Annotated in this window: 55 protein-coding genes (2 of these 55 only partly in view); 34 read left to right on the forward strand and 21 right to left on the reverse strand. The window is 49.1% G+C overall.

The window, feature by feature from the left end; translation table 11 throughout:
- From ACXAFR_RS16830 to ACXAFR_RS16850, 5 genes are all read left to right on the forward strand, one after another.
- Positions 1-1,188 carry the 3' portion of a hypothetical protein gene (locus ACXAFR_RS16830; protein WP_475178869.1) on the forward strand. It extends 771 nt beyond the left edge of the window, so 1,188 of the gene's 1,959 nt are visible here — the last part of the coding sequence; its start codon lies off the left edge, out of view; its stop codon occupies positions 1,186-1,188.
- An 89-nt stretch (positions 1,189-1,277) separates the two neighbouring features.
- Positions 1,278-2,096, forward strand: a complete 819-nt coding sequence (locus ACXAFR_RS16835) for a polysaccharide deacetylase family protein (protein WP_475178871.1) — start codon at positions 1,278-1,280, stop codon at positions 2,094-2,096.
- Positions 2,093-2,782, forward strand: coding sequence for a class I SAM-dependent methyltransferase (locus tag ACXAFR_RS16840; protein ID WP_475178872.1), 690 nt, complete (start codon positions 2,093-2,095; stop codon positions 2,780-2,782). The genes ACXAFR_RS16835 and ACXAFR_RS16840 overlap by 4 nt, the downstream gene beginning before the upstream one ends.
- A complete protein-coding gene (locus ACXAFR_RS16845) occupies positions 2,779-3,855 on the forward strand; it encodes an ATP-grasp domain-containing protein (RefSeq protein ID WP_475178874.1) in 1,077 nt (358 codons plus the stop codon). Before ACXAFR_RS16840 ends, ACXAFR_RS16845 begins: the two co-directional genes overlap by 4 nt.
- Positions 3,839-4,771: a lysylphosphatidylglycerol synthase transmembrane domain-containing protein gene (locus tag ACXAFR_RS16850; RefSeq protein ID WP_475178875.1), complete on the forward strand. Its 933-nt coding sequence runs from the start codon at positions 3,839-3,841 to the stop codon at positions 4,769-4,771. Before ACXAFR_RS16845 ends, ACXAFR_RS16850 begins: the two co-directional genes overlap by 17 nt.
- A gap of 37 nt (positions 4,772-4,808) precedes the next feature.
- On the opposite strand, the gene ACXAFR_RS16855 is transcribed toward ACXAFR_RS16850, so the two are convergent.
- Together ACXAFR_RS16855 and ACXAFR_RS16860 are read right to left on the reverse strand one after the other, a co-directional pair.
- Positions 4,809-5,840, reverse strand: coding sequence for a UDP-N-acetylglucosamine 2-epimerase (locus ACXAFR_RS16855; RefSeq protein ID WP_475178877.1), 1,032 nt, complete (start codon positions 5,838-5,840; stop codon positions 4,809-4,811).
- Between the two features lie 45 nt (positions 5,841-5,885).
- Entirely contained in the window at positions 5,886-6,830 is a 945-nt protein-coding gene (locus tag ACXAFR_RS16860; protein WP_475178878.1) for a glycosyltransferase family 2 protein, read from the reverse strand.
- 189 nt (positions 6,831-7,019) lie between these two features.
- On the opposite strand from ACXAFR_RS16860, the gene ACXAFR_RS16865 reads away from it, so the two are divergent.
- Both ACXAFR_RS16865 and ACXAFR_RS16870 read left to right on the forward strand, forming a co-directional pair.
- Positions 7,020-8,300 carry a nucleotide sugar dehydrogenase gene (locus ACXAFR_RS16865; RefSeq protein ID WP_475178879.1) on the forward strand — a complete coding sequence of 427 codons (1,281 nt, stop codon included), beginning with the start codon at positions 7,020-7,022 and terminating at the stop codon, positions 8,298-8,300.
- A gap of 159 nt (positions 8,301-8,459) precedes the next feature.
- The gene (locus ACXAFR_RS16870; protein ID WP_475178881.1) at positions 8,460-9,830 is read left to right on the forward strand and encodes a Fic family protein; all 1,371 of its coding nucleotides are present in this window, start codon (positions 8,460-8,462) and stop codon (positions 9,828-9,830) included.
- Between the two features lie 46 nt (positions 9,831-9,876).
- On the opposite strand, the gene ACXAFR_RS16875 is transcribed toward ACXAFR_RS16870, so the two are convergent.
- The 3 genes from ACXAFR_RS16875 to ACXAFR_RS16885 all read right to left on the reverse strand — a co-directional run bounded on the left by ACXAFR_RS16875 (position 9,877) and on the right by ACXAFR_RS16885 (position 11,998).
- Entirely contained in the window at positions 9,877-10,473 is a 597-nt protein-coding gene (locus tag ACXAFR_RS16875; RefSeq protein ID WP_475178882.1) for an IMPACT family protein, read from the reverse strand.
- 48 nt (positions 10,474-10,521) lie between these two features.
- Positions 10,522-11,376 carry a carboxylating nicotinate-nucleotide diphosphorylase gene (gene nadC / locus ACXAFR_RS16880; RefSeq protein WP_475178883.1) on the reverse strand — a complete coding sequence of 285 codons (855 nt, stop codon included), beginning with the start codon at positions 11,374-11,376 and terminating at the stop codon, positions 10,522-10,524.
- A 91-nt stretch (positions 11,377-11,467) separates the two neighbouring features.
- Positions 11,468-11,998, reverse strand: coding sequence for a retropepsin-like aspartic protease family protein (locus ACXAFR_RS16885; RefSeq protein ID WP_475178885.1), 531 nt, complete (start codon positions 11,996-11,998; stop codon positions 11,468-11,470).
- Positions 11,999-12,381: 383 nt separating this feature from the next.
- Here ACXAFR_RS16885 and ACXAFR_RS16890 point away from each other — a divergent pair, with 383 nt between their 5' ends.
- The 3 genes from ACXAFR_RS16890 to ampE all read left to right on the forward strand — a co-directional run bounded on the left by ACXAFR_RS16890 (position 12,382) and on the right by ampE (position 16,216).
- Positions 12,382-14,679: a DUF1631 domain-containing protein gene (locus tag ACXAFR_RS16890; protein ID WP_475178886.1), complete on the forward strand. Its 2,298-nt coding sequence runs from the start codon at positions 12,382-12,384 to the stop codon at positions 14,677-14,679.
- A 79-nt stretch (positions 14,680-14,758) separates the two neighbouring features.
- On the forward strand, positions 14,759-15,322 hold the full coding sequence (ampD, locus tag ACXAFR_RS16895) for a 1,6-anhydro-N-acetylmuramyl-L-alanine amidase AmpD (protein WP_475178887.1): 564 nt from the start codon (positions 14,759-14,761) through the stop codon (positions 15,320-15,322).
- 57 nt (positions 15,323-15,379) lie between these two features.
- Entirely contained in the window at positions 15,380-16,216 is an 837-nt protein-coding gene (gene ampE / locus ACXAFR_RS16900) for a regulatory signaling modulator protein AmpE (protein WP_475178888.1), read from the forward strand.
- 15 nt (positions 16,217-16,231) lie between these two features.
- Here the strand turns inward: ampE and ACXAFR_RS16905 are convergent, their stop codons facing one another.
- Together ACXAFR_RS16905 and ACXAFR_RS16910 are read right to left on the reverse strand one after the other, a co-directional pair.
- The gene (locus tag ACXAFR_RS16905) at positions 16,232-17,224 is read right to left on the reverse strand and encodes an ABC transporter permease (RefSeq protein ID WP_475178890.1); all 993 of its coding nucleotides are present in this window, start codon (positions 17,222-17,224) and stop codon (positions 16,232-16,234) included.
- A gap of 46 nt (positions 17,225-17,270) precedes the next feature.
- Positions 17,271-18,152 (reverse strand): ABC transporter ATP-binding protein, encoded by an 882-nt coding sequence (locus ACXAFR_RS16910; RefSeq protein ID WP_475178891.1) that lies wholly within the window; start codon positions 18,150-18,152, stop codon positions 17,271-17,273.
- Positions 18,153-18,276: 124 nt separating this feature from the next.
- Here ACXAFR_RS16910 and ACXAFR_RS16915 point away from each other — a divergent pair, with 124 nt between their 5' ends.
- The 8 genes from ACXAFR_RS16915 to ACXAFR_RS16950 all read left to right on the forward strand — a co-directional run bounded on the left by ACXAFR_RS16915 (position 18,277) and on the right by ACXAFR_RS16950 (position 26,177).
- Positions 18,277-19,587 carry an AmpG family muropeptide MFS transporter gene (locus ACXAFR_RS16915; RefSeq protein ID WP_475178893.1) on the forward strand — a complete coding sequence of 437 codons (1,311 nt, stop codon included), beginning with the start codon at positions 18,277-18,279 and terminating at the stop codon, positions 19,585-19,587.
- Positions 19,588-19,720: 133 nt separating this feature from the next.
- The gene (locus tag ACXAFR_RS16920; RefSeq protein ID WP_475178894.1) at positions 19,721-20,767 is read left to right on the forward strand and encodes a DUF481 domain-containing protein; all 1,047 of its coding nucleotides are present in this window, start codon (positions 19,721-19,723) and stop codon (positions 20,765-20,767) included.
- 103 nt (positions 20,768-20,870) lie between these two features.
- Positions 20,871-21,365, forward strand: a complete 495-nt coding sequence (locus tag ACXAFR_RS16925; RefSeq protein ID WP_475178895.1) for an FxsA family protein — start codon at positions 20,871-20,873, stop codon at positions 21,363-21,365.
- 409 nt (positions 21,366-21,774) lie between these two features.
- Positions 21,775-22,068 (forward strand): co-chaperone GroES, encoded by a 294-nt coding sequence (groES, locus tag ACXAFR_RS16930; RefSeq protein WP_475178896.1) that lies wholly within the window; start codon positions 21,775-21,777, stop codon positions 22,066-22,068.
- 57 nt (positions 22,069-22,125) lie between these two features.
- On the forward strand, positions 22,126-23,778 hold the full coding sequence (gene groL / locus ACXAFR_RS16935) for a chaperonin GroEL (protein WP_475178898.1): 1,653 nt from the start codon (positions 22,126-22,128) through the stop codon (positions 23,776-23,778).
- 439 nt (positions 23,779-24,217) lie between these two features.
- A complete protein-coding gene (locus ACXAFR_RS16940) occupies positions 24,218-24,769 on the forward strand; it encodes a hypothetical protein (protein WP_475178899.1) in 552 nt (183 codons plus the stop codon).
- Positions 24,770-24,807: 38 nt separating this feature from the next.
- Positions 24,808-25,278, forward strand: coding sequence for a phage holin family protein (locus tag ACXAFR_RS16945; protein ID WP_475178901.1), 471 nt, complete (start codon positions 24,808-24,810; stop codon positions 25,276-25,278).
- Positions 25,275-26,177 (forward strand): hypothetical protein, encoded by a 903-nt coding sequence (locus tag ACXAFR_RS16950; RefSeq protein ID WP_475178902.1) that lies wholly within the window; start codon positions 25,275-25,277, stop codon positions 26,175-26,177. Before ACXAFR_RS16945 ends, ACXAFR_RS16950 begins: the two co-directional genes overlap by 4 nt.
- A 38-nt stretch (positions 26,178-26,215) precedes the next feature.
- On the opposite strand, the gene ACXAFR_RS16955 is transcribed toward ACXAFR_RS16950, so the two are convergent.
- From ACXAFR_RS16955 to ACXAFR_RS16965, 3 genes are all read right to left on the reverse strand, one after another.
- A complete protein-coding gene (locus ACXAFR_RS16955) occupies positions 26,216-27,289 on the reverse strand; it encodes an alpha/beta fold hydrolase (protein WP_475178903.1) in 1,074 nt (357 codons plus the stop codon).
- Between the two features lie 301 nt (positions 27,290-27,590).
- On the reverse strand, positions 27,591-28,043 hold the full coding sequence (locus ACXAFR_RS16960; protein WP_475178905.1) for a hypothetical protein: 453 nt from the start codon (positions 28,041-28,043) through the stop codon (positions 27,591-27,593).
- A gap of 185 nt (positions 28,044-28,228) precedes the next feature.
- Positions 28,229-28,666: a hypothetical protein gene (locus ACXAFR_RS16965; protein ID WP_475178906.1), complete on the reverse strand. Its 438-nt coding sequence runs from the start codon at positions 28,664-28,666 to the stop codon at positions 28,229-28,231.
- A gap of 208 nt (positions 28,667-28,874) precedes the next feature.
- Here ACXAFR_RS16965 and ACXAFR_RS16970 point away from each other — a divergent pair, with 208 nt between their 5' ends.
- The 8 genes from ACXAFR_RS16970 (at position 28,875) to ACXAFR_RS17005 (ending at position 38,240) form a co-directional block, all read left to right on the forward strand.
- Positions 28,875-29,603, forward strand: coding sequence for a response regulator (locus ACXAFR_RS16970; protein ID WP_475178907.1), 729 nt, complete (start codon positions 28,875-28,877; stop codon positions 29,601-29,603).
- The gene (locus tag ACXAFR_RS16975) at positions 29,600-31,054 is read left to right on the forward strand and encodes an ATP-binding protein (protein ID WP_475178908.1); all 1,455 of its coding nucleotides are present in this window, start codon (positions 29,600-29,602) and stop codon (positions 31,052-31,054) included. Before ACXAFR_RS16970 ends, ACXAFR_RS16975 begins: the two co-directional genes overlap by 4 nt.
- A 225-nt stretch (positions 31,055-31,279) precedes the next feature.
- Entirely contained in the window at positions 31,280-31,864 is a 585-nt protein-coding gene (gene sodB / locus ACXAFR_RS16980) for a superoxide dismutase [Fe] (protein WP_475178909.1), read from the forward strand.
- Positions 31,865-32,140: 276 nt separating this feature from the next.
- Positions 32,141-32,932 (forward strand): hypothetical protein, encoded by a 792-nt coding sequence (locus ACXAFR_RS16985; protein ID WP_475178910.1) that lies wholly within the window; start codon positions 32,141-32,143, stop codon positions 32,930-32,932.
- 204 nt (positions 32,933-33,136) lie between these two features.
- Positions 33,137-34,654 (forward strand): fumarate hydratase, encoded by a 1,518-nt coding sequence (locus ACXAFR_RS16990; protein ID WP_475178912.1) that lies wholly within the window; start codon positions 33,137-33,139, stop codon positions 34,652-34,654.
- Between the two features lie 66 nt (positions 34,655-34,720).
- Positions 34,721-35,062, forward strand: a complete 342-nt coding sequence (locus ACXAFR_RS16995; RefSeq protein ID WP_475178913.1) for a 4a-hydroxytetrahydrobiopterin dehydratase — start codon at positions 34,721-34,723, stop codon at positions 35,060-35,062.
- A gap of 115 nt (positions 35,063-35,177) precedes the next feature.
- Entirely contained in the window at positions 35,178-37,172 is a 1,995-nt protein-coding gene (locus ACXAFR_RS17000; protein ID WP_475178915.1) for a putative bifunctional diguanylate cyclase/phosphodiesterase, read from the forward strand.
- A 45-nt stretch (positions 37,173-37,217) separates the two neighbouring features.
- The gene (locus ACXAFR_RS17005; RefSeq protein ID WP_475178916.1) at positions 37,218-38,240 is read left to right on the forward strand and encodes a DUF1214 domain-containing protein; all 1,023 of its coding nucleotides are present in this window, start codon (positions 37,218-37,220) and stop codon (positions 38,238-38,240) included.
- Between the two features lie 86 nt (positions 38,241-38,326).
- On the opposite strand, the gene ACXAFR_RS17010 is transcribed toward ACXAFR_RS17005, so the two are convergent.
- On the reverse strand, positions 38,327-40,606 hold the full coding sequence (locus ACXAFR_RS17010) for an NADP-dependent malic enzyme (protein ID WP_475178917.1): 2,280 nt from the start codon (positions 40,604-40,606) through the stop codon (positions 38,327-38,329).
- 273 nt (positions 40,607-40,879) lie between these two features.
- Between ACXAFR_RS17010 and ACXAFR_RS17015 the strand changes: the two genes are divergently transcribed.
- The 3 genes from ACXAFR_RS17015 to rloA3 all read left to right on the forward strand — a co-directional run bounded on the left by ACXAFR_RS17015 (position 40,880) and on the right by rloA3 (position 42,806).
- The gene (locus tag ACXAFR_RS17015; protein ID WP_475178919.1) at positions 40,880-41,389 is read left to right on the forward strand and encodes a TIGR00645 family protein; all 510 of its coding nucleotides are present in this window, start codon (positions 40,880-40,882) and stop codon (positions 41,387-41,389) included.
- A gap of 39 nt (positions 41,390-41,428) precedes the next feature.
- Positions 41,429-42,142, forward strand: coding sequence for a TerC family protein (locus ACXAFR_RS17020; protein ID WP_475178920.1), 714 nt, complete (start codon positions 41,429-41,431; stop codon positions 42,140-42,142).
- 94 nt (positions 42,143-42,236) lie between these two features.
- On the forward strand, positions 42,237-42,806 hold the full coding sequence (gene rloA3 / locus ACXAFR_RS17025; RefSeq protein ID WP_475178922.1) for a retropepsin-like aspartic peptidase RloA3: 570 nt from the start codon (positions 42,237-42,239) through the stop codon (positions 42,804-42,806).
- On the opposite strand, the gene ACXAFR_RS17030 is transcribed toward rloA3, so the two are convergent.
- Positions 42,803-43,516: a VTT domain-containing protein gene (locus ACXAFR_RS17030; RefSeq protein ID WP_475178924.1), complete on the reverse strand. Its 714-nt coding sequence runs from the start codon at positions 43,514-43,516 to the stop codon at positions 42,803-42,805. The genes rloA3 and ACXAFR_RS17030 overlap by 4 nt on opposite strands.
- A 216-nt stretch (positions 43,517-43,732) precedes the next feature.
- Here ACXAFR_RS17030 and ACXAFR_RS17035 point away from each other — a divergent pair, with 216 nt between their 5' ends.
- From ACXAFR_RS17035 to ACXAFR_RS17050, 4 genes are all read left to right on the forward strand, one after another.
- Positions 43,733-44,542, forward strand: a complete 810-nt coding sequence (locus ACXAFR_RS17035) for a DUF1206 domain-containing protein (RefSeq protein ID WP_475178925.1) — start codon at positions 43,733-43,735, stop codon at positions 44,540-44,542.
- A gap of 83 nt (positions 44,543-44,625) precedes the next feature.
- A complete protein-coding gene (locus ACXAFR_RS17040) occupies positions 44,626-44,898 on the forward strand; it encodes an Rdx family protein (protein WP_475178926.1) in 273 nt (90 codons plus the stop codon).
- 2 nt (positions 44,899-44,900) lie between these two features.
- Positions 44,901-45,917, forward strand: a complete 1,017-nt coding sequence (locus ACXAFR_RS17045) for a phosphotransferase (protein ID WP_475178927.1) — start codon at positions 44,901-44,903, stop codon at positions 45,915-45,917.
- 10 nt (positions 45,918-45,927) lie between these two features.
- Positions 45,928-46,443, forward strand: a complete 516-nt coding sequence (locus ACXAFR_RS17050) for a WbuC family cupin fold metalloprotein (protein WP_475178929.1) — start codon at positions 45,928-45,930, stop codon at positions 46,441-46,443.
- On the opposite strand, the gene ACXAFR_RS17055 is transcribed toward ACXAFR_RS17050, so the two are convergent.
- The 3 genes from ACXAFR_RS17055 to ACXAFR_RS17065 are packed head-to-tail and all read right to left on the reverse strand — an operon-like array spanning position 46,421 to position 49,783.
- The gene (locus tag ACXAFR_RS17055; RefSeq protein WP_475178930.1) at positions 46,421-46,609 is read right to left on the reverse strand and encodes a hypothetical protein; all 189 of its coding nucleotides are present in this window, start codon (positions 46,607-46,609) and stop codon (positions 46,421-46,423) included. The two genes, ACXAFR_RS17050 and ACXAFR_RS17055, sit on opposite strands and share 23 nt — an antisense overlap.
- The gene (locus ACXAFR_RS17060; protein ID WP_475178931.1) at positions 46,602-47,774 is read right to left on the reverse strand and encodes a PepSY-associated TM helix domain-containing protein; all 1,173 of its coding nucleotides are present in this window, start codon (positions 47,772-47,774) and stop codon (positions 46,602-46,604) included. Before ACXAFR_RS17060 ends, ACXAFR_RS17055 begins: the two co-directional genes overlap by 8 nt.
- 5 nt (positions 47,775-47,779) lie before the next feature.
- Entirely contained in the window at positions 47,780-49,783 is a 2,004-nt protein-coding gene (locus tag ACXAFR_RS17065; RefSeq protein ID WP_475178932.1) for a TonB-dependent receptor, read from the reverse strand.
- Between the two features lie 221 nt (positions 49,784-50,004).
- Between ACXAFR_RS17065 and ACXAFR_RS17070 the strand changes: the two genes are divergently transcribed.
- The gene (locus tag ACXAFR_RS17070; protein WP_475178934.1) at positions 50,005-50,895 is read left to right on the forward strand and encodes a helix-turn-helix domain-containing protein; all 891 of its coding nucleotides are present in this window, start codon (positions 50,005-50,007) and stop codon (positions 50,893-50,895) included.
- On the opposite strand, the gene ACXAFR_RS17075 is transcribed toward ACXAFR_RS17070, so the two are convergent.
- The 6 genes from ACXAFR_RS17075 to rsxB form a co-directional block, all read right to left on the reverse strand.
- Positions 50,885-51,400, reverse strand: coding sequence for a SixA phosphatase family protein (locus tag ACXAFR_RS17075; protein WP_475178935.1), 516 nt, complete (start codon positions 51,398-51,400; stop codon positions 50,885-50,887). The genes ACXAFR_RS17070 and ACXAFR_RS17075 overlap by 11 nt on opposite strands.
- Positions 51,401-51,468: 68 nt before the next feature.
- On the reverse strand, positions 51,469-52,182 hold the full coding sequence (locus ACXAFR_RS17080) for an electron transport complex subunit E (RefSeq protein WP_475178936.1): 714 nt from the start codon (positions 52,180-52,182) through the stop codon (positions 51,469-51,471).
- Entirely contained in the window at positions 52,179-52,844 is a 666-nt protein-coding gene (gene rsxG / locus ACXAFR_RS17085; RefSeq protein ID WP_475179049.1) for an electron transport complex subunit RsxG, read from the reverse strand. The genes ACXAFR_RS17080 and rsxG overlap by 4 nt, the downstream gene beginning before the upstream one ends.
- A gap of 2 nt (positions 52,845-52,846) precedes the next feature.
- Positions 52,847-53,905, reverse strand: coding sequence for an electron transport complex subunit RsxD (gene rsxD, locus ACXAFR_RS17090; RefSeq protein ID WP_475178938.1), 1,059 nt, complete (start codon positions 53,903-53,905; stop codon positions 52,847-52,849).
- Positions 53,905-56,307 (reverse strand): electron transport complex subunit RsxC, encoded by a 2,403-nt coding sequence (gene rsxC, locus ACXAFR_RS17095; RefSeq protein ID WP_475178939.1) that lies wholly within the window; start codon positions 56,305-56,307, stop codon positions 53,905-53,907. Before rsxC ends, rsxD begins: the two co-directional genes overlap by 1 nt.
- Positions 56,304-56,482 carry the end of an electron transport complex subunit RsxB gene (gene rsxB, locus ACXAFR_RS17100; protein WP_475178940.1) on the reverse strand. The gene runs 454 nt beyond the window's last position, so the window shows 179 of its 633 coding nt (coding positions 455-633); its start codon lies beyond the right edge, outside the window; its stop codon occupies positions 56,304-56,306. The genes rsxC and rsxB overlap by 4 nt, the downstream gene beginning before the upstream one ends.

Raw genomic sequence — 56,482 nt, forward strand, 5'->3', positions numbered from 1 at the left:
GGAGATAGCTACGCACGTAGAGATTTTTCAATGGCTGAGCGTCTGCTTACAGAGAGTCGTATAGTCTGTGACTATATTGGAAAAATTGTCTTTCCACGTATGCAAACATATGGAATTTTTTCGGATGGAGTACAAGTATCAAAATCTCTATTTCATCCTATAACAACTATATTATCTTTGCTTGTGAATATTGGACTATTGACTACGGCAGTAGTTTTATACAAAAGAAACCCAATCATAACGTTTGGTATATTATTTTTCTATATCGGTCACTTTCTTGAGTCCACTTATGTACCTTTAGAGCTGTACTACGAACATCGTAATTATTTACCTTCATTTGGAATTATTTTCTTATTCTCGTATTTGATTAGCTTTATTCAGAAAGCTAAGTTGCAAATCAGAATCACTGTGATCACTTTGCTTTTTGGCGTTCTATGCTTACTTTTAGTTTCGAGAACGCAATTATGGGGTAATCACTTTCTAATGATTAATCTATGGTCAGAGAGCAATCCGCGATCACTAAGGGCGCAATTATTGGTTTCAGGGTATTGGATGAAATACGGGAATTTTGAAATGGCCAGTCGATATATTGATAGGTCATTGGAATATCATGTTGAAGATCCGAAGCCATGGTTGTACGCAATTGAGTTGAACTGCATTTCCGGGGAAAAGTGGAAAGAGGTGAATATTACTGACGTATTGCGTAATTTAAGAGAATCAACGTATCACCAAAGTACATACAGTTATCTCAAGTCTCTAACATCCTCCAAAATGATTACTGGTTGCAAGGATGTTTCCTATGATGATTTGATAAGTGCTTATAAAGCGCTCGCCAAATCAAAAGGTTCAGACGTTGGAAATATACAGGCACTTTTTCTATTTCAGATTGGCAATATTTATTTAGCAATGAGAGAGGAAGAAAAGGCTTTCAAAGTTTATGGAGAAGCTTTGGATATGCGAACAGACATAGGCGCAGGGCTGGTAGAAATGGCAACGTTAGCAAATCTTGGATATTATGATTTGGCTCTTCTTCATGGAAAAAGGCTAGAGAAAAAGATTTTAGAGGTATATCAAGGGGAGGTAGGTGATATATATAGTGTCTCGAGTATCGAGTGGATTCATGAAGAGTATGATTTTTTGAGATCGGAGATTCTTAAGTCTGTGGAAGAAACTAAAAATTTAGATTGATTATATTAAAAGTTTCGATTCAGGTTCAGAGTTCTTACTCCTATACGGATTCGTAGTTAGTTCATTGGGTATTTAAACTAAGGTATCAAATGGAAGTCGCGATACGATTCGATGTCGATACTGAAAAGTGTTTGAAAAAAGGTGTTCCTGCATTACTTGAAGTGGCCAGAGAAAGAGGGGTAAAGTTTTCTTTTATGATTAATATGGGGCGCGCGATCTCATATTCATCAATCCTCGCCCAGAAAATATCTTCTCAAAGCCCACCTGGGGCTCCTGTTGATAAACTATCTCCTTTACGTAAATTGGGCATATGGCATTTTCTAAGAACTATACTTATAAATCCTAAAATTGGCGTTCAATCCCCTGAGTTATTGCATTTGATACTAGAGGATGGACACGTAATTGGCCTTCACGGCGGACGAAATCATGGAGCTTGGCAGGCGGGGGCGTCAACTTGGTCCCGAGAGAAATTGATAAGAGAAGTCGAGTGGGGCATAAAAGCGTTTCAGCGTGTTCATTTACCTGAGCCTTCCATTTTTTCATCTCCTGGTTGGAATTCACCTGATGACCTTCCAGATATTCTGAGTGCGTTGGGTTTCTCGGCTATCGCCGATTCGCATAACCCAGGGGAGTGTATTAAAAAGAAATCAACCTCTTCTATCGATGATATAAATACTTCAATATTAGGAAATCCAGGCGCAATTGGCTTTATAGAACATTGTGTTGCAAGTTCAAAATCTGTAAAGGAAGCTGTGGAAATTACGTTAAGCGAGCTTAATAAAACTGGTCGTTCTATTGTTTATGACCACCCTTTTTTTGCCGGATGTGAAGGTCTAGATTATCTATCAAGTTATATTGACCTTTTGGGTCGATCTGGGGTGGCTATAATATCGTTGGATGATTTATGAAAGACGAAGTCAACTGGCTAGATGCTTATCGAAAGCATATTAAAAAGTATAAATATGCCAACCCAAAGCGAGCGAAATTTGTAAGTAAATTTTTAGCGAGTCATGGCTATTATTTTAGCGATAAGCCCTCAATAGCAGAAATTGCAGCTTTTAGTGCTAAAGACTTATATATGTTAAAGGGATTATCTCCTGATAGTCTGTGCATAGCGATTGATAAAGAGGCTGAGGTTCTTCAAAAGATTGATTGTGGTGTTTATCCTATACAGGCTGATGCAAGAGCTTTGCCTTTTAACATCAAAAGTATAGATATAACTTTTCATAGTGGATTAATTATCTACTTTGATGATGAGAAAGCCAAAGAGATAATTGAGGAGCAGGCTAGGGTTTCAAAGAGGTTTGCGTTCGCGTTCGCGCATAATAAGTACAATTTGGTAGATGTCTTGCTATCAGCTTGGAAAAAAATGAAAGGCGATCCAATGTATGGCTATAGGAGGTTTAGTTGTAAAGATCTAAAAAGGCTTTCGGCCGGAATTTCTATGAAGTCGGAAGTTTTTTTATATGACAATATGATCGAAAATGTGAACTCGAAGAGAGAAAGTTATTTGTGGAAGCTGTTGATAGCTTTGCGAGTAAATAAACTTCCAATATTTTACAATGAATCTGTGTTAATTTTGTCTGAAACATGATTGATTTGATTCTTGGAGCAAGAGGTAATGGCTTAGGGATTGCTAGGAGTTTGGGTGAGGGCGATATAAAGCCTTATGTTGTAGATTTTTCTACCAATCCAATTTGCGCTAGCTCTAGGTACATATTGGATTACTTTCGTGTCGAGCCGAACGATGATAGTTTGATAAGCCTAATCTCAAACATATCAAAGGATGATGATTTAATTGTTTATCCTACGGATGATTCGTGGGTTTCATTTATTTATCGTAATAGTGAACACCTTAGAAATATAGGGGTAGCTTATCCTTGGGTGAGTGTGAATGATATAGAAGATGTTCTCAATAAAAGGCGTTTTTACAATCGGTTCCATAAACGCTACTTAATGCCATCCATCTTGCCTTTTGAAAAAAGAGAAGAAAATAAATCAATAATTAAAGCGGAAATATCACATTGCAAATTTAATATTGCTCCAAAAGGTGTGAAGGCTTCAAAAGTCGATCGAATAAATCAGGCTGGAGTAAATGTACTTGTGCAGGAGAGAATAAAAGTCCCTCTTGATAATCATTTTTCTGTTTCAGGATTAAGATTTAACGAAAAACTAGTCTCTCCTATTGTGACATGTAAGGTGCTTGAGTATCCGAATCCAGGAGGGACTGCGACGATGGTCGCGACAGTTCAGTCATCTAGTTTGAGAGAAGATCTGATACGTTTGGCCGCTAATGTACTAAAAGATCTTAAGCTTATTGGTGCATTTGAAGTTGAAATTATTTGTAAAGGTGAGGAATTTTATTTAATCGAGATAAACCCCAGGTTTTGGCTTCAGCATCGTCTTGGCGTTGTATTCGGGATAAATTATCCCTTGATTTACCGTAATTATATTTTGACTGGTGGTTCAAGTCATAGAGACAAGGAGTTTGCCGGGAGCGGTGTATGGGTTCATGAAGGGGCTTGTGTGTCTCTTTTAAATTTATCCTCCTTATTTTCATCTTGGCCTGCTAAGTTGCTTTCTGCAGATAATATAATGTGGGCGCATTATGATAGTTCAGATATAAGGCCCTTCTGGAGGTTTTTGAGAAGTGCGGCTAAATTTTAAGGTTGCTGTGCGTGGGGGGATATTTTTGGGTGCGTTATGGCTAATTTCGTACTTAATCGTTTCTCATCCAAATTTTATCAATGATATTCGGAATTTCTCTTTATCTAGTCTGTTTGCGATAGTTGTATTTTATATTCTATTTTATTATTTAAACGGATTGATTTTGAAAGTTCTGGTGGCTAATGATGAAAGAAATTGTAATGTTATTACGATGGTTGGTATTTCTCAGGTATCTTCGTTAGCCGGTTACATTACACCTTTTCGAAGCGGGGGGGTTGGTCTGAGGAGTGTTCTACTTAAAAAGTACTTTGAAGTTGATTACTCAGAAAGCATAGCAAATTTCATGTTGGTGTTTTTAATTACAATTACCTCAAATGTTTTTGTTGGTCTCGTATTGGTGCTTTTAAGTGATCCAAAATATATTTTAAATGAATACATAATGGCTATCTTTTTGTTTCTGTTTTTATGTGTTGGTGGCTTCTTTTTGTTTCCATTCAAGCGATTTATTCTAAATCTGAAATGTGGATTTCTGCCAGAATTTTTCACTAAGATGTTATTTTTTTTGACAGGCTACGGAGTAAAGCGGATAGGTTTCATTTTTTTTCTCTGTTTGGCGCAGCTGTTCACACAGTCGATTATTACCTGGTTTTTGATAGAAGGGGTCGGGGAGGTTCCTGATCTGACGGTTTGTATTGGTTTGTCCGTGCTTTCAAATTTAGCTTTGGCTATATCTTTAACGCCTGGAAATGTAGGTGTTAAAGAGTTTGTTTTGTTGTTTTTTGGTGAACGTTTTTTATTGGATTCTACTTCGTTTCTTTCTGCGCTTTTAATAGATAGGGGGATTCAGATTTTTATGTTAGTAGGAGGATCACTATTTTTTTTCTATTTTAGAAAATATTATAAATTGCCCTTATGATAGTTGTCTGTTATTTAGACTGTTTAATTCTTGTGACTTATCTATAAGATTTTAATTCGGATACAATTATTTTTGATGGGTTGGCTGATAATTTATTTTCTTCGAGATTAAGATCCGGAATTTTCTCTATTAAAGAAATTGCTTTTTCTTTTTGTAAGTTGCATATCCATGCACTCTTTCCAATTCCTTCGTTTCTTTCGGTGTAGTTTCTGAGGATTATGCAGGGCTTTGACAAGTAGTAGCATTCTTCTTGATTGCTTCCTCCATCTGTAAGTACAAATTTAGACTTTTTTACTAATTCAATAAAATTAAAGTAATCGTATCTAGGTCTTAGCTCAATATTGTTTGTGTTTAATAATGATTCATAGAGTCCATTTTTTTTTAATCTCTCTTCTGTTGGTTTGTGCATAATGACTAATACGGGAGTGGTTTTTGAAACTTCCTTCACTATTTCAATTATTTTTAATAGGTTTTTCTTTTTGTATAGATTTTCGAAACGATGGAAGGAGGCTACACAGTATTCATATGTGGGTATTTTGACGCTTAAGTTTTGTGGGAGGCAGAGGCTTAAAGAGTCATATAGCGTATTTTCTTTGGTGTTAATTTTTCTTCCGCTGTATGGTTCGAGGTTTTTTATCGCCCAGTCTCCAGGAGCAAAATAATAGTCACTGAGCTGGAATACTAAAAGTCGAGTTATTTCTTCAGGAAACGGATTTGTCAAACTAAATGATCTCAACCCTGATTCTATATGTGCTGATTTTAATCCGGAAATTTTTGCAAGGAAAGATCCTAGTAAGGTAGAGAAGGTGTCTCCATGGTTGAGAACAATTCCAATCTTATCATTTTTCCATATTTTTTTTCGATTTTTTAAAACAGCGAAAACAGAATATCCAAACCAGAATATCATTTTTTTTATGTTAGTTACGTCATTTCCTTGATATATCGTGTAATCCGGCTCTTTTAGTCCGAAGTTTTCCCTGATGTTGTCCATGGTATTTTTATGTTGGCCGCTAAAAACTAAATTGTATTCTATATTTTGTGATTTTAGCTCGACCATTATTGGTGCCATCTTGATCAGTTGTGCTTTAGTGCCTATAAATATGTGTATCATGGATTATAAAACTTTTTCTTGACCTGTTTTTTGGGGTGTGCTTATTTTTGAGGAGGGTTTTTTCCAGCTTTCCCTTTCCAAAGACTTGTAATGCAATGATGAAACCTGCTCAGATACGATACCCATAAGAAAGATAATTAGAGATGATTGAAATAAAAGTGCCGACATGTTGGTAAATCTTGTGTCAGTTATATAAGTGTATCCATAGTATAAAGAGCCAAGAGAAAACAAGGTGATAGCAATAGGTAAGAAAAATCTCATTGGTGAAAATAGAGCACCAATTTTGAAAATAATAATTAGAAATCGAGAACCGTCTTTAACGATTTTTATATGGCTCTTCCCCTCGCGTTTTTTTACCGAAATAGGTACGTACCCTACCGATAGGCCTGATCTGAAGAATGCCATAGTGCTCGTTGTCGGGTAAGAAAAGCCATTCGGGAGCAAGTAAAGATATCTTCTAAAATAGAAGCTCTTAACTGCCCTAAAACCTGAGGTAAGGTCTTCTATTTTGTTTCCTGTCATCCAGCTTGCGAGGCGATTGTATATCGCGTTCCCTAGTCTTCTTGTATTGCTGGCTTGGGATTCAGGGCCTCTTGCTCCAACAACCATGTCATAGCCTTCGTTAAGCTTATCAATAAGTCGCTTGGCGTCTTGAGGGGTATGCTGTCCATCTGCATCTAAGAAAATGAGTACATCACCAGAAGCAATTCTGGCTCCTGATTTTATCGATGCACCGTTACCCTTGCTGTAGGGGTGGTTAACTACCGTCGCTCCGGCCTGTGAGGCCAAGGTTTTTGTGTTGTCTGTAGAACCATCATTTACCACGATAACTTCAGATGAGGGAAAGCTCATTTTAATGTTGGTTATCACATCCGCGATTGTTGCTGCTTCATTTTTCGCAGGTATAACGAATGTGAGTGTCTGCTCGAATTGTCCGGTGTCGGTCACGTGCAGGATTCCTTTCTAGGATGCAAGGGTAAATCTTAGGCATCTAAGAGATTGCTATCCTAAACTTTGGGTGTAGGATCATTTTCATCTATTAAGTGGAGAGATGATTCGTCAATTTCGAGCCTAGGTGATCTTTTACTCAAAATGTATAGTTCAACGAATCAAAATTTTCAATTTTTGCGGAATGATTTGGATAAGTCTTCTGTAGTTTTAGGGGTTATCGGCCTCGGCTACGTTGGCCTCCCGCTAGCCCTTCGTTTCTGTGAAGTTGGCTTCAAGGTCATTGGTTTCGATACCGATCCTGCTAAGGTTGTGTCGCTTCAGGAAAATCGTAGCTACTTACAGCACATCGATCATTCTGTTATTGAAGCCGCGATGGCTGGTGGCTTTGAGCCGACGACAGATTTCGCCAAAATCAACTCCGTTGATACCATTATTATTTGTGTGCCAACCCCGCTCACATCTCATCGGGAGCCCGATCTCAGTTTCGTTGTTCAGACGATGGATAGCATCCAACCCTATTTGAAAAAGGGACAGTTGCTGTCGTTGGAGAGCACAACCTATCCTGGTACAACCGAAGAGGTGCTGTTGCCTTATTTGGAGAGGTCGGGTTTTACGGTGGGGGAAGATATCTTTCTGGTGTATTCGCCAGAGAGGGAAGACCCTGGGAATGCTAAGTACGGCACCAAGACGATTCCTAAGATCTTAGGCGGTTACACGCCTGCCTGTTCTGAGCTGGGTAGGGCGTTGTACAGTGCTGCCATTGACGAGGTGGTAATGGTCAGTTCGCCTAAAGTGGCGGAATTGACTAAGCTACTGGAGAACATTCATCGGGCGGTCAATATCGGTCTGGTCAACGAGATGAAGGTCGTCGCCGATAAAATGGGCATTGATATCCATGAAGTGATCGATGCTGCAGCGACCAAGCCGTTTGGTTTTACTCCCTATTATCCGGGGCCGGGGTTAGGCGGCCACTGCATTCCCATCGATCCGTTTTATCTCACCTGGAAGGCGAGGGAGTACGGCATCAATACGCGCTTTATCGAATTGGCGGGAGAGGTCAATACGGCTATGCCGGCTTGGGTCGTCGCCAAATTGGTGGAAGCATTAAATGACCGCTGTAAGTCGGTAAAAGGCAGTCGGATTTTGATTTTAGGGCTGGCCTATAAAAAGAATGTCTCTGATTTGCGGGAGTCTCCCTCCATGCGGCTGATGCAGTTGCTGTTGGATAAGGGCGCGATGGTGGATTACAGCGATCCTCATATTCCAAAAATTCCCGCCCTTCGCAATTACGATATCCGTGCGGAATCTGTGCCACTAACCGCTGTTAACCTGTCCTTATACGACTGTGTACTGCTGGCGACAGATCACGATGCCTTTGACTATGAACTGATCGGCGCAAATGCAGCGTTAATCATCGATACTCGTGCCCGTTTTCGGGAGGCCGCAGATAATATTATTCGGGCTTAGGTGCTTATACCTTGCGAGTTTATCGGTTGGGGAAGTTTGATCACTGACTGCGCGGTGTGTTGATGGCCAATGTCCTTAAAATTGTAAAATGACTCATAATGTGTCGATTTTGTCCCATAAATGCGTTAGTTTAAATTATGGGACAGGAATATATCACTTATGGCCAATGACATTTTACGACAAACCGAAGCAATTCTTCGTGTTTTAGTTGAGCATTCGGAAGGGCTTTCTCGTGGTGAAATAGAGAGTTTTCTCAGTTTTCCTATTAATAGTAAGACCTTACAGCGAAGATTGGCATCGCTCGTCGATGGTGGCCAGGTCTTCATGAGCGGTGACAGAAAGGCTGCTCGCTATCACGTGCTGGAGGTTTCTAATGAGACCGTTAAGGGACAGGTTTCGGGAGTTGATACCTGTATTTTCGGCTCGCAGAGTCGGATGATACTCAAATTCCTAGAGACACCTTTATATATGAGGGAAAGGGTGTCCTATAACCGAAACTTCTTGGATTCCTACCTTCCAAACAAAAGCCGGTATATCCCTACACAGATAAGTGAAGACCTTTATAAAAAGGGGCGGCGCTTTGATAAGCAGCTTGCAGCCGGTACTTATGCCAGAAATATCTGTCAGCGGCTTTTGATTGATCTGTCTTATAACTCCAGCCGCTTAGAAGGCAACACTTATTCCCGCCTTGATACGCAAAAGCTTGTCGAAGAAGGCGTCTCTGCAGATGGAAAGGTTCATGAAGAAACAGTGATGATCATGAACCATAAGGAGGCGATACTCTTTTTGGTTGAGAATGCACAGGATATCGAGCTCAACAGCCTAACCATTCGAAACTTGCATCATTTATTGTCTCAGGACCTGCTCGCTAATCCTGAATCCTGCGGCAACATTCGCACGATCGAGGTCGATATTAGCCGTTCGACGTACAAGCCAATGGGAAATCGATACGTATTAAAAGAACTTTTAGAACTGATTCTGCAAAAGGCAAAAAGGATCGATGATCCCTTTGAGCAAAGTTTCTTCCTGCTGGTGCAATTATCTTATTTGCAGGCGTTTGAAGATGTCAATAAACGAACGTCCCGACTGGCTTGCAACATTCCGTTTATAAGAGAAAATCTTTGCCCGTTAAGTTTTACCGACATCGCGCGTGAAGATTACACTGCAGCGGTGTTAACCATGTATGAACTCAATAATATCGAGCCGATGTTGGATCTGTTTATATGGGCATATTCTCGTTCATGTGATCAATATGGTGTTGTAAAAAAGTCGCTTGGAGATGTTGATATTTTTCGAATTCAGTATCGACAGCAGCGAAAAACGATTATGGGGAAAATTGTAAAGCAGGGCTTACATGGAAAGGCTGCCGAGGCGCAGATAGAAACCTATTGTCAGGAAGAAGGCATAGACAATATTGAAAAATTTATCGCTATGACGCTTACGGATCTGAGTGCGTTGCATGCGGGTGCCATTATCGGTCTTGGTATAACTGAAGCGCAGTTAGACGCATGGTTAGAGCTTAAACCATAAACGAGTTCCCGCGCTTTGTCGTGTAAGTCTAAATAGGTGGTTTGTTCTAATTCGGTCTTATATTAATTCCTAACCCCCCACATACCGCCTTTAACTCTTCAAGGCTAACCTCAGGTAAACCCGCAAGAAGGGTGATGCCTGAGTTGTAGTCACAATTATCTACAGTGCCATCGTGTTGTTCGATCCAGTGGCGGAGAAATTGTTCGTGCTTGAAATCCGCGGTGATGGTGAGTGATTGTCGTTGGATCAGCGTTTTCACCGATAGGGCATCGATGGTTTGCTGGGCGGAAGCAGAGTAGGCGCGGACTAATCCTCCCGCCCCAAGTTTTACTCCGCCGAAATAGCGGGTCACAACCAGCATGATGTCGCCAATGTCTTTATGTTGTAAGACGTTGAGGATAGGTTTACCGGCGGTGCCAGAGGGTTCGCCGTCATCAGACATGGCCGCGCTGGCTGGCGACTTGGGGCTCCCCAGCAGATAAGCCCAGCAATGGTGGCGAGCATCAGGATAGCGATTTTTGCAGTCTTCCAGCAGTGCCATCGAGGCCGCCCGATCTGGCGCAAATCCGGCGCAGGCGTAGAACTTGCTCTTTTTGATTTCGTAGAGGGTTTCGGTAACGCTGGCGGGAATCGGGTAAGACATAATCGTTGAGGAAACTCAGCGGGTTGGAAAACCTGCAGAGTTTTCAGGTTATTCCATCCGCATGGAGAGATCGACGGCCTTCACGTCTTTGGTCAAAGCACCAATCGAGATGTAGTCCACACCGGTTTCGGCGATGGGTCTCAGTGTTTCTTTGGTGATACCGCCGGAGGCTTCCAGTTTGGTGCTGCCGCCGAATTGGTCTTTGTTGACCTGAACGGCGCGGCGCATGTCTTCCAGAGAAAAGTTGTCCAGCATAATGATGTCGCTGCCGGTTTGCAGGGCTAATTCCAGCTCGCTAAAGGATTCGACTTCAATCTCAACCGGTTTGCCTGGTGCGATACGGCGGGCTTCCGTAATGGCTTCGCCGATGCCACCACAAGCTGCGATATGGTTTTCTTTGATTAAGAAGGCGTCGTACAGGCCAATGCGATGATTGAAGCAGCCGCCGCAGGTGACGGCGTATTTCTGTGCGCTGCGTAAGCCGGGAATGGTTTTGCGAGTATCTAAGAGTTTTACGCCTGTGCCTGCGACCATCTGGGCATAGTCGTAACTGACGCTGGCAGTCGCTGAGAGCATTTGCAGAAAGTTGAGTGCCGAGCGTTCCCCCGTTAAAAGAGAGCGGGCATTACCTTCGAGCCGAAACAGCACAGTATTGGCGTCGACTCGATCGCCATCGGCGACCAGCCAAGTGACCGTGACTTCCGGGTCTAATTGTTGGAAGACTTCAGTCACCCATTCGACACCGGCGATGGTGCAGGTATCGCGTGTGATAACACGGGCTCGGCCCTGTGTCGCGGCGGGAATTAACTGTGCGGTGATGTCGCCGTCGCGAACGTCTTCAGCAAGGGCGCGTCGAACACTGTCGATGCGGTCGGAATCCAGATTCGGAATCGTCTCGAGCATGGTGTTTAGCCTTCAGGCTGTGGCTGGATGGGCGCGCGATTTTATCAGCATTCGGCTTCTGCGGCACCCTTAGCATGTTCTCCTGCGCCTGCTAAAGCGGCTGGCGCAGGATTAATTCGCCGTTACGTTGGGTAAACTCGATATTTCTCAGGGCGCTCATCCCCAGCAGAACGCCTTCGCCAGACATGCCGGGATTGATGCTGGCCGTTACGCCATTCAGCGTAATATTGCCAATGGTCAGGTTATCCAGCCGGGTTTGATAAACGCGAACCACGCCATTGGCGGTAGATGCCAGCTGCACATTGCCTTTGGCGAGGTTCAGGCGTTCGGCCAAGGCTTCGGGAATCACCACGTCGGTAGCGCCTGTGTCCAGTAAAAATTGAACATCGACGCCATTGATCATGCCGTTGGCCACATAGTGATGTTGGCGGTTGCTCTGTAGGACGACTTCGCGATAGTCACCGGTTTGGCGGGTTTCTGGCGATTGATTGGGGTTCGACTGTTTGCCTTCCCAGTTTCCGAATCCCCAGGTCAGTAGGCCGACCACCATTACCCAGAAGATGATCAGCATACCTCGTCCCATTGGGGCGCTGTCTGAAGGTGGTGGGGATTGTGATGACATTGGCTCAACCTTTTTGGTGAATATTGGGTCTGGCGCTAAAAACTATAGGTATTATTCCATCACGTCTCATAGGCAGAAACCAAAATGTGAAGCAGGCCACAAATCGGAATCTCGCATCTGTTGCCATCGGATTGGCCACATATACTGAAGTTAACCAGTCGTATAGAGCTGTGTCGCTTAGAAGTAAGTCGCTTAGAAGTAAGTCGCCTAGCGATCCATCATTTAGAAGGGAGTCATCTTTGGTAAATCGCTTCGGCGTTTAACACACAAGCAGGGACGTACTGGTGCTATACATTATATGAGCAGTTTCGATAGAGGAGTGTTACTGATCGGTCATTGCTGATCGGTGACACCAGAAAGCTCGCGGCGGGAGCGGAGTTCCAGTGATTAAAGAATCGTCCAAAGTCGTGTCTCTGGGAACGGTTTCCCAGCGTCCCGGTGTCATGTTATCGCGCTTGCCTGCGCCCGTGCAGCGAGTCAGGGAGCGAGCGTCAGAATTTTTACGTCCTAAGCTTCAGGCGACACTCGATATTGTCGACGACGCCTTGTTTAAAACCGCAGATCAGGCTGAGAGCAATCAAGCGCAAGGGCTCTGGTTCGAAGCAATGCGGGAAGTACGCCTGCAGCGTGAAGCGCTCGAGAAAGGGTTTCTGCAGACGTTGGATCAAGGCTTTGCGGATTTGCTAAATCCGGCTTCCAGCAGCTCTCAAACTGCTGAAACGCCAACGCTTGAAGATCTGGCGCTGGTCGACAATGTTCAGCTCGAACTCCAGGTTGCGCAGGAAACCATGGCGACGCGTGTCCTCAATGCCTGTGCCGAGCCCTGTCAGCATATTGCGTTGCGGCTCGACAGCCTTGTCCCTGCAAAAGTCTATCAAACCAATAATCCCCTGGGGCCGGAGCATCTAAGCAGTTGTTTGCGTAAGCCGCTGGAAGGGATCGAAATCGATATTCGAGCGAAGTTATTGATAATGAAGCACTTTGAGCGCGAAGTGTTGAGTTCCTGCGAGGATTTATACCACGAAATCAATGTGCTGCTGATCAGTGAGAAGGTGCTGCCTTCTCTGGCAACTGAGCAGCAACGTCGCGAAGTTCGTCGGCAGGCTGAGCGAGTGGAATCCACCCCGAAAGCTGAAGATAGAGTGGAAGCACCGAGATCAGATGAGACTGCCGTCAGAAACCATGTAACGGGCAACGCCGACATCTACGCGCATTTGTGCCAGCTTTTGAATCAAGGGCAGGCCGACGGCTCTGCGCTTTCAGGGGAGGCCAGTCGCCAGGTGGCGTCGAAAATCCAAGGTGCACTCAATCATCTTCAAGGCCGATTACCGGAAGCCTGTCGAGATGATGGTCGACTTATCACGCCCGAGCAATTGATTTCCTGGCTACAAAAGGTTGTGCCCAGTGCGGAAAAGGCGCCTCCAGGGGCTCGCGAAACTCTTCGTTTAGTGACAATGATGTTCGAGTTTGTCCTTGACGATCGTAATCTTGCAGCACCCTTGAAGGCCGTTGTCGCCCGCTTGCAGATTCCTATGGTGCGAGTCGCATTGGAGGATCCGGACTTCTTTAACAATTCAGATCATCCTGCCCGAAGTCTGGTTAATGAAATGGCGGCCGCAGGCGTTGGCTGGGCGCCGGAATCCGACCCCAATACAGATCCACTGTTGCAGAAAATTACCGAAATCGTCGAAGCCGTGCTTACCCAGTTTGATGCGGATGTCGATATTTTTGATCGTTTGCTGGCGGATTTTCGTGGCTTTCTGGAGAAGGATCAAAAGCGCGTACAGATGTTGGAAACACGCACTCTGGCAGCCGAAGAGGGGCGCGCTCGAACTGACGAAGCCAAGAGCCGGATTGCGTTTCTGATTGTTGAAGTGGTTGCAGGGCGGCAATTGCCGGGTATTGTGCAGCAATTTATTCGCGACGTTTGGTCCAAAGTACTGCTGCAGCAGATGCTTAAAAACGGCGATTTTGGCGCTGAGTGGGAGTTGAGTATTCTCAACCTGAAAACGCTAGTGCTCGCCTTGGTTAATCCTTTGGAAGGGCAAGAGCGCGAGCGGCTGCAAAACGACTACCCAAGTCTGATGGCTGATCTGCGTCGAGGCTGTGAATCCATTGCTCTGGACGAGTTTGCTATCAGCAATTACCTGGAGGAGTTTACTCAGTTAATCAATCAGAAACTGAGTTGCGATTTGCAGGCGACTCCAGCCGAACCGCTGCCGTCAAACAGCGATGAGCATACGCCTAACGGTGAATCTTCAAACTCTGAGCACAACGATCTTGTAGCACCGCAGGGCAAGCAGGACGCTGTTGAGTCGGCGGAGGTTGAAGGAAGAGCGGAAGTTAGCGCTGAGGCTGAAACTGACGTTGAAGAAGAGAGCATCGACGTCGCTTGGCTTTCTCATGTCGATCGATTGGCGCCAGGTTGCTGGTTTGAAGTGCGCTCAGAAGGTGAAACGAATGGCCGACGTCGTCTTGCAGCGGTGATTCGCTCGGTTGATCGCTACATCTTCGTGAATCGCAAAGGGGTTAAGGTTTCAGAGTGCAGTCGGGCAGAACTTGCCAAGCTGATGGCGACAGGCGAATACATGACGCTGGATGATGGTGCGCTGTTTGACCGGGCGCTGGAGTCTGTCATCGGTTCATTGAGAAATAAAAGTCGGCACGCGGCGGATTCCTGATTTTACTTGCCGCCGTGACGGTGTGCAGCTTACAAACTTTATGCGACCATAGACCATCTGCAGTTTTTGGCGATGGCCTATGACGCAACCAACCATGACCCTAGACGCTGACGGCTGGCTTAGCCCAGCGCTTCGTATTCCCTCACCAAATTTTGATGAGCGGCCTGACGTCAACGATATTTCCCTCTTGGTCATCCATAATATCAGCTTGCCGCCCGGTGAATTTGGCAGTGGTTGTGTGCAGGCGTTTTTTTGTAACCGTCTGGATCATTCACGGCATCCTTTCTTCCAGGAAATTATTGGTGTCGAAGTGTCATCGCACTTGTTTATTGAGCGTGATGGCAATTTGGTTCAGTTTGTTCCTCTCTTTAAGCGAGCCTGGCACGCGGGCAAATCCTGCTTTCAGGGGCGTGAGATCTGTAATGACTTTTCCATTGGTATAGAGCTCGAAGGTACAGATTCTGAGGCTTATGAGGACGCTCAATATCACACTCTGGCGCAAGTTACTGAGTTGCTGATGCGACAGTTTCCTGCTTTGACGAGCGAGCGTATCACCGGGCACTCAGATATCGCACCGGGCCGCAAGACGGATCCCGGCCCGGCGTTTGACTGGGCTCGGTATCGCCGAGACTTATCGTTTTAATTCTCGACCTTCCCTGGGGTAAGATGCAGATTCCTCTCTGAGAAAAGGAGTCTTCGAATGACCTTGCTGGTCATTGTGGCGGTTATCGCCCTGGTCAAAATGACGGAAATCGAACCCAGATTACAAAGTGATGCCTGGTATCACGGTTGGTGCCAGAGTGTTGGTTCCTGGTTCGATCAGCCCCGTTTGCGGTTATTTGTCCAAATTCTGGCGCCATTGGCCGGCCTGTGGGCACTGTTGGAAATCGTTGATAGTTTCAGTCTGCTGTTGTTTTTGGCGGCGGTGGTTTTGCTGATCTATAGCCTTGGACGCGGCGACCCGGAAACTTGGCTGCGTGGTTATGCCGAAGCGGCACAGCGAAACGACAATGAGGTGGCGACGGATTATGCCGAGCGTCTCGGTGTATCTATCGGTGCTGTCGGCGGTTGGCCTGCGTTGCATGCCAGTGTCTTCCGGCAGGCAGCGTATCGTGGTTATGAACGCTGGTTTCCGTTGTTGTTCTGGTTTGTTCTCTTGGGCCCGCTCGGTGCCGTTTTCTATCGTTTAGTTTCTTTGAGTGCGACGTCTTCAGAAAACAGCGAGCTGTTACGCCAGGGGGGTAAGCGCCTGCTCTGGTATCTGGATTGGCCAGCATTGCGTTGCCTGGGGCTTAGTTTAGCCCTTACGGGTAATTTCCAGACCGGCTGGTCTCACTGGAAAGAGACGTTGTTTGATATGGAAACGGAATCTGCGCAAACTCTGGATTGGTACATGCGTGGTGCGTTGAGCCATAATTCCTCTGAGATCGAATCAGAGTCCACCAGTTTGGCAGATATTGAGTCTGTTATGCCGCAGTTGCAACGCGCTCTGTTTCTGTGGGTTTTCTTAATTGCTATCGCGGTTTTCTTTACTTAGAACATCGGCAGCCCGCTAGCGGGCTTGCCAGCGAAACAGCCAGGTAGCCAGTCCAAGCAGGACAAGCGTCATGCCCGCCAAAATGCCAAGGTGCGGCATGATGTCTGTCAGCGTCATGCCGTCAATCATCACGCCTCTGGCTGCCTGCACGACATGAGTCAATGGCAGCGCTTGCGCAAGGCTGCTCATCCATCCCGGGGCGCCATCTAACGAAAACCATAGCTCTGATAAAAGCAACATAGGAAAGGTGAGTAGATTAAGAAGACCATTGGCGAGTTCCTCGCTGGAGGTGCGAGCGGCAACCAGTAAGCCAAGCGAGACGATGCATACACTGCCTAATAGCGCGATCAAAAGCAGCGACCAATAACTACCGAGCATCAAAAAATCGAGAAAGAAATTCGCTGCCGCAAACACCACGACAATGGTTGCCAACATAATAAGAAGACGTGATAGAAGTTGCGCGGCTATAAAATTAAACGGCGCAACGGGTGCTGCTTGCAATCGTTTGAGAACGCCGTTTTTGCGATAGCGGACGATCACATATCCCACGCCATACAAGCCGCTGAACATCATGTTCATGGCTAAAATACCCGGTACAACCCAATCGACGTAGCGCACTGGTTTTCCGGCAATGGCCTCGCTGTTCACTGGCGAGTTGCCGTTACGTAGAAGATCTTGAAGAACCTTGGATGCCGTATTTTCTGGGTTGTAAAGATAGTGAGTTCCGTCTCCGCTCATAAACAGATCCAACTGGTGATGGCGTATTTTCTCCGCCCCTTTCGCCTCACTCTGAACGTCAATAGCTTGAACATAGGGTTGATCAAGTGCGGGCGGCAGCGGGCTGTCTTCAATGACGCCTACTTTAAAAAGAGGCGCTGCCGGCCGGGAAAACGCGAGTGCGACCACCGCAATCAATAACGGCGGCATAATAAAGGACCAGGCGAGAGATCCCTTGTCCCGGTAGTATTCTTTATTGCGAGCAAAAAACAGAGCCAGTAACTGTCGCACGTCGGTTCGTATTCCTGTGTGAAAGAATTTCTAAAAGATGGATGGGCTATTCGCGAAGGCTATGGCCTGTGAGCTTGAGGAACAAATCGTCCAGAGTTGGGTTATGCACCTGCAGTCCTTCGAGGGATACCTGCTTTTCCATAAGACCGGCGAGAGCTTTTTCGACGGATTGAGTGGCAATCGTCAAGCGACCGTGGCGTTTTGTGATGACGCCTAAATCATCGAGGGCAGGGTGGGTTTCCAAATCATCGAGGCTGACAAAGATCTCGTTGAAGTGTTCGTCAAGCAATTGCGTCGGTGTGCCTTCTGCGATGATTTTGCCGCGATCGACGATGGTCAGTTGATCGCAAAGGTATTCTGCTTCATCCATGTAATGGGTGGTTAATACTAGGGTTTTACCCCTCGATTTAACGTCTTCAATCAACGTCCAAAAGTTTCGCCTGGACTGAGGATCCAAACCCGTCGTGGGCTCATCCAGGAAGAGAATGTCGGGGTCGTTAATCAGCGCGAGAGCCAGTAAGACTCTTTGACGCTGCCCCCCGGATAAGCGTGCTGCCGGTCGCTTCTGAAAGTCTGACAGTTGGCACAACTCGATCAGTTCCGGCAGCGGGATGGTGCGGGGGTAAAAGCTGGCGAAGAGACGTAGGACTTCATCAACTGTGACATAGTCCATGAGCGCAGTGGATTGAAATTGAATGCCGGCTTCCAGTTTAAAAGCAGGATTATCCACTTGGCCTTTGTACAGAATTTCGCCGGATGTCGGCTTGGTGATGCCTTCCATCATCTCAATGGTGGTGGTTTTTCCGGCACCATTAGGGCCCAGCAGGCCGAAGCAGCTTCCTTCTGGAATCGAAAACGAGAGGTCGTCGACTGCGCGGGTTTCCTTGTAGTGTTTGCAGAGGTGGCGAACTTCAATGATGGCGGACATGTTTTACCCTGCTGTTTGATGCGCGGGCAGTATAACAATTATCTCTCCGTTCGCTCGAAAAGGATTTTTGCTAATCTTTCTGTGTCAGAATAGTCTCACCTCCCAATATCTCAGCGCTCAATCTATGCAGTCCGTTAATCATTCCTGGCGAGAATCCTTCAGTGTGTATTGGCACCCGCGGGTGTTGACCATGTTTTTTCTCGGTTTTTCTGCCGGATTACCGTTACTGCTCGTGTTTTCCACGCTGACAGCCTGGCTGCGCGATCTCGGAGTAAGTCGTAGCGCCATCGGCTTTTTTGGCTGGGTTGGCATAACTTACTCAATAAAAGTCCTGTGGGCGCCGGTGATCGACAGTCTGCGTATACCCGGTTTGACTGCGCGACTTGGCAAGCGGCGCAGTTGGATGCTGGTCGGACAACTTGGCATTGTTGCTGGCATTTTGGTGATGTCGGGAACGGATCCTACTCAACAGTTGACCTTGGTCGCCATCGCTGCGGTTTTGGTGGCGTTTGCGTCTTCGACCCAGGATATCGCCATTGATGCCTTTCGAATCGAATCCATGGTGGCTGAGTATCAAGGCGCCATGTCCAGCACTTATATTCTTGGTTATCGCTTGGCCATGCTGGTGGCGGGAGCCGGAGCCCTCTACATCGCTGAATTCAGCAGTTGGCGAATGGCTTATATGGCGATGGCTGGATTAATGGCCGTTGGGATCTTCACGGTTTTGCTGGTGTCTGAGCCTGTGACCGAAAAACCGGTTGGCGCGGAGACTAACACGCTTGCGCATCACGGATTCGCGGCTTGGTTGAGAGACTATGTGGTTGCTCCGTTTGTCGATTTTTTCCAGCGTAATGGTCGATTTGCGATTTTAATGCTGGCGTTTATCGGGCTTTACCGCCTGAGTGATATCGTGATGGGTATCATGGCCAACCCCTTTTATCTGGACATGGGGTTCAGCAAGTCTGATATCGCGACGATTGGAAAGGTCTATGGATTTTTCATGACAATCCTTGGCTCTTTTGCGGGCGGCATTATTGTTGTGCGCTACGGCGTTATGAAGCCGCTGATTGCCGGGGCCGTCGGTGTTGCGTTGACAAATTTGCTCTTCGCCAAAATGGCAATGATTGAACCGGGGCTCAACTGGCTGGCACTGGTTATCAGTGCGGATAATCTGTGCGGTGGTTTTGCCAACGCCGTCTTTATTGCCTATTTGTCCGGACTGACCAACCGTGCCTACACAGCGACGCAATATGCGCTTTTTAGCTCGTTTATGTTGTTGCCTGGCAAATTTGTGAGCGGATTTTCGGGCATTGTGGTCGATGCCAGTGGCTACGCCACCTTTTTCAGCTACGCTGCGGTCATGGGAATTCCCGCTATACTTCTAGCAATTGTGCTGTCGCGCCACGAAGCGACTAAAGCGAAAGGTGTCGGTTAAATAAATCCTGAACGCGGTCAAATGGCGTATTAATCATCCGACGAATCATCCGGAGACTGGCAGTGAGCCTACTGTTGGGATCTGCACAGACTGCCTGCCGTATTCGAATCTCCTCAGATAACAGAGTATTTTCATGTTTTTACCTAAACCATCCCATACGTTGCGACTCTTCTGCACCGCGTCTTTGTTTCTAGGATCCGGTGGCGTTTTCGCCGGTGAAATTGTGCTGACTAACGGGGATTCCGTTAAAGGCAAGTTTAAGAGTATCGACAAAACCAGTGTGGTGTGGGTATCCGAAAACTTTGGCACGCTGACCATCCCCAAGAACAAAGTGGCGAAGCTGTCTGTTGATCAGAAAGTTGTGATTCAGGGGCAGAAAGACCCTTGTGAGCTGAATGGGCTGGATGGCAATTATCTCACGTATGAATGTGGCAACTCTGGCTATACGGAGAGGACGGAGTTGATGACCTTGGCGTCGATCTTACCTTTCCAGGAAGGCGTTGCCCCCAACCGCTCGCTGACAGGTAACGTCTCCGTTGCGGGTCAGTTTTATCGCGGTAACACGATAAAGGACGATTTGGATGCCGACGTGGATGTGACCTTCCGAGATGGCGATTATCGGCATCAGGTTACGGCAGAATACGAGGCGCTGTCCTCCAATGACCTCCCTGCTGATGAGGACTATGAGGGGGAATACCGGCTTGATTGGTTCTTTGATGAGCAATGGTATTGGTACAATTCGGCGAATGCGGGAGCGGAAGAGAGTGCGAATATTCAGGAACGCTATCAGTTAGGTACGGGTCTGGGTGTGCAGATGTGGGAAAACATCAATACTGCACTGGCGCTGGAAAGTGGTGTTGATTACATCAAAGAACACTATGATCCTGATGATGATACCGGTGAAGAGCAAGAAGGTACGGAAGGTGCTGCCTGGCGATTCGCGACAGATTTCCGTTATAAGTTGCCGTTTTCTGCGTCCCTGGTTCATTCCAATGAGGTTTTGTATTCGTTGGAAGACGGCGAGGATTGGGAACTTTCAGCTGACTTGGGTCTCAGTGTCCCACTGGGGCCGGGATTGTTCTCAGAATATAAAGTCGAGTACGACTATGACAATCTGCCTGCCGATGGCGCCAAACGCGACGATACTCAGTTCACGATTGGTATCGGTTACGAGTGGTGAGTTCTGACTTGGGACTGCTGAATTGCGGTCCCTGGACGTAATCAGAATACGCTTTTCTTGAATATGGCAGATTCGCCCCCAGATAATCATTAAGGGAGGTGTTATGCCACTATTATTTCTTTTTATTCTTTTGCCCATCTCAGAGATGTGGGTTCTGATCAAAGTGGGTTCACAGATCGGTGCTCTTACCACGATTGGGTTGGTCATTTTTACAGCGGTGCTTGGCTTGGCGTTATTGCGACGCCAGGGGTTTGAAACCTTGATGCGAGCACGCGAACGCATGGCCGTCGGAGATCTGCCCGCCTCTGAAATGTTGGAGGGAATGATTCTCGCGGTGGGCGGTGCTTTACTGCTTGTGCCTGGTTTCCTTACGGACATTCTGGGCTTTGCCTGTTTAATTCCTCCGGTTCGTAAAAAAATCCTGCGCTATTTCGGTGAGCGAGTGGTCGTGAGCGGACTGCAAGGTCAGGGCGCCGGCGGTTGGCCGCCGGGCCAGGGTCCAAGTGCGCGACGTCCTGGCGCAAGTTCTCAAGGGGATATCATTGAGGGGGAGTACAGCCGTCAGGACGGCCAAGTTCCCCGTGACCGGCTGCCATAAGTTTAAGCTCTCTGGTTTCTAAACCTCTGAGCCCTTCAACATTGTTCAGATCAAGCCTGCTCGGCACTTGGAGGAACCCCAAGGTGGGCAGGCTTTTCTATAGCGAATAAGTTCTACGCCAGTTGGGACCTGTCAGAATCCCGAATCGTTTGATTTTTGCCCCATCCCGGTTGTTCCGAGACTCAGAAAGCGACCCCCGGTAAAAAAAAATTCAATTTTTTTTTACCGGGGGTGTTGAAATCCGATTTTACAGCCCCATTTTCTCAGCACTTGGATTTACTGGCTGCCAGATATTGTCTGGAGGCCGGACAACCCGCGTGCGATGACAGCCATGGCGGGAGAATCTTAAGCAACGTGGCTGGGATCAGCCAGATAAAGTATCGGAAACAGACGATTTGGAGATTAATAAATGAAAATTCGTCCTTTGCACGACCGTGTTGTGGTTCGCCGTCAGGAAGAAGAAAAAACCTCTGCAGGCGGCATTGTTCTGCCTGGTTCAGCAAAAGAAAAGCCAAACCGCGGCGAAGTTGTCGCTGTTGGTAGCGGCCGTATTCTGGACAATGGCGATACCCGTCCGGTCGACGTAAAAGTCGGTGACACTGTGGTATTCGGCAAGTACGCAGGCAGCGATACCATCGAAGTCGATGGCGAAGAGCTGGTCATTCTGAGCGAGAGTGACATCAAGGCTGTTGTTGAAGCCTAATCGTTTGCGAAAATAAATCATTTAAATTCAAAAAGTTAGAGATTAAGGAGCTGAAGAATGGCTGCTAAAGACGTGAAATTTGGTGATGACGCTCGCCAGGCAATGCTCGCTGGTGTCAACGTCCTCGCTGATGCAGTTAAAGTTACTCTGGGCCCTAAAGGCCGCAACTGTGTCCTGGACAAGTCATTTGGTGCACCTACTGTCACCAAAGACGGTGTTTCCGTTGCAAAAGAAATTGAATTGAAAGACAAGTTCCAAAACATGGGCGCTCAGATGGTTAAGGAAGTTGCTTCCAAAGCCTCTGACGATGCCGGTGACGGTACTACAACTGCAACTGTTCTGGCTCAAGCCATCGTTAACGAAGGTCTGAAGTCTGTTGCTGCTGGCATGAACCCAATGGATCTGAAGCGCGGTATTGACAAAGCGATCGCTGCTGCTGTTCAGCACGTTGCTTCTATCGCCGTTCCTTGTGAAGACAGCAAGTCTATCGCTCAGGTTGGTACTATCTCCGCTAACTCTGATGAAGCTGTTGGTGAAATCATCGCTTCTGCCATGGACAAAGTGGGTAAAGAAGGCGTTATCACTGTTGAAGAAGGCAACTCCCTTGAGAACGAGCTGGACGTTGTTGAAGGTATGCAGTTCGATCGTGGCTACCTGTCTCCTTACTTCATCACCAATCAGGAAAACATGAGCGTCGAGCAAGACTCTCCATACATCCTGTTGGTTGACAAGAAAATCTCCAATATCCGTGAGTTGCTGCCAACTCTGGAAGCTGTCGCTAAAGCGAGCAAGCCTCTGGTTATCATCGCTGAAGACATCGAAGGCGAAGCTCTGGCGACCCTGGTTGTCAACAACATGCGTGGCATTGTAAAAGTTGCTGCTTGTAAAGCACCTGGTTTCGGTGATCGCCGTAAAGCCATGCTACAAGATATCGCTATCCTGACTGGCGCAACGGTTATTTCTGAAGAAGTTGGTCTGGACCTGGAAGCGGCTGCTCTGGAGCACCTGGGTACTGCCAAGCGCGTAACCATGAGCAAAGAAAACACCGTTATTGTTGATGGTGCTGGCCAAGCTGCTGACATCCAAGCACGTGTTGCTCAAATTCGTGCACAGATCGAAGAGTCTACTTCTGACTACGATCGTGAGAAGCTGCAAGAGCGTGTTGCTAAGCTGGCTGGCGGTGTTGCCGTCATCAAAGTGGGCGCCGTTACTGAAGTTGAGATGAAAGAGAAGAAAGCTCGCGTAGAAGATGCTCTGCACGCGACTCGCGCAGCCGTTGAAGAGGGCGTTGTTCCTGGCGGTGGTACTGCACTGATCCGTGCGGTTCAAGCGATCGTTGAGCTGACTGGTGACAACGAAGATCAGAACGCCGGTATCACCATTGCACGTCGCGCCATGGAAGCGCCTTTGCGTCAGATCGTTGCCAACGCTGGTGATGAAGCCTCTGTTGTTGCTGACAAAGTGAAGCAATCTTCCGGTAACGAAGGTTACAACGCTGCAACGGGTGAATACGGCGACATGATCGCATTCGGTATTCTGGATCCTGCAAAAGTAACTCGTACTGCTCTGCAGGCTGCGGGCTCTGTTGCTGGTCTGATGATCACCACCGAGTGCATGGTTGCTGATGCGCCTGAAGACAAGCCTGCTGCTGGTGGTATGCCAGATATGGGCGGCATGGGTGGTATGGGCGGAATGGGCGGCATGATGTAAGCGCCTTTCCCCAACCTGTGAATCTTCGGACTCACGCCAAAGAACCCCGCGCAAGCGGGGTTTTTTTTACTCATCAGAAAGTGGTGGGGCTCTATTGGCGATCGATTGTCTTCCCCCCAACGAGTTTCCAACGTCTGGTCTAACCGCTTGGGGGCTCATATCCCGCTTGAAATTGGCGCCTTGTTTAAAAGGCGCTCACGTTATGTTTTGTCACCCATGTAAGTTCTACAAGATCTGGGGGTTCGTTTCTGTATTTTTCATCAAGTAGACTGCTCACAAGAATGGCTGTGATTGGTTTCTTTTATAACCCTTTGAAATATATAGACTTTTTATCTTGGTTCGAACCTAGGACCAGTTATTGCTTCGTCTTAAGCAACGGTAAATTGTGATGGGCTTAAATCCCAATCACTGAAATGTTAAGCACCCACTGGAGGATAAGATGGCGATTGAGACCACGACGACACAGGGAAGCGCCGAGACGCACGCTGGCGATCTCGCACGAGACATGGAAGGACTTGCCGAACGAACGAAAGCCTACGCCAGCCAATGTGCGACGACGGTGATGAATACAGCCCGTAGCGAGGTTGAGTCACGAATTGATCAACGTAAGCACCTTGCCGCCGATCAAATCGAGCGTTTTGCGGGAGCGGCATCTGCGGCAGCGAGAGAGCTGGAAGCCAGCGAGCTGGCACCTGTCTCGGATTATGCCAGTGTGCTGGCATCAAGAGCGGCAAATCTTGCCTCTGGCGTTCGTGAAAAAGATCTGCAATCTGCGGTTGATGATGTTGAAGGCTTTGCCCGCAGGCAGCCTCTGTTGTTTGTCGGTGCCGCCGCGCTCATCGGCTTTGGTGTGGCTCGGTTTTTAAAGGCGACCTCGCACGAGCCCAACGTCGAAGCGAGCAAGCCAAGCACTGACACGCCACCACAGCCGGTCCCTGTGAGCGTGCCGGGAACAGCGCCGCAGCCTAAAACCTATTCAGATCTAAACTGATGTGTCAAAGATCTGAAGACCCGTAACGGAGAAGCCTTATGGAATCGGCGCGAACAGCTGGAATGAACGGACAGCAAAACAACAGTGAAGGCCATTCAAAACGTCGTCCCGGCGAATCAGGATTGTTCGGGGCAGACGGATTGATTCGTCAATTGATGGACAATGTTACCACGTTGGCGAGCAAAGAAATCGCACTAGCGATGGTTGAGGTCAATGCGGCGTTAAAAGACGTCAAAATAGGCATTACCTCAACAATCAGCAGCGGGCTGGTCCTGTTTTTAGGCGCGTTTTATCTGTTGGCAGCGCTGGTGATTTGGCTCACAAAATTTATGGCCCTGTGGGCATCGTGTCTATTAGTCGGCGGCGTGATTACCTTAATCGGTTTGATATTGATGCGAATGGGCACGCGTCGACTTAAGAGAGATTCGTTGAGCCCCCAGCACACCGTTAGCAATGTTAGAAAAGATACAGAAGTCATCAAAGATACTTTCTCAGGAGATAAGTCATGACTGACGAGATCAAAGAAGCTACAGAAAAAAATATCGATTCACTGAACACCACGATTGACAAAAAGCGCGATCAAGTGGGCGAAACAATGGAAAAGATAAACCAACAGTTAGACAGTGTAGATTTGAAAGAGACCGCTAAAAATTATGGCGAACAAGCTCGTGAGCAGGCCGCTCGCGTCCGTGATGAAGCCCTGGAGCAGGCTTATCGATTCAAAGACCGGGTGTCTGATTACAGTGTCGCAGCCGGCAGTGACATCAGCCGTACCGTGAAGAACAACCCAATCCCTTTGGCGATAACAGCCGTCGGGCTGGGGTGGCTTGCATATAACGGTCTGCAATATCGCAGAAACACCTTACCAGACGAATACATCGACTTTTACGAAAGAGATGATGCTTATGGTAGAGTTTATGATACCGAAGCGCCGCGTCAGGGAAAAGTTGAACAGTACCGTGATAAGTTGGCGGCTAAGTCTTCGTCTGTTAAAGCTCAATTGGGACAGTATGCTGACGAAGCGAGAGAAAAAGCACATCAGTTTGAAGATCAAATCAGCCGGGAGGCAAGGGCCGCGTCTATTAAAGCGCGTAAGATGGCCAGGCATACCCGCAGAGAATTGGATCAGCGCTTTAACACCATGCAACATAACGCGGATAAAGCGGTACACGATCATCCGCTGGCGGTAGGTGCTGTAGGCCTGGCAGTCGGAGTGTTAGTGGGATTGGCATTGCCAGCAACTCGGCGTGAAAATCAGTTGATGGGTAAAGCACGTGATCAAGTGCTCGCTAACGCGGCGCAAGCAGCGGATGCGTACACTCGCGAAGCCCAGGAGAAAGTCGATGAAGCAATGTCTTACGACAGAGCAGGAAATGGTGTTGATCATCGGCCTGAATATTTATCGTAAGCATTTTGAAGCAAAGGCCCGTTAAGGGCCTTTTTTCGTTAATCGGTTGGATTTAAAGCGTCTTCAAGAACTTGTGTGAATTTTGAGAAATCTTCAACTTGCGGCAAGTGGCCCAGGTTTTCTAGCGTGTAAAGGCGGGCATTGGGAATTTTCTCCGCGGTGATTTCACCGAGGCGGTCATAACGCCCAAGCTCGTAGTCAACATTTGGTTTTTGCCAATTACGGCCAGGTCCGGTTCTATCGCGGGTGCCTATAATCAATGTGGTCGGTATTTGAAAGTTCTCAAATTCATCGATAACGGGCTGCGAGAAAATCATATCGTAGGTGAGCGCATTGACCTTGGCGAGTTGGTCCCAGTCAGGCCCTTGTATTTGTCCGACAAGAAAATCGGTTAGTTTTTCATAGCGAGCATTCCAGGCGCCGTCATAGTAATTTTTGCGCTGATAATTAACGACGGCTTCGCGAGATTTTTTCTTCTCCATTTGGTAGAAGAAGTCGACGTCCTTATGTTCGGTGTAGTAAAGATAGTTTTCCAAACCGATGGGATTGACCAGGATGAGTTGCTTTGTGGCTTCAGGGTACATAAGCGCGTAACGGCTGGCGAGCATGCCTCCCATGGAGTGACCGACGACGATTGATTGGTCGATTGAGAGCGATGCCTGCAGTGCGCGCGTATTCGCCGCGAGACCGGCAAACGTGTACTGATAGTTAATGGGTTTTGAGGATTTTCCGAAACCTATCTGATCCGGTATTAAAACGGCGTAGCCCTGGCCATTCAAAAATTTCGCTGTTTCAGTCCAATAATCACCGTTAAAGTTTTTGCCGTGCAAAAGTGTCACGGTAGGCTTGTTCGATTGTCCGGGAAGATAGGCATAGCTCATTTCGAGAGTCTGCCCTTGGGATTTTATGGCAAATGTCTTGGTCTCTAGTTGGTAGTTGTACGTCGACAGACGTGCATCATACTGCAGTTCATTCGACGCCTTTTCGGCGAGAGAAACTCCGGTATAGAGCAGGCAACAAAGAGCAATGATGACATTCCTGGCGGTCATTCGTTGGCGATTTAACATTTGGCGAGACATTCGAATTCGGTACTGGCTAGGGTGATCAAACATAGAGACATTGCCTGTGAAAAAGTGGGAAGCTTTATTTACGAACCACAGGGGTCGTAGGGCGTGTTTATATTACCTGAATCAACAAACACTAGCTTGACGGCCGTAGATGACGTGAAAATGAAACGCCTCAACCCAGAGGCAGTGTGTCAATTCATCGGAAAATTGGGCGAGTTACCTGTGGGCTGCTTGCAACATGAGCAGGTTCCGTTAAGCGCAAGGCACCTCGTCAGAGTACAGATCAGCTTTTTAGGTGCTCGATCCGTCGCTGAGGTGTGCCCAGGCTGGTCGTGGAGGCGCAGTGTTAGGGAGACGTATTGGGGTAGCGCTCTCTATCGGCATCGGTTGCGCCTTCTTTGCACTCACCGCGAATTCGGAAGCGACCCGGAGAGGAAACCTGTTCCCAGATGGTATAGCCATCGCGACAATAGCTATTTTCCGCCAGCTTCTGCTCAAGAATTTGGATGAGGTAGTCACCTTGGCCTCCATCAGGGCCGCCTCGTCCACCTCCTGGTGGACCTCCGCCTGGGCCTCCACGCCCGCCACGACGATCTTCCTCTGCGGGCAGCCCTGAGAATTCCGCCTGCGGTGCTTGCTGTATGCGCTCGTAAGTAAACATCTTGCTGTTGTTGTCAGTGATGTTGGTCTTAAAGACCGCATCGGGCGGTGGAGGCGGTGCTTCGGGAGGGTTATGACTGCAGGCACTCAAGGCGAGTGTACAGCAGGTAAGGCGGGCAAATCGGAAAAATGTCGTCATCATGTTTGCAAGTATAGAAAATAAAAAAAGGAACAGACCGGCAGTGGGGATCTACCGAGAATGTTCCTCAAGCGTGGAGTGTGTTGCAAGTAGCTGACGCTAAAAAGTGTCAGTTGTTCTGCAAAAACGGCGGTTTGATCGCCTCATCTCAATGAATCTGATGATTCGCCGTAACCCGAAATCATTTACTCAGCGTCTTTGGCCTTTTTTTCTTTGGCTTCTTTGCGCTCTAACATTTTTTCATACATGGCCAGTGGCATGCCGTTTTTAGCGACTTCCAACTCTTCGACCAAGGAATCATCCTGAGTAACGATAGCGACGCTGTAACCGTTATCGATGGCTTTGACATCACCAACTTTTAGGTTGGGATTGCCCTTCATGATCAGTCGCGCTTCGTTGAGGGTTTTAATCTCATCGGCGGTAAATTCGCGGTCCATCATTTTGTGGCCGTGCATTCCAGGGCCTCTCATACCATCGTGGCCAGGGCCAAATCCTTGATGCATGGGTGGCCGGTCGCGGTCACCACGTGGACCGTCGCAATCTCCTTTTGGTCCGGCGAATGCAGTCTGAGTACCGATTGCAGCAGCCAGGATTCCAGCAAGTATCAGTGGTTTTTTCATCATTCTGCTCCTTCGCAGTCGTGCTATTTGCTGTTGACGGTGCTATTGAACCACTCATGTGTCGCGATCTTTTCTCCAACTCGTGCAAAGGTGTATCAATTTGTATCTCTGGTGTGGGATTCGATTCCCGGGTATTACAATTTAATACATCCGTCTAAGGGGAGCGTTTGTATAATGAAGGCATGATTTGGACACAACGATTGAAAAGACAATGACTCAGCCTCTTAAGCGCCTCTTGGTGGTCGATGACAACGCCGAAATTCGAGATCTGCTATCTGCCTATCTGGAAAAGCATGGATTCTCTGTATGTCAGGCAGCAAATGGCGAAGAGCTGCGCGAACGCTTTGCCAACGAGAGCTACGATCTCATCGTTCTGGATATCATGATGCCTGGCGAAGACGGGCTGAGCTTGTGCGCTTTCTTGCGCGCGAACAATGGGCCGCCGGTGATTCTTCTCACCGCAATGAGCGAGGATACGGATACCATTGTTGGTTTGGAGATGGGCGCTGACGATTATGTGACCAAGCCATTTACACCCCGGGTTCTCCTGGCGCGAATAAAAGCTGTTTTACGTCGTGCCGAAGCAAAAGAGGATAATGACGAAGGGCGTAAGAGTGAGATGTCCCCGGTACTTAGGTTTGCAGGTTGGTCGCTGGACTTAAATCAGCGCCACTTGCAGAGTGACGACGGGGTCCTGGTGCCTCTCAGTAATGCCGAATTTGTCCTGCTACGCGTGTTCGTGGAGCACCCTCAGCAGGTTTTGAGTCGGGACCGCTTATTGACCCTAACCAAAGGTCGAGAGGCAGAACCCTTTGACCGCAGCGTGGATAATCAGGTCAGTCGTTTGCGGAAAAAACTGGAAATGGACCCTCAGAATCCCATGGTGATTAAAACCGTATGGGGAGGCGGTTATATGTTCGCTGAAGCCGTGACGCGATGACCTTGTCTACACGCCGCTGGCTGGTCAGAGGCCGAAATTTCTTCCGTTCATTAACGGGGCAGCTGATGTTGCTGATTCTGGCAGCGTTGTTACTGGCCATGGTCGTGAATCTTTGGGTGCTGTCGTCCGCGCACCGCAACTCTTTGTTTTTGGCGCATCAAGACTATGTGGTGCGTCAATACGCGTCTTTTGTGCAGTTGCTGGAGCAACTAAGCCCCCCGCTGCGCAAACAAGTGGTACGCGCCTGGCGTCGGCCTGGTTGGAACTATGGATTTGCCGGAGAGTCGACGGTGCCAAAGGCAGATTCTCCTGAAGAGCTGCGCATGCAGCGCAGTTTGGCGGCATCCCTGGGTAACGCCTACCAGGGAAAAATTCGTATCAACTTCAAAATCATTGAAAAGAAGGATTGGCGGGACGATCGCAAATCCGATGATCGTGATCGCGGTGGCCGGGATGAAGACGCTGATCGAGGCCCACCGCCAGAGGACGACCGCCCTCGGCGAGAACGCCGTATATTATTTGATCAGCTATCGATCGCCGTTCAGTTAGATGATGGTGTTTGGTTCTGGAGCGATCTATCGTCTCCGAAAATTGCGCCTTTGACGGCATTGCATACGATCAGTTATCTGTTTATCGCCTGCGCACTGGTTTTGATTGTGGTGTTTTGGCAGATGCGTCGGATCACCCAGCCTTTGCGTCATCTCGCCAGCGCCGCCAGCGCTCTAGGGCGAGGTCAAAAGGTCGCCCCCTTGAAAGAGGAGGGGCCTATGGATATTCGCCAGACGGTTGTCGCGTTTAATCAAATGAACGAGCGCATCAATCGTTTTGTCAGTGACCGCACGCGTTTACTGGCCGCTTTGTCTCATGATTTGCGTACTCCTCTGACCAGTATGCGGTTGCGATTGGAGTTGATGGACGAATCCGATGAGCGGGACCGCCTAATCTCCAGTTTGGATGAAATGCAGGAGATGTCTGAGGCGACACTGTCGTTTATTCGCAATACCGGTGATACCGAGTCCTATCAATCGGTCGATATGGCGGCTTTGCTGGACAGCCTGTGTGAGGATCTGGTTGAGCTGTCGATGCCGGTTGCTTTTCAAAGCAGCGAGCCCGCGATTATGCGGTGCCGCCCTGTCAGTATTAAGCGGGCATTGCGCAATTTACTGGAAAATGCCGTGCGTTACGGACAGGTCGCGCAGGTGTTTCTTCAGTCTTCTGATGATCATTTGATCGTGACCGTGAAAGATGAGGGGCCAGGTATTCCTGAGTCTCAGATGGATGCGGTGTTTGATCCCTTTTTCCGACTAGAGTCTTCTCGCAACCGAGCCACAGGGGGTATGGGGCTTGGGTTGTCTATCGCGCGGCAAATTGTCATTGCTCACGGTGGTGAAATACGTTTGCGCAATCTCAACCCTGGTTTAGAGGTTAAAGTTATTCTACCTCTCGGCTAGTGGCATGATTCTGGCTAAAACTTCTGGCACTCTCGGTCTCGCGTAAATTTTTCTGATCGTTTGGTGATCTGAATGGACAAAATGACAGCAGCTTGTTTTGTTGCTGCGGGTTATTTCTGCCTCGGCAGGTTTTTCCCGAAGGGCACTATTCAGAAACCAGGTCGGATTGCCGTATACTCTGTCGAGACCGTTAACCGATGATTTACCTGTATAAGGAATACAACTATGTCATTTGAATTGCCGGAATTGCCTTACGCAAAAGACGCCTTAGAGCCGCACATTTCTCCTGAAACCCTGGAGTATCACTACGGCAAACACCACAAGACATATGTCGATAAGCTGAATGGATTGGTTCCTGGTACCGAGTTTGAAGGCAAGTCTCTGGAAGAAGTTGTAAAAACATCTTCTGGTGGCGTATTCAACAACGCCGCTCAGATCTGGAATCACACCTTTTACTGGAACTGCCTGAGCCCCAATGGTGGTGGCGAAGCGACCGGTGCCGTTGGTGAAGCCATTACTGCCGCTTTTGGCTCTTTTGAAAAATTCAAAGAAGAATTTACAACCTCCGCGGCCAATAACTTCGGTTCTGGCTGGACTTGGCTGGTGAAAAAAGCCGATGGCAGTGTTGCTATCGTCAATACCAGCAATGCCGGTACCCCTCTGACCGATGCTGAAGTGACTCCGCTGTTGACTGTCGACGTATGGGAACACGCCTACTATATCGACTACCGCAACTCTCGTCCTAACTACATGAACGCGTTCTGGGCGTTGGTGAACTGGGAATTTGTTAACGCCAACTTTGCTGGCTAATGCATTCTTCCACGACTTGGTGAGGTAAGACATCTCAGTACCAAGGCGAAATTAAAGGGGCCTTCGTGGCTCCTTTTTTATGGCTGGATGAATGAGGGCTGTATTGCGTATCCTAGTAAGGCTCGGGTGATTCGCGATCCGGAAATGAAAGGTCTGTGGGTAACAGTGGACTCTGCTTCTTGTCTATAATGCTCGCGATCTTGGATTTTCCACCAATGTGCGTTTGGTGCAAAATCAACAGCAAAGAATTAACAGAAACTGATAGCGGATGTGTGAATGACTTCCAATCGAAAGGAACCAACGTTTTCAAACTCGGGGGCTAGCGACGTATCGCAAGCAAGAGACTCTGGGGCTACAGCAAGCGCTGCAAGCCCTCGGCCGCAGAGATCTGCGCCGCCGCCGCGTCAAGCGCCTCCGGCTAAAGGGAGTTCAGGCTTGGTCATCTTCACGCTACTTATTGCGTTGGGTGGGTTGGGTCTTGCCGGATACGGTTTCTATCAAAGCTGGCAGTCTCAGCAGTTGCTGACCTCTGCGGAAGGTCGCATTGCGCAGCTGGAAGATAAGTTGCGTCTAACAGATGATGAGTCCTCCCAGTCCCTATCGGTTTTACAGGCTAATTTAAAAGAGGCGAACAAAAGCCTTGAGTTGGCTCACAGTGAAATTCGTAAGCTGTGGGATACCCGTAACGTCAATAAAAAGGCGATTACAGAGAATGGTGAGAAGTTGGCAGCCGTCACCAAAACGGTAAATACTGCAAGTACCAAGGCGAGTAGTGCTGAGACGCTGGCAAAATCGCAAGAGGCCAATTGGAAAGCTCTGTCCGACGATCTGACCCGCCAAGCAGAGCAGTATACGGTGGTATCCGGTATGGCAGACAGTCAACAGAAGCAGATTCGGGAGCTGGTGGATTCTGCTCGTCAGGTTGAAAGTCAGGTGGCCGAATTGAAAAAAGATCTCAGTGGTCGTGTGGCTTCCAATGAAGAGGCAATCAAAGCCATTGATGCCTATCGAAGATCCATTAACAGCGACCTGCTGGAGCTGAAAAACCGGATTTCATCGGGGCAGTGAGCCCTTACCGGGGGAGGTCTGCTTTGAGAGTCTAATTGGCGCTTAAATTAACAAGCCAGTTAGTCGGCTGCTCTATGGCCTCACCTCTGCCCCGGTAAAACGGACAAATCCAAAGCACTGGTGTAGAATTTGGCCACGTGATTGCGTCATTGCTGACCGGAATGGCAGCGTGGCGCACCAGTCTACAGGAGAGAGTTGTTCGTTATGCCCACTGTAATTCGACAAGAAGATCTTATCGACAGCGTAACCGATGCGCTGCAGTTTATTTCCTACTATCACCCTAAAGATTTCATCGACGCGGTCCATGAAGCCTACCAGCGCGAGGCAAACCCGGCCGCAAAAGATGCGATGGCTCAGATTTTAATCAACTCTCGAATGTGTGCTGAAGGGCATCGGCCGATCTGTCAGGATACCGGTATCGTCAGTGTGTTCCTGAAAGTGGGCATGAATGTCCAGTGGGAAGGCGACATGAGCGTTGAAGATATGGTCAACGAAGGTGTAAGGCGCGCTTACAACCATCCTGACAATGTTTTGCGCGCGTCGGTATTGGCCGACCCCGATGGTGCCCGCAAAAATACCACCGACAACACGCCGGCGATGATCACCTATAAAATTGTCCCCGGAGATACAGTCGACGTTCACGTCGCGGCTAAAGGTGGTGGCAGTGAAGCCAAGTCCAAGTTTGCCATGCTCAATCCATCCGACTCGGTTGTAGATTGGGTGTTGAAGATGGTTCCGACGATGGGAGCCGGTTGGTGTCCTCCAGGCATGCTCGGAATTGGTATTGGCGGTACGGCGGACAAAGCCATGCAAATGGCCAAAGAGTCTCTCCTGGACCCTATTGATATTCACGACCTACGTGAGCGCGGCGCTTCTACACGTGCAGAAGAGTTACGCCTGGAGCTGATGGACAAAGTGAACAAGCTTGGGATTGGTGCTCAGGGCTTGGGCGGTTTGACGACAGTATTGGATGTCAAAGTCAAAGATTGTCCGACCCATGCTGCAAACAAGCCTGTGGCGATCATTCCGAACTGTGCGGCAACCCGCCACACACACTTCGTCCTTGACGGCAGTGGCCCCGCACATCAAACGCCTCCAAGTTTGGATGACTGGCCTGAAATTACCTGGGAAGTCGGCGATGCACGCCGCGTCAATCTGGATGAATTAACCAAAGAAGATGTTGCCGAGTGGCAGCCAGGTGAAACCGTTCTTCTGTCAGGTAAGTTGCTGACGGGGCGTGATGCGGCTCACAAGCGCATGGTGGATATGATTGCGAAAGGCGAGCCTTTGCCGGTCGACTTCACGAATCGTATGATTTATTACGTGGGGCCGGTTGATCCGATCGGTGATGAGGTTGTTGGTCCCGCAGGTCCCACCACGGCAACTCGTATGGATAAATTCACACGGACGATGTTAGAGAAAACCGGTTTGATTGGTATGGTCGGTAAAGCCGAGCGTGGCGATGCGGCGATTGATGCAATTCGCGATACCCGCACAGTTTATCTCATGGCTGTTGGCGGCTCTGCGTATCTCGTGTCTAAAGCGATTAAAGCGTCGAAAGTTGTTGGCTTTGCCGATCTGGGTATGGAAGCCATTTACGAGTTTGACGTTAAAGACATGCCGGTCACTGTAGCCGTCGATGTGAACGGAGAATCTGTGCATCGTACCGGGCCTAAAATCTGGCAGGCAAAAATCGAAGAGGGAACTCTGGAAATTTCTTAACTACCCGATGGTAATGGCGGCGCTACGATCGTCGCCAACCTTCCGCCCCAGCATAGGAGCAGATGCGTGACCACTTTGGCCAGCGAATCTTGTCAGACGTGCAGTGCTGAGTCTGATTCTGTAGATCGTAGTGAATATTCTGAATTGCTCGCGCAATTGCCTGGTTGGACCATTGTCGATGAGGATGGTGCGCCACAGTTGCGCAAATCTTTTCCTTTCCCAAACTTTGATGAAGCCTTGGATTTTGCTAACGCCGTTGGTGATTTAGCGGAAGGCGCAAACCATCACCCTGCCATTTTGATTGAATGGGGCAAAACAACCATCAGCTGGTGGACTCATGTCATCGGGGGCTTACACCGCAACGATTTTGTTATGGCGGCGAAAACGGATTTTCTTCACAACAAATAATACCAGCTCCGTCCGGCTAACAGAGATTCCTGGTATACCTCTGCACATAAGACGTTTTATTTGTTGGGTTGCCCAGCCTGATCTCTGACCGCTGAGGCGTCATTCAGGACTGTGTATGATGAAATCGGAAGTCAAAGTACCAGCAATAGAGTCGGCCCTGGTTTCACATGCTTATCGCAATGACAGGGTGTCAATCGCCGTAAACATTGCCGCAACCTTATCCCTGGCAGCGTCCTGGCTTTCTTACGAATATTTGTGGCTACCTTATTGGTTTACCTTAGCATTGGTGATAAATGGCCTGCGTCTCATCACCCATGTGATCTATTTATATAAAAATATACAATGCACACCAGCGTTATCTTTGCGCATGATTTCTTGCGGCTTGATGTTGGCGGCGTTGCATTTGTCGACGGCCGCAGTGCTCGCTTTCCCAACCTTGATCCGTTCCGATCAATTTTTAACATTGATCATTCTCGCCGCAATGACTGCTGGCGCAAGCGGCATCTTAGCTCCCTTACGTAGAGTCGGCTGGATATACATTGTCATAATGAGTTTGCCGACCGCCATTGTATTGTTGTTTCCACCAGTATCAGAACCCATATTGGGTGGTATGGCGGTGATTTTTACCGTCGTTATGTGTTTTGGGCTACACAACAACCACAATCTTTTGAGAGAGTCGATCAACCTTAAATGGGAAAACTCGGAGCTTGTCGGGCAATTGCGTGAACAATATGACGAAGTGCAGAGTTTAAACAGTGGGCTTGAAGAGCGTGTTGCAATTCGTACAGCCGAACTGAATAAGCTGGCTTATCAAGATACCTTGACCGGACTTCCTAACCGGCGAGGTTTGGAAGACTGGTTACAAACCAGCTTTTCGCACTACCCGAATTCGGTTGTTGCCTTGTTATTTCTCGATCTCGATCGCTTCAAACAAATCAACGACGGTTTTGGTCATGAAATCGGCGACCGTGTGTTGCGGACGATCGCTCGGGATTTCGCAGAGAAAACGCCTGACGAAGGTGTTTTGGCTCGCTGGGGTGGCGATGAATTTATTCTGGCGATGCGGTGTCAGGAAGGCGATTCGGTCGATTGCAGCTGGCGTGAACAAGCCCTTACTGTCGCGACAGGGTTGCTTCAAAAAAAACACCACTTAGCTGAGGGATTGCCGTCTGTTGGCGTTAGTATCGGAATTGCGTTTTATCCGTTGGACAGTCGTTCAACAGGGGAGTTGATTCGCGCGGCGGATTTCGCAGCAGGTGAGGTTAAGCGCTTGGGCCGAGGCCAGGCTTTGTTTTATGAAGAGCAATTGTCACGCATTCAAAAGCGCAAAGTGGATTTGGCTATGGCGTTGCGGGATGCGACACATAATGCATCCGTCTGTTTGGAGTTTCAACCGATTGTGCACGCGACGACAGGGCAGGTGCGTAGCCTGGAAGCGCTCATGCGATGGACCCCGGATGTGATTGGAAGTGTCTCGCCGGCAGAATTTATTCCGTTAGCGGAAGAGTCGGAGCGAATCTGTGAGTTAGGGGCTTGGGGACTGCAGGAGGCGTGTCGTAAAGCCGTCTACTGGTCCAATGACGGTCGCTATCCAGCGGTCGCAGTAAATATTTCTCGCCGCGAGTTGCTGGCTGAGGATTTTGAAACAATTTTGATGAAGGCGTTGCGTAATTCAGGACTTCCGGCCCGCCGGCTTGAGTTGGAAATGCAGGAATCAATATTTGCCGCCGATGAAGTTCATAAGGTTATAGCCATTTTGGAACGCATTAAACGACTTGGGGTGCGTTTGGTGTTGGATGACTTTGGTGTTGGACGATCATCTCTGATGTGCTTGCAGCAATTGCCCATCGACGGCATAAAAATTGATGGATCTCTGGTGGCAACAATGCATAACCAAGGTAAGATAATTTTTGACGCAGCGCTATTAATCGCACGAAGAATGGGGCTGCAATTGACGGCTGAATGTGTCGAAAACGTTCGTCAGGCAAGGGAGCTGGCGTTACTGGGGGTAGATTGCTTACAAGGGTATTATCTGGCGCCGCCGCGCAGTAAACCGTCGCTGGTTTCCTGGAATCCGCATTGGTTGCAACAGCCGTTTCCATCGCACTAACGCACACAGTTTTCGTAGCAAAAACGTTTTTTCAGGGAGGAGATTATGCGTGTTGTCGTTCTATTGGGCAGCTTAAGTCTATTGGCTGTATTCACGTTTGCCGACGAGTCGGCGAGAGCCGTGACCGAGGCCAACTTTGTTCGAGCAGAAACCGATAATATGTTTGCGGCTATGATCGAAAATGCAGGCGGAACCAATCGCTTCTTTCACTTTCGCAAACCGACACGTCTGGACCGGCAAACGGTGGTGCGCATGAATCGGGATGTTCTCTATTCCGGTGGCGTTTTTGATGCCCAAAACGGTGTGAAACTGACCTTTCCTGAGTTGCCGGATGATCGTTATGCATCTGTTTATATCATCGACAACGACCACTATGTTGTCGATATTGTTCATGAGCCTGGTGTTCACTCAGTTAAGGGGGAGACACAATTCTTGTATTTCATTGTTCGATTGCAGGTGTTGGATCCTTCAGATCCCGCGGAGATCGCATTGATCAATGATCTACAGGATCATTTTCTGGTCGAATCGCCCACCGGCGAAGCCTTTCCTGGATTTCATTGGAATAGAGCATCTTTGGACGCCTTGCGTACTCAATACGAACAAGAATACCGGCAAAAATATTCGAATTATGCTGGCATGATGGGGGCACGAGGCCAGGTCAACGAAGAGACTAGACATTTGGCCGCGGCCACCGCCTGGGGGTTATTGCCTGAGCAAGAGGCGACCTATTTAAGTTACAGTGGTGATGGACTTACTGAGTCGTGTCGCGTGGCGACTTACTCGGTGCCGAAAAATAAAGGGTTCTGGTCAATCACCGTGTATGGCGGTGATGGTTACATGAAAAGCGACAACAATATTGTCAATAGCGCTAACGTTCAGATGCGAGAGGACGGAAGGTTTACCGTTCACTATGGTTCAGCAGAACAATGTGGTTCTGGCGCAGATAATCGAGTGGACGTCAGTGACGGTTGGAATTTTCTTATGCGTGTCTACCGACCAGATGCTTCCGTTCTTAACGGTGACTATACAATTCCTGAGGCCGTAGTCCTTCGAAGGAAGGAGGGGTAGCTGCGGTTGAAAACTGCAGGCGCTTTAATGTGAAGAATAAGGCGGCGCTGCTGTAATGTTTGGCAGCGCCTGATAGACAAAAGTACTTAGCCCTTCGATGCCTTAATATGAATGTCGGCAACAATCTTTGCGGTCATATTGAAGATTCCCCGCGAGGTAACGGACGGAATAACAATATGCGCGGGCTTAGACAGACCGTGTAGGAAAGGACCAATCAGTAGCGCATCGGTCATTGACCGAATAACACCCATCGCGATGTTTGCCGCATCGAGATTCGGTGTTACCAGAACGTTGGCTTTGCCGGTTAAGTTTGCATTGGGATAAATCGTATCGCGCAGCGCGGGATTCAATGCGGATAAGACATGCATCTCACCATCGATCTGAATATCCGGATAGGTCTCCCGCAATATTTTTGAGGCCTTGCGAACTTTTTTGGCGGAGCTCGCATTCGAGGTGCCAAAGTTTGAGTGAGAGAGCAGAGCAACTTTGGGTTCGATGCCGAAGCTTTGGACGAGTTCAATGGTTGCTTCTGTAATTTTTGTCAGCTCTTCACTGTTCGGGTCAATGTTCAAGCCGGTGTCGGTCAGAAACAGCGGGCCGTCAGGGAGTAGGAGAACAGAGGTGGTGCTGACCAGCTTGCCTTCTTCCTGGGGGCCAATCATGTGCAAAATTTCACGAAGGTGGAAATCAAAGCGACCAACCTTCCCGCAGATCATGCCGTCGGCATCGCCTTTGGCAACCATAACCGCGGCGATGGCAGTATTGTCATTACGCATAACCGTGCGTGAAGCCGCGACGGAAACGCCATGCCGACCCGCCACAGATTGATAATAGCTGGCGTAGTCTTCGTGGCGCTCGTCTTCGTGGGGGGCGAAAATCTCGACATCTTTGTCCAGGTCGATACGTAAACCTAAACGCTCGATGACTTGCTCCATACGGTGACGGCGACCTACCAAAATCGGTTTTGCGATCTCTTCGTCAAGTGCTGCCTGAACAGCCATCAGCACATCGTCGTTTTCACCTTCAGCATAGACAATGCGCTTTGGTGCTTTTTTCGCCGTCTCGATAATGGGCTGCATAAACAGACCCGCACGGTTAACGGTTTCGTGCAGTTTTTGTTTGTAGGCGTCCAAATCGGCTATTGGGCGTGTTGCGACGCCACTTTCCATGGCCGCTTTGACGACTGCCAGCGGGACTTCCTCGATCAGACGAGGATCAAAGGGCTTCGGAATTAAGTATTCTGGGCCGAAGGTCAGCTTTTCATCGGTATAGGCTGCGGCGACGACATCCGATGTTTCTTTCAGTGCGAGTCCGGCAATGGCTCGTACAGCAGCCATTTTCATCTCTTCATTGATGGTCGAGGCCCCGCAATCCAGAGCTCCGCGGAAAATAAACGGGAAGCAGAGGACATTGTTTACCTGATTGGGGTAATCAGAGCGCCCTGTTGCTAGAATGGCGTCTGGTCTGGCGGCTTGAGCTTCTTCTGGCATGATTTCAGGAATCGGGTTCGACATCGCCAGAATCAGTGGCTTGTCAGCCATTTTCTTAACCATGTCACCGTTGAGAACGCCTGGGCCTGACAAGCCCATAAAGATGTCGGCGTCGGTAATCGCATCTTCGAGCGTGCGATCTTTGGTCTCGACAGCAAACTTTTCTTTCCAGGGGTTCATGCCTTCCTGGCGTCGTTCATAGATCACACCTTTGCGATCCAGCATGCGGACATTGGCGGGGTTTAGGCCCATGGCGATGAGTAGATCAGTACAGGCGATACTGGCTGCTCCGGCGCCAGATACCACCAGCTTGACGGAATCGAGAGACTTGTTGACGATTTTAAGGCCGTTATAAACAGCCGCCGCCGCGACAATTGCCGTACCGTGCTGGTCATCGTGGAAGACCGGAATTTTCATGCGGTCTTTTAGGCGTTGTTCCACCAGAAAACACTCTGGCGCTTTGATATCTTCGAGGTTGATGCCGCCGAACGTTGGCTCCAGTGCGGCGATAATTTCAACCAGGCGGTCGACGTCTTTTTCATTGACTTCGATATCGAAAACGTCAATACCGGCAAACTTCTTGAAGAGAACGGCTTTACCTTCCATTACGGGTTTCGAAGCCAGCGGGCCGATGTCACCCAGTCCGAGTACGGCGGTACCGTTGGAAATGACGGCAACCAAATTACCGCGAGCTGTTACTTTGGCGGCTTCTGTGGGTTCGCGGGCAATGGCTTCACAGGCATAGGCAACACCGGGGGAATAAGCGAGAGACAGGTCGCGCTTATTGGCCAGAGGTTTTGTCGGTCGAATTTCCAGCTTTCCAGGAATTGGATCTGTGTGGTATTGCAGTGAACTCTCTTTAAACGAATCAGTCATAGTAGTTATCCTGAAGCTCTGTCGGTTACCTGTCTGGCGCTTGGGACCCCGCTTGGCGGGGAGGCGCGTATTCTAGCGTTTTGCGCTGGGTTTTGCAGCTTTCGTACCAGACGACTTCTCACGCTTTGAGCCTCCTCCCTTCTTGTTATATCCCGTTGTCACAAACATCATTTATACTGAAAGCCACGATCACCTGGAAGTCGATGACGTATCGGCACAGAAAAATGGGTGACGTTAGAAAAAATCCCGTCTAGCGAGAGTCAAAAGTAATTTATGAAGTGGTTAGAGCATGTAATTGAAAGCACCATTTTCCGTAGCCGGTGGTTGTTGGCACCGTTTTTCCTCGGTTTGATTCTCGCTATCATGACTCTCCTCGCGAAGTTCGCCAAAGAGTTGTATGGCCTGTTAAATGGGGTGTTAGATACCCCAAGCCACGATGTTATTGTGTCAATATTGACCCTTATCGATACAACATTGATTGCCAGCCTCCTGCTTATCATTATTTTTAGCGGCTACGAGAACTTTGTCTCGAAGATCGGTGTCGATGATCATGAAGATCGCCCGGTTTGGATGGGTAAGGTTGGTTTTTCTGACCTTAAGCTCAAGCTGATTGGTGCAATTGTTGCGATTTCAGCGGTCGAGTTACTCAAAGCCTTTATTAGCGTAAAAGACTATACAACCGAACAATTAGCCTGGAAGGTTGGGATTCATCTGACTTTCGTCGTCTCCGGTGTCTTGTTCGCGCTGACGGATAAAATTGCCGCTCATACTGGCAAGCACTAGCTCTCTTATTCTTTTTTCTATATTCCCTGGAGTGCGCTCATGTTTGATTGGGTGTTTTCGGTTGAAGGGTGGGTGGCGCTCGCCACTTTGTTGTCGCTGGAAATTGTTTTAGGCATCGACAACATCATTTTTATTTCCATTCTGGTTGGTCGGCTGCCGCCGGAGCAACGACGTTTTGCACGAAATGCGGGACTTGGCTTGGCGATGATTACTCGCCTCGCACTGCTCTTTTCATTGGTGTGGCTGATGAGTCTGTCTGATCCGATCTTCTCTCTGTTTTCGGAAGAGATTTCCGCCAGAGATCTGATTTTGCTCTGCGGGGGCCTTTTTTTGATAGCGAAATCGACCCATGAAATACATGCGGCATTTGAGCCGGTGGAGGAGAGCAATGCCGCAAAGGTCTACGCCAGCATGTCCATGGTGCTCGTACAAATCGCAATCATTGATATCGTGTTTTCACTGGATTCTATCATCACGGCCGTTGGCTTAGTGGATACCCTTTCCATTATGGTGATCGCGGTGATCCTTGCGGTGATGGTCATGTTATTTGCAGCAGGACCGATCAGTGACTTTGTGGAAGCGAATCCCACCTTAAAAATGCTGGCGTTATCTTTCCTGATCCTTATCGGCTTCACGCTGATTGCTGAAAGTTTAGATTTGCATGTGCCCAAAGCCTATATCTATTTTGCCATGGCGTTTTCGGTGGCTGTGGAAATGCTCAATTTGAGGCTAAGGCGCAGTGGCGCCAAATAATCCTCAAAAACCTCAGCGACGTATAATGAGAGTCTTTGATGAGAGCACTTGTCATGTGCTTTGGCGCTTATATTTATTTTGATAGAGAGAACGTATGCTCAGAGTAAGTTCTGGTTGGCTGAGTAAAGTGGGGTTTGCGGCAGGGATTGCAATGTGCAGTGCTGAGGCGCTTTCAGCGGAAGCCTCGTCAGCTGCGCCCGTTTTTGGTTGGCTTGAAAAGGCGATAGTTGTACCCGTTGGCGCGACGGTGAAAATGAAAATGGATTCGGGGGCTCTGACCTCATCCATGGATGCGAAAGACATCGAAGTGTTTAAAAAAGACGATGAGCGTTGGGTTAAGTTCCGGTTGCATTTGGAAGACAAAGAAACCGGTGAAGACGTGTACCGAAACTTGGAAATGCCCGTTGAAAGAATTGTACGAGTACGCGGCGCCGGTGGAGAAGATCGGCGGCCTGTGGTTGAACTTCCGATTTGTATTGGGAATAAAATTTATCGTGAGGAGTTCTCCCTAAGAAATAGGGACAATATGCTTTATCCTGTGTTGATGGGGCGCCGGAGTTTAGAACAGTTCGGTCTGTTGGATGTTTCGCAAACATTCCTCACTGAACCAAGTTGTGATTCTCAAGACATCAGTGAGGCAGAATCCGACATCGAAGATGTCTAGGCACGATTGCCAGCGTCCTCTCTGGCAATCGAGTCATTCTTTTTACGTCGATCAAGGTAGATATAAAGACCTAAACCGAACAGTCCAATCCCGCTGCCAATAATCAGCCCCGTTTCAAGTCGTTGATAATCGTCACCAACCCAGCCGACCAATAATGATAATGGTGTAATTCCGGCTAAGGTCGCGAGCATGAAGCGACGATAGGACATGCTCACCAGTCCGGCGACAAAGCTGACGGCATCGTTGGAAAGAAACGGTGAAAGTCGGCAAAGAGCGACTGTCCAGAAGCCGTAATTTTCCAAGTAGTCGGACATTTTTTCACGGGTTCTATGGCCGACGATTTTATCAAGCGTAACACCGCTTAAACTCTGGCCAATAATCCAGGCAATGCTGGATGCAAGGCTAATTCCCAGAATACACAGTGCAATGCCTGCAAGCGGGCCATACATCAAAACGCATAACGCCATGACCATGATGGATGGAATGACAAATAAAAACATCTGTACGAGGAATGCGGCGAGTAAAATTAGGTAGCCGTAGTCTTTGTAGTCTTGCAGAAACGCCTTCACCCTTTCCAGTTCACCGCTTGCAAATACTCGATAGGCTTCTATCAGCCACTGACGAAATTCTGGTAACGCAGCGATCAGGACTCCGATTATGGCTAACGCTACTAGGGTGATGATCGTTGGAAGAGAGAAATGTTTCTTCATGTTTTGTCGTTTTTACAGAGCTCAGCTTCGGTGTTTACATTTCAGAGCGGATGAAAACAGTCCAATCCGCCGCAATAGATAGAAAGTGCATCAATAAATTGCGAACAGTACCTGTACAAAGCGAATTCTAGGCCATATCAGTCTAGTGGCATTTAAATTGCGATGTTTTCCTGACACTGGCGAGCTAGTGAAATATAAGCAGAAAAGGGGGAGATCATGAACGCAAGAGATTGGACTGCGCATTTTAAGAAGTTGGCAAAGCTGGGTTATATGGCGCGAGGGTCTGTTTATTTAGTGGTTGGCGCTTTAGCGTTGCTTTCTGCGTTTGGTAAAGGCGGTGATGAGACCAACAGTAAAGGCGCATTATTAACCATATTGGAACAACCGTTTGGCAGAATTCTTTTGGTGGTACTGATCATCGGGCTATTGGGATATTCCCTATGGCGTGCAACGCAATCGATAAAAGACGTAGATCATCATGGCCGTAGCGCAAAGGGTATGGCTGTCAGGGTAGGACTTTTCGCAAGCGCGGTTGCTCATGCAGCGCTCGCTGTATGGGCGACAAAATTGATGATCGGTATGGGAAGTGGTGGCGGCAGTGGCGCTGCACAGTCGTGGCTTAATGGTGAATTTGGGCAAATACTTCTGGCTGCCACCGGTATGGTTTTGGCTGCGGTGGGAATTGCAACAGCTTACAAGGGATGGGCGGCCAGCTTTGACAAATACATGAATATTCCGAGAGACCAGGAGCGCTGGGCGAAGCCCGTCGCTCAATTTGGTTTGATTGCCCGAGGGGTGGTTTGGGGAATATTGAGTTGGTTTTTCATACGATCCGCATTGTTGGCTGGCAGTGGTGAAATTCACGGAATGGAAGATGCTCTTCACTGGGTACACCAACAGCCCTATGGCGGATGGTTGCTAGCCGTAACAGCAGCAGGGCTCTTTTCTTACGGTATCTATAGCATTTTGGAGGCGCTTTACCGGCGTATAAATGCCCCTAGCCTTGCCGACTTGAAGCCCAAGTAGGGAGACGACTCCATCGTTCAGTATCTGTTACTATTCGTAGAGTTTTGGAAATGACGGTCGAAAGATGACTTAGGTGATGCTCTGTGAAACCAAGAATCGAAATAGAATACTGTACTCAGTGTCGTTGGCTCATGCGTGCAGCCTGGTTGGCACAGGAATTACTGACCACCTTTGAGCTGGAGTTGGGCGAAGTCGCGCTGCAGCCGGGCAGTGGGGGAAATTTGAACGTGCGTTGTGATGGCGAACTCATCTTTTCACGCAGTGATGAAGGACGTTTTCCCGAATCGAAAGAGTTGAAACAACTGATAAGAGACCGTATTGCGCCGGACAAATCGCTTGGTCACAGCGATCGCTAGCCGTGTCTGATCTCAAAGAGATTACCGAACGTCTCATACAAGAGACTTTCGATCCGCAAATCATTGAGCGTCGCGAAACGGTCCAATCTCTGTGGAGTGGCTACGGCGAGCTGGTGCGCTATCATCTGGAATGGCTTGATCAGCCTTCAATGCAAATCGTCGCTAAGTGTGTCGACCCGCCGACTGAAATAAGGCACCCTCGTGGGTGGAATACCTCGACAAGTCACCAGCGCAAACTGCACTCTTATGGGGTAGAAGCTTGCTGGTATCAATCCTGGGCTGGGCAGCTGTCGACCTACGCCAGAGTCGCCGAATGTCGACGCATTTGGCAGGAGGATGGTCGTTTTATCTTGTTGCTGGAAGACCTTGATGAAGCGGGGTATCCGTCCAGAGCATCGCGTTTGACACTAGCGGAGGCCAAATCGTGTGTCTCCTGGTTAGCTTATTTCCACGGGACATTTTTAGAGCAAGGCGCTGAGAAAGGGTGGCCAATTGGTTTGTGGTCGCAGGGATGCTACTGGCATCTCGCCACCCGCAAAGACGAACTGCAACAAATGGATCCACATCCTCTCCAGAATCATGCCGAAGAGATTGATCAGATCTTGCGCCAAAGCCAATTTAAAACACTGGTTCACGGCGACGCTAAAGTGGCTAACTTCTGCTTTTCCTCGGATCGACAGCAGGTTGCTGCCGTCGATTTTCAGTACGTCGGTGCTGGCTGTGGTATGAGTGATTTGACGTACTTTATGGGAAGTTGTTTCAGTGATGAGGAGTGTCGGCGCTGGCACAAGACTTTGTTAGATTATTATTTCTCAGAATTACAAGCGGCGTTGTTAAACAACGGTAAGCAGATTGATTTTACTGCCGTTGAGCAGGATTGGCGCTGGCGATATCCTTTTGCTTGGGCGGATTTTCAACGGTTTATTTTAGGTTGGATGCCTGGCCATTATAAAGACACTGGGTTTAGCCGTAGTATGTCTCAGCAAGCGTTGGAGCAGCTTTCAGAGCTGCATAGGTAAGGTTATACGTATGTCGACCATTAAATGCTTCGATCAAAATTCGCTAAAGGCGCTGGAGCAAAAAGCTAAGGTGTCCGATAGACGGCGCATTAACTATAACGTCCATGAATCTTCTGAAGCATTGGTTCAGCGTCTATTTGTTTCGCTATGGCCAAATACCTATGTGTGTCCACATCGACACACGCAGCCGGAGAAATTTGAATTTTTCTGGATGGTGAGTGGCCGTTTATCTTTTTTGGTTTTTGACGATCATGGCGTTGTTATTGAGCGCTTTTTGTTAGAGGCGGGGGGCGATTTGCCGGGATTAGAAATTCCGGCAGGCTGTTGGCATTGCGTCGTGGGTGATGCGTCTCCAGCAACGTTTTTTGAAGTTAAGCAGGGGCCTTATGATGTTGCGACGGACAAAGAGTTTGCCTCGTGGGCACCACGGGAAGGTGATGCGGGGGCTGTGAATTACCTTTCAGGCCTGAAGTCTATTGCAAAAGGCGAATCGGCCGTGAGTCCTATTGCACTCTCTTCTGACTGAACAGCTTTAGGGTCAAGGCACCGCTAATGCCTCCGAGGGTAATCCACGAGATAATATCCCACGCTCCGCGGCCAACGAGCGCCGAGATGATGCCCACCAAGCTCAGCAGATTTACGATTAGAGGCCAAAAATAAATTTGCCAGCCATAGCGTTTGCTGTCAGGCATTGTGTTGGTTCCTAGCCAGTCTGCTTGTATCTATCGCTCTGACGCTTCTGTCGGCCTTCTTTCCTGACCCAAGTTTCACTAACCAGAGGTATATTCCTGAACCCAAAACAATAATCGTGATGATATCGAGTAGAGCCCAGATTATTTTCAGCGCAAAGCCCCCATAATCGCCAAAATGAAGGGGAATGGAGAGGTTAACCAGTGAGAGATACCAGGGGCTTTTTTCCAGGTTGGTCAGTTCACCCGTTTCAGCATCGACCATTGCCAGTGTGATCAGTCGCTCCGTCAGTGGTGTGTTGCCTTTGAGAGCGACCGTATAGTGGTGAGGCGTTCCGTAAGGGCTACCAGGAAAGGAGATAAACGACGTTTCTGCTGAGGGAATAACATTCAGTACGCTGGCTAATGCGGCATCGGGTGTGACCATGGTCTCCGGTAGCATTGCATGTTGATAAGGCGCTGCAAATTTCGTCAATTGGTCCTTTTGCCAGTAGCTTGTAATGGGGGCTACCAAGGTCAATATAACACCCGTTAAGCCCACTACCGACATCCACGAGCCGGTAACGATGCCTGTCAAGTTGTGAACATCCAGCCAAGTTACCCGTGACATTTGTAGTTTGCTTTTGCGATGTCGAACCGTGCCAAAGGGAATGCGTCTCATAAAAGGTGCATAAACCACCACGCCAGAGATGATGGAAATGGCGAAGAGTAAGCCCATCACACCGAGAAATAATGTTCCCGATAGACCGAGTAACAAGTTGGCGTGAAGATCGAGAATGAAAAACATGACGCCTTGATTCGCGGGGCGAATATCCAATCGTTCACCGGTTCGACTGTCAAACGGCAGTATGCGGGCACTGCTTTCGTCGACGTTCATATCTTGACCCAGTACCGCATTGATCAAATGATGCCCTTCATCCCAGGATAAAAAGACCATATTCCAGCCAGGCGATTCCTGTTCTGCTTGTGCAACGAGTTCCTGTAGCTTAAATGGAATGGGGTCAACCTGTTCGATATGCTGTTGTTTAAACGTCCAGCGGTCTATTTCTTCATGAAAAATGAGTGGTAGCCCAGTAATGCACAGCAACAGTAAAAAGACCATGCAAATCAGACTTGACCACTTGTGAATCCAATACCATGCCTTAATAGATCTGGAAGATAGTGCCATTGTTCTTAAAACCTATACTCAACACCGGCAGTCAACTGTCTGGGTTGCAACAGTGTGGCCGAATCAGCGTCAGCGGTCGCTCCAGTCAATATCGATACCTCCGCGTCGCTGTCGAATAGGTTTTTGACGTTTATAAAGAGTCGAGCGCGATCCAAATTGAACGCCAGTTGACTGTTTACAATCGCGTAAGGATCAACTTTACCTCTGGTCGTGTTGGTTGCATCGGAGTAATAAGCATCGGAATAATGAAGGTTGGCTGTCAGCTCCAGACGGCTCGTCGGAAAAAGCGTCATGCCGATGTCTGCGGAAAAAGCGGGTGCTCTTGCGAGATCCTTGCCTTCCACTGTGTCATCAGCGTATTTATCAACGTTGGTCTCCAGGAGCCCGATGTTAATAAAAAGCTCACTGTTATTTTTCAGGGTGAATGTCGCGCCGCCTTCTAACCCGTAGGTCGTCGCGCGATCCGCATTGCGAATAACGGTTGAATTGCTGGAGAGACTGAACGGCAATTGCATATCTTTGTAGTCGTTGAAAAACAGATTGGCTGTAACCGCAAGAGCGCCATCGAACAGTCGACCTCTAACAAAGCCTTCGTAGTTCATGACATATTCCGGTTCGTAGGAATAGTCCGTGAAGGGCGCGTTAAAGGTAATGCCTGCGCCACCGCCGTTGTAGCCGCGTCCACTGGTAACACCGAGTGTCCAATTATCATTGGCCTGCCAGGTCAGGGTTGCCTTGGGTAGAAACTCACGATAAGTGTCTTCAAAATCGATCAGCAATGGCCCGGCACCTCCGGCGCGATAGCGTTCTTCCTCTTCGTATCTTGCGCCGAGCGTCAGAGTGACATCTCGGCTCAGGTCCCATGTCATTTCACCCAATATGGAGTTGTTGTTTGTTTCGTCTCGAAATTCGCCGCCACCGAATAAGTCGATCGCTTCATCCTGGTTGGATCGGAAGAGATAGAGGCTGACAAAGCCAGAGAGACCTGCCCTTGGTTGTCCAAGTCGCAACATTGGCTGTACAACCCATTCGTTGCCGTCGATGGTGAGGTTGCCTTGGCCGGTTAGCGCGTGCCGTTCGGTAAAGAAGTCCGTGGTTGAAAGATTGAGTGAGGGTAAAACACTGTCATTGATACGCCAGCTCAGATCCCAGATGCCGTAGTCGTTGCGTGATCGAAACGTGGGTTGATTGGGGAACTCGGCCTGACGATCGGAAAATGGCCTGATGACCCGTTCTGACTGTGGCGAGCGGCCATCGTTACGGCCAATCGTCAACAGTGACCTTACATCTTCTCCCGGTGTGTACAGCAACTTTGCCCGATAGGTTTCGGTGCGGTAGCTGGAAGGATCATCTTCTTCTGCGTAGGGGGTAAAGCTGACGGCGGTTTCATGCTCTTGATAGTCACCCGCTAGTCGAAAGGCCAGTTTCTCATCCAATAGCGGCCCAGAAAGAACAAATGAGCCTGTGCGACTGTCCTGCTCGCCGACGATTCCCCGCACTTTCCCCTCCCAATCAAAGCTCGGGTCTTGTGTCACGATGGCGATATTGCCGGCAATGGAGTTGCGCCCTTGGAGAGTGCTTTGCGGGCCGCGATAGACTTCCACTTGCGCACTGTCCCAGAGACTTGCGTTTTGAAACACCGCTTCGTTGAAACCCAGAGTACGCCCGTCAACTTGAATGTTCAGGCGGGAGCGGGTGCCCGCGAAAAAGGCATTGGCGCCTGCTGCGGGACCCGTGCCGTCTACGCCGCGTATCGCGGGGGCTTCGTTACCTGGCTCAACCGTGACTAAATTGGGAATTCGATCTAGCAGGTCCGTCGAAGAAGTTAACCCCAGTTGTCGCAGTTGGTCTGAGCTTAAGGCGATTACGCTGGACGCTGTGTTTTGCAGTGTACGCTCTGTTTTCTCGCCAACGATGATCATTTCTTCTATTGCAGGTTGTACATTTGACTGTGACAAAGTGGCTTGGGAGTAAGTGACTCCGACCAGCCCTAAGGCAAATAAAGACATGCAGTGTTTGGCGCTAGGCGCTGATTTTCTGTTGAAATCTGACAACTCTCTGGTACCTCATTCGATCCGGCGCAGGCGCTCCTCTACGACCAAGCAACCTTGCCAAGATGTTGGTCGAAAAGCTCTTAATTGAAAATGATTCTCACTGATTGTAATCTGGGGTACGAATCTCACCACTCCATTTCAGTCAGTGGTGAATCCAAAAGCGTCAGGATGTCATTATGAGGAATTGGGCAAAGCAGAGGCGCTCGTTCAGTAAGATGTTGAGCCCTTTGCAGCGAGGAGAGCAGGTTTTTATCTCTAATCCTACGGGTTCGATGGTGCTTTCTCATACGTCGTTAAAGGCGTTTTCCGGGCGGGGTCGAATTCAGGAATACACGGTCATTGGCTTATGTACTCAAGGCGGCGGGCGCACAGTGAAAGTGAATGATGACTTTCACTTAGATGATCATTGGTCACCGGGAAGAGCTGGCATCGCCTTACCGAGTGCTCCTGCGGAAGGGTTTACGCCTGCCATGGACATGTTGATGATCGCATGTAACCTGCAAGAATTTGTGGAGCGCATGGATGTCATCGTTAACATAGAAACATTGAAGATCTGCTGCCAACACTTGGTTGACGACGACCTCATTCGAACGGTAATGATTGCCATGTTGAAAGACGCTCAAGTGAATGGACTGGCGTCTAAGTTTTTTGATCAGGGTTTGCTGGTGTTGCTGCAGCGCTTTACTGAGCTTGCAGAGAGTTATCATCTTGCAGATTCATTGGTCGGTGGCGCGGAGCAATCACCGGCGAAGCGATCGGTAAACTCTGCAATAGACTATATACGTGATCATCTGGATGAAGAGATTCGCTGCTCAGAGTTGGCGAGGCAGAGCGGGATGGATGAGCGTACGTTCACCCGGGCATTTCGGCGAGAAACCGGTAAGACGCCGTTTCAGTTTTTGACGAATCAGAGAATGCTGCTTGCTCGATTGCTGTTAAAAAAGAACATGTCTGTCACTGAGTGTGCGATGGCAGTTGGCTACGCCAATCCTGCAAAGTTTGCCGCTACCTTTCGGCGCCAGGTCGGGGTTTCACCTTCCGTCTGGCGTTTGGCGGCTAACAAGTAACAAAGTCGTAGCGAACTTTTTGCTCATTTTTGGGGTAGTCGAAAAACTCCAAACGGCCGCAGGTAATGTCTTGCCAACGGGGCTCAGAGAAAGCGATGCCCACAAGTCCTGCGGTGGGAACATTGTCGATGCTGCTTCCGCTCAGCAAGTTCGCGGCTTGTGTTATCGACGGGTTATGTCCGCAAACGAGAATCAGGTCGTGCTGATCACTGGCGTGGCGGATAGCGTGGATCAACTCAGTAATTGTCGCGTCGTAAATGGCCGGATTTTCTACGATGGCTTCTACAGGGAAATGTACTGCACTGGCGACAGCTCTGGCGGTGGTGATTGCCCTAACCGCTGGGCTGGAAATAATTTGATCCGGATAGAGTCCCGCTTTGCGTAGCCGTTTCCCCATTTTGGGGGCGTTCTTGGTTCCGCGTTTGTTTAGCGGGCGATCATAGTCGGCCAAATCCGGAAAATCCCAGCTGGATTTGGCGTGACGGAGTAAAAGCAGTTTCTTCACCGTATCGTCTCGCAATGATTGGGTGATGGCATTGTCTTCGACAAGTGTTACCGTGATATGGAAAGTGTTTAACTGATCGTTCCTGTCGTTCTCACCCGCTTATTGCCTTTACTCGCCGGTTCTGCTCGTCGGGCTTTTGCGCGTTTTTCCTGCTCAGAATCGATAACGTTTTTCAGAGCGATCAGAAAGCCAGTAACGATAAAAGCACCTGGCGGTAGAACGGCAACTAAAAAGCCGGAGTAGTCGCCAAACAGGGTGATTTGCCAGCTAGCTGCTCCCGCGCCAAACAACAGATCCATATTAGCGAACAGGGTGCCGTTACCCAAAATTTCGCGGATGGCGCCGACCGCGCACAAGACGGCGGCAAATCCGGCTCCCATCATCAATCCGTCGATAACCGAGGGCAGGGGGCCATTTTTACTGGCGAAGGCATCGGCGCGACCCAGAATGGCACAGTTGGTCACGATTAGCGGAATAAAGATACCGAGAATCTGATACAGCTCAAAGGTGTAGGCTTTCATGATCAGTTCAATACAGGTGGTAAATGATGCGATGATCATGACAAAGGCGGGCAGGCGCACAGCTTCGCTAACCTGATTGCGAACGAGAGACACCGCGAGATTCGAGCAGACCAATACCAATGTGGTTGCCAGTCCAAGTCCGAGCGCGTTGACCACACTGCCGCTCACTGCGAGCAGAGGACAGAGGCCCAGAAGTTGAACCAGAGCTGGATTATTGTTCCAGAGTCCGTTCTTGATGATCTCGTTATAATCCGCGTTCATTGGCTGCTCACCTCTGCTTGCTGTTCGGCAGTGTCTGCCTTGCGGTCGTTGGTATCAAAGGGTTTCGCTTGCTGTACGAATTCCAACACCTTGCGCACTTGCTTAACAACAGCGCGAGGGGTAATGGTCGCCCCCGTAAACTGATCGAACTTGCCACCATCTTTTTTGACCAACCAATCCTCCAGAGGAGGGTACCCTAAGGACTTGCCGTTGAATCCTGTGACCCAATCGCTCTTTTTGATATCGACTTTATCGCCAAGGCCGGGTGTTTCGTTGTGGGCGAGGACTCGGACTCCAGCAATTTGGCCATTGCGATACACCCCAACGATCAGGCGCAGTTCGCCACTGTAGCCATCCGGCGCCACAGCCGGCACGATAACTGCCGTGGCTTTTCCCTCGATGCGCGCAATATGAATCTCATCTTCGCGTTTTAAGCCCAGCAAAGGCCAATAGCGCTCAGCAACCGGTTGGGTAGCTGTCAGCAGGTCGTTGTCGTGCTGGTCGGCGGGAATAATTTCCAGCAGAGCGCTTTCTGCAGCCGCTCTTTCCGAGGCGGCGATACGATCCTTAGTGCCAGCTTGGGTTGCTGCCAGAATGCTGGCGGTGATTAACGCGAAAATGCCCAGCAATAAGCTGTTTTTCCCAATAGATAAGCCGAGCAGGTTCATTTCTCACCCTTTTCTGTCGCACGGCGGGATTTTTTGTGGCCGTAGGTTCTCGGTACCGTGTAGTAATCAATAAAAGGCGCTGCGATATTCATCAACAGTACGGCAAAAGCAACGGCATCGGGGTAGTTGCCCCAAACCCGAATGACATAAACCAGTGCGCCGATGGCTGCACCATAGATGATACGACCACGGGTACTGACTGCCGACGACACTGGGTCGGTAGCAATAAAAAACGCGCCAAACATGGTCGCACCGGAGAACAAGTGCAGCATCGGCGAGCCGCCACTGTTAGAGCTGCCGCCGTCGTAAAAAATGATCGACAGCAGTAATAGGCTTGCCAGCATGCTGACGGGGGTGTGCCAGGTAAAGACTCTGCGTGCGAGCAATAGTAAGCCGCCGAGGAGGAAGGCGATGTTGACCCACTCCCATCCAGCGCCTGCCAAATGGCCATTTATAAACAGAGGTTCGGCGGCATAGAGATCACTCGCCATAACGCCTTGGCGTTGTTTAAACACATCCAGAGGCGTCGCACCGGTAACCGCATCAATGTGGCCATCGGTGAAGACGAGATGCAAAGATTCCAGAAGCCCTGGAAATTGCGCACTCTCAAGTAGGGGGCGAGGGGTGACCCATTGTGTCATTTCGACAGGGAAAGAGATCAACAAAATGACATAGCCAACCATGGCGGGATTAAAAGGGTTAAAACCCATACCGCCGTAGAGTTGCTTGCCCAAGATAATTGCCGCCAGAGTACCAACGGTGATTAACCACCAAGGGGCAAGTGGTGGCAATGCGATACCGAGCAGAACAGCGGTAACCAGAGCACTGCAATCTTTCAGGTAGAACGCGGGATTGCGGCCTCTCAATTTTAGAATTGCGGCTTCACTGGCGAGGGCGACGGCGCAACCAATCACAATATTGATTAATGTACCGTAACCAAAAAACCAGGTCAGCATGAGAACGCCGGGTACACACGCAAGCATGACCTGTTGCATGACATTGCCCGCATTGCCCCGACGACTGACGTGAGGCGAAGACATTTTCAGCAGTGCCACTAGGAAAGTTCCTCTAATTCAGACTGCAGTTTTTGCAGCTTTTGTTCAATCTTGGTGACGCCCGCTGTGAATGCTGAGACGTTAGGATCGGCTTCCGATTCGGCTTTCTGCAGTCGTTGGCGTGCTTTTTCCAATCGTTGTTCTGTGGCTGTGATTTGAGAACTCAAGCGCTCTGAGTCCGACATGGATGCTTGAGCCTGTGCTTTTTCGCGAGCTCTTTCTATGGCGGCCTGAGCTGGGTCTATGGGGGCTTGTGGTGCCGTTTCTTTTTCGCTTGCTGTCGATGTGGAATCCGTATTAACCGGCTCTGTCGATTCGGGAAGCTGTTCAGCCAGCTCCGCTTCAGCGGCTGCGAGTTTTTCAGTCAGTTTATCAATGCCAACCTGTAAGGCCTCTGCTTTTTCCGCTGGTGCGGCGGCCATTTTTTGGCGGGCTTTCTCCAGCCTTTGACGCAAAGAGTCTATATTGGCCTTCAGCTTTTCCTGAGGCGAGAGGTTCATTTTGGCTTGGGCGCGAGCAATAGCTGCAGCAACAGGATCCGCTGGTTCCGCAGGGGACGTCGTCGAAGGAGATGTCGGTTGCTCTGTTGCAGCATCCTCTAACGGTGTGGATTCAGCTTGATCTTGCAGGGCTTTTAGCTTGTCGCGAACGTCAGCAATTTTAACTTCGGCTTGACGCTGCTGTGCCAACAGCTTATTGCGTTTATCCTCATCGGTCACGCCGAGCTCTGCAATCTGCTGCTGTAGCCGATTGAGCCGCTCCTCACTGCTGCTCAGCGTTCGCTCCAAACGGCTGCGCTGTTCTGTCGGACTGGCTTGGCGGGACTGAGTGGCTCGAGCCATGGCCGCTTGAACCAGATCACCGGTTTTGTCTTTGGGGCGTGCCCTTGCCGCAGTCGCTTCGGGTTTTTTGGCGGCAGTAGCTACGCCGGTGCCGGCACGAGCCTGTTCCGCAGCCTTTTTACGAGCCAAACGCTTGGCTTCTTTCTCGGCCTCAGCGTGCGCCATGCGCGCTTTGCGCTTTTCAAAACGAATGCGGGCGCGATCAGATTTCAGTTTATCGAGTTGCTGTTGGCGGATGGCGCCTTTGGCGGAGCGGTAATACTGTACCAGGGGAATATTACTGGGGCAGACATAGGCGCAAGCGCCGCACTCGATACAATCGCCGATGTTATGTGCTTCCAACCGATCATAGTCTTCCGCCTGGGCATACCAGAAGAGTTGCTGTGGCAGTAAGCTGGCAGGACAAGCTTCTGCGCACATGCCGCAGCGAATACACGCTTGAGCTGGAGCAGGATCCGGCAGTTCGCTGACGCTTGGAGCCAAAAGGCAGTTGGTCGATTTGACCACAGGGGCATCTAGGTCGGTAATGGCAAAGCCCATCATTGGGCCTCCCATGATCACGCGATGACCCGCTTTCTCATTGAAGCCATGGCGGTTTAGGAGGTGGCGAATGGGCGTGCCAAGGCGTACTCGTACATTGCGCTGGCTTTCCAGTGCTTCACCGACCACGGTGGTGATACGCTCGGTCAGGGGTTTACCTTGGCAAATGGCATCGTAAACGGCGACGGTGGTACCAACGTTTTGCATTACGATGCCGATATTCGCCGGTAGCTGGCCTGAAGGCACTTCGCGACCCGTAAGAATCTGAATCAGCTGTTTTTCTCCGCCAGATGGATACTTGGTGGGAAAGCTGACCACCTCGATGCGATCTGTTGCGGCATCTTTGGTTTGCAGCACGGCTTGCTCAACGGCACGAATGGCAAGTGGTTTGTTGTCTTCAATTCCGATGATGACGCGCTTGGGTTGGCCCAGTAGATAATCCAGAATCAATGTGCCTTGCACAAGATCTTTCGCCCTGTTTTGCATCAGCACGTCGTCTGCGGTGATGTAAGGTTCACATTCCGTGCCGTTGATGATTAGGGTATCGATTGTGCAGTTGGAGCGGGGGTTGAGTTTAACGGCGGTCGGGAAGGAGGCGCCTCCCATACCGGTGATGCCTGCGTCGCGAATCTTGGCCAGTAGGGTATCGTGGTCGAGGCTGCGAAAATCCGCACAGCCTTCCGTAATCTGTTCCTCGTCGAGCCCATCTGGCTCTACAACGATGGCTGGTCCGGCGAGCCCGGAAGGATGCGGTAGTGGTCGCTCTTCAATGGCAACAACCGTACCGGAGGTGCTCGCGTGGACTGGCGCGCTGATGGCTCCCTGTGCTTCAGCAATTTTCTCGCCGCGCAGAACCCGTTGGCCAATGTTGACAATGGGCTGTGCTGGTGCGCCGAGATGCTGGCTCAAAGAGTAAACCATGATTTCCGGCAGCTCGAGGTTTCCAAGCGGGCGTTGTAGGGATTGTTCTTTCCGTTCTGGAGGGTGTATACCGCCAGTCAGAGGCCAGATTTTCGTCATGCGGCAGCCCCCCGGGATCCATCTGTCCGCGCCTGATCCGTTGCAATAATGTCTGTGGGACGCACATGATAGGGGGCCGGCTTCTCCCACTTCCAATCACTGAGTTCCTTCGTAACAGGGACCATATCAATACAATCGACGGGACAAGGCTCAACACAGAGGTCGCAGCCGGTGC

Source organism: Pseudomaricurvus sp. ABR4_320 (assembly GCF_056159445.1).

Excerpts from the sequence above, each read along its gene's own strand:
- ACXAFR_RS17015 (WP_475178919.1), top strand. The coding sequence starts at position 40,880 with ATGAAGTGGTTAGAGCATGTAATTGAAAGCACCATTTTCCGTAGCCGG.
- ACXAFR_RS16960 (WP_475178905.1), bottom strand. The coding sequence starts at position 28,043 with ATGACGACATTTTTCCGATTTGCCCGCCTTACCTGCTGTACACTCGCC.
- ACXAFR_RS17055 (WP_475178930.1), bottom strand. The coding sequence starts at position 46,609 with ATGCCTGACAGCAAACGCTATGGCTGGCAAATTTATTTTTGGCCTCTA.
- ACXAFR_RS17000 (WP_475178915.1), top strand. The coding sequence starts at position 35,178 with ATGATGAAATCGGAAGTCAAAGTACCAGCAATAGAGTCGGCCCTGGTT.
- ACXAFR_RS17065 (WP_475178932.1), bottom strand. The coding sequence starts at position 49,783 with ATGTCTTTATTTGCCTTAGGGCTGGTCGGAGTCACTTACTCCCAAGCC.
- ACXAFR_RS16985 (WP_475178910.1), top strand. The coding sequence starts at position 32,141 with ATGACTTCCAATCGAAAGGAACCAACGTTTTCAAACTCGGGGGCTAGC.
- ACXAFR_RS17005 (WP_475178916.1), top strand. The coding sequence starts at position 37,218 with ATGCGTGTTGTCGTTCTATTGGGCAGCTTAAGTCTATTGGCTGTATTC.
- ACXAFR_RS16840 (WP_475178872.1), top strand. The coding sequence starts at position 2,093 with ATGAAAGACGAAGTCAACTGGCTAGATGCTTATCGAAAGCATATTAAA.
- ampD (WP_475178887.1), top strand. The coding sequence starts at position 14,759 with ATGACGCAACCAACCATGACCCTAGACGCTGACGGCTGGCTTAGCCCA.
- ACXAFR_RS16885 (WP_475178885.1), bottom strand. The coding sequence starts at position 11,998 with ATGTCATCACAATCCCCACCACCTTCAGACAGCGCCCCAATGGGACGA.
- nadC (WP_475178883.1), bottom strand. The coding sequence starts at position 11,376 with ATGCTCGAGACGATTCCGAATCTGGATTCCGACCGCATCGACAGTGTT.
- ACXAFR_RS16970 (WP_475178907.1), top strand. The coding sequence starts at position 28,875 with ATGACTCAGCCTCTTAAGCGCCTCTTGGTGGTCGATGACAACGCCGAA.
- ACXAFR_RS16920 (WP_475178894.1), top strand. The coding sequence starts at position 19,721 with ATGTTTTTACCTAAACCATCCCATACGTTGCGACTCTTCTGCACCGCG.
- sodB (WP_475178909.1), top strand. The coding sequence starts at position 31,280 with ATGTCATTTGAATTGCCGGAATTGCCTTACGCAAAAGACGCCTTAGAG.
- ACXAFR_RS17035 (WP_475178925.1), top strand. The coding sequence starts at position 43,733 with ATGAACGCAAGAGATTGGACTGCGCATTTTAAGAAGTTGGCAAAGCTG.
- ACXAFR_RS16950 (WP_475178902.1), top strand. The coding sequence starts at position 25,275 with ATGACTGACGAGATCAAAGAAGCTACAGAAAAAAATATCGATTCACTG.
- ACXAFR_RS16835 (WP_475178871.1), top strand. The coding sequence starts at position 1,278 with ATGGAAGTCGCGATACGATTCGATGTCGATACTGAAAAGTGTTTGAAA.
- ACXAFR_RS17050 (WP_475178929.1), top strand. The coding sequence starts at position 45,928 with ATGTCGACCATTAAATGCTTCGATCAAAATTCGCTAAAGGCGCTGGAG.
- ACXAFR_RS16945 (WP_475178901.1), top strand. The coding sequence starts at position 24,808 with ATGGAATCGGCGCGAACAGCTGGAATGAACGGACAGCAAAACAACAGT.
- ACXAFR_RS16870 (WP_475178881.1), top strand. The coding sequence starts at position 8,460 with ATGGCCAATGACATTTTACGACAAACCGAAGCAATTCTTCGTGTTTTA.
- ACXAFR_RS16940 (WP_475178899.1), top strand. The coding sequence starts at position 24,218 with ATGGCGATTGAGACCACGACGACACAGGGAAGCGCCGAGACGCACGCT.
- ACXAFR_RS16975 (WP_475178908.1), top strand. The coding sequence starts at position 29,600 with ATGACCTTGTCTACACGCCGCTGGCTGGTCAGAGGCCGAAATTTCTTC.
- ACXAFR_RS17020 (WP_475178920.1), top strand. The coding sequence starts at position 41,429 with ATGTTTGATTGGGTGTTTTCGGTTGAAGGGTGGGTGGCGCTCGCCACT.
- ACXAFR_RS17070 (WP_475178934.1), top strand. The coding sequence starts at position 50,005 with ATGAGGAATTGGGCAAAGCAGAGGCGCTCGTTCAGTAAGATGTTGAGC.
- ACXAFR_RS16855 (WP_475178877.1), bottom strand. The coding sequence starts at position 5,840 with ATGGCACCAATAATGGTCGAGCTAAAATCACAAAATATAGAATACAAT.
- ACXAFR_RS16910 (WP_475178891.1), bottom strand. The coding sequence starts at position 18,152 with ATGTCCGCCATCATTGAAGTTCGCCACCTCTGCAAACACTACAAGGAA.
- ACXAFR_RS16915 (WP_475178893.1), top strand. The coding sequence starts at position 18,277 with ATGCAGTCCGTTAATCATTCCTGGCGAGAATCCTTCAGTGTGTATTGG.
- ACXAFR_RS16990 (WP_475178912.1), top strand. The coding sequence starts at position 33,137 with ATGCCCACTGTAATTCGACAAGAAGATCTTATCGACAGCGTAACCGAT.
- ACXAFR_RS17060 (WP_475178931.1), bottom strand. The coding sequence starts at position 47,774 with ATGGCACTATCTTCCAGATCTATTAAGGCATGGTATTGGATTCACAAG.
- rsxC (WP_475178939.1), bottom strand. The coding sequence starts at position 56,307 with ATGACGAAAATCTGGCCTCTGACTGGCGGTATACACCCTCCAGAACGG.
- ACXAFR_RS16925 (WP_475178895.1), top strand. The coding sequence starts at position 20,871 with ATGCCACTATTATTTCTTTTTATTCTTTTGCCCATCTCAGAGATGTGG.
- ACXAFR_RS16955 (WP_475178903.1), bottom strand. The coding sequence starts at position 27,289 with ATGTTTGATCACCCTAGCCAGTACCGAATTCGAATGTCTCGCCAAATG.
- ACXAFR_RS17080 (WP_475178936.1), bottom strand. The coding sequence starts at position 52,182 with ATGAACGCGGATTATAACGAGATCATCAAGAACGGACTCTGGAACAAT.
- groL (WP_475178898.1), top strand. The coding sequence starts at position 22,126 with ATGGCTGCTAAAGACGTGAAATTTGGTGATGACGCTCGCCAGGCAATG.
- ACXAFR_RS16965 (WP_475178906.1), bottom strand. The coding sequence starts at position 28,666 with ATGATGAAAAAACCACTGATACTTGCTGGAATCCTGGCTGCTGCAATC.
- ACXAFR_RS16875 (WP_475178882.1), bottom strand. The coding sequence starts at position 10,473 with ATGTCTTACCCGATTCCCGCCAGCGTTACCGAAACCCTCTACGAAATC.
- ACXAFR_RS16845 (WP_475178874.1), top strand. The coding sequence starts at position 2,779 with ATGATTGATTTGATTCTTGGAGCAAGAGGTAATGGCTTAGGGATTGCT.
- ACXAFR_RS17030 (WP_475178924.1), bottom strand. The coding sequence starts at position 43,516 with ATGAAGAAACATTTCTCTCTTCCAACGATCATCACCCTAGTAGCGTTA.
- rloA3 (WP_475178922.1), top strand. The coding sequence starts at position 42,237 with ATGCTCAGAGTAAGTTCTGGTTGGCTGAGTAAAGTGGGGTTTGCGGCA.
- ACXAFR_RS17010 (WP_475178917.1), bottom strand. The coding sequence starts at position 40,606 with ATGACTGATTCGTTTAAAGAGAGTTCACTGCAATACCACACAGATCCA.
- ampE (WP_475178888.1), top strand. The coding sequence starts at position 15,380 with ATGACCTTGCTGGTCATTGTGGCGGTTATCGCCCTGGTCAAAATGACG.
- groES (WP_475178896.1), top strand. The coding sequence starts at position 21,775 with ATGAAAATTCGTCCTTTGCACGACCGTGTTGTGGTTCGCCGTCAGGAA.